Raw genomic sequence first — 55,956 nt, 5'->3', positions numbered from 1 at the left:
CGGCGTTGGTCGAGACCTTCGGTTACGGCTGGACCGATCTGGAACGCTTCACCATCAATGCGATGAAGTCGGCCTTCATCCCGTTCGACGAGCGCCTCGCATTGATCGACGACGTCATCAAGCCGGGTTACGCCGTGCTCATCGGCTAGATGACGCGCACCGACTACTCAGGTCGCAACCGGGCCTCGAACTCACGCTCGAGTTCACGCCAGGCCTCGGATTCCTTGGTGAACGGCGCACTCGGGGCCATCCGGGACGGATCGGGATTGAGAAGGTAGGAGACGTACCAACCCAGCTCGTTCGACGCGGAGAGAACTTCCTCGGTGGAGTCGTCGTCGGCGAAATCCGCTGCATCGGTGAACAATTCGACGGCAAGCTCCAATTGCTCGGCGTCGACCACGTCCGGGCCCTGCGCGAGGTCGTCGGCGATGCCGGGCAGAACGTAGACGTTCTCGTCCGTGACTTCGATTTCGAGTGAACCGTCGACGGCAGCATTCTGAATCTCGCCGTACGTGCTGACCTGCGAGAGATCGTGTTCGTGGTTGTCCGCGAGATAACGAGCGAGTGCGCGCTCGCTGCGGAAGACGGTGATCAGGCCGTCCTTGCCGAGGAAGATCGCCTGATCTCCCATGTAGCAGCGCAGAGTGTAGAAAGTCTCGGCCGAGGTGATGATGCGGATCGGATCGACGCCGACCTCGCCCCAGAAGGTCTCGACTTCGTCTTCGTCCTCGTCGAGGTCGTCCTCGTCGAATTCCTCGTCCTCGCCCTCCTCGGCGACATCGTCGGCGTCGACGGTGTTCTCGGCAGCAGCGAGCAGTTCAGCTTCCGCGACCGCGACGGCGGCAGCGTCGACCTTCGGGGAGGTGACCACCTTGTCGATGGCGTCGAGAACGGCGTCCCAGTCCTTGACGATTGCGGCACCGACCTGATCCCACAGCTCCAGTCCTTCGCGACCTTCGAAGGTGCCGGCGCCGGTGGCCAGCGCGCCGAGTACCGGATGTCCGCTGAAGAAGCGGATGACCGCGTCGAGTTCGCACACCTCACCGATGTTGCGAGCCATGTTCAGGGTGTCTTCGAGTTCCGAGACCACCAGTGCCTCAGGGTCACCTGCGGCCAGCTCGGGCACGCCGACGAAGTCGAAGGTGAAGTTCTCTTCCGGCTCGAGTTCGGCTGCCGACAGTCCGGAGACGACGGCCCACGCCGGATGCTCGACCAGGTCGTTGTCCGAGTCGGTGCGGATGAATGCCGCGAGTTCCGCGACGGAGGAGAACCCGTAGAGGTCTTCCTCATGGCCGAGAAACGCTTCCCACTCGTCGTCGCCCTCGCGCCAGCGGGGTGCCCACAAAGTGACGAGGTCTCCGTCGGTGAGTCCGATTTCGATAGGGACGATGTCTCCAGCCATGGGCGGAAGCCTATCCACCGCAGAGCGAAAGGCATAGCGGGGGTTGGTCACGTTTGTTTCAGCGACACGAGGAGCTCACCCACCAGCCGTTCTCGTTCATCATTGGACTGCTGAACTGCCTGGTGAATGGTTGCCACCGTCAGTGCGGCTACCGCGGGCGAATCCATGGCGGTGATCGCATCGGTGATCCGCAAGTCGACCAGAGCGCCCAGCCCGTCGACAGTCGCTGTGACTATCCCACCTTCACTCGCGACGACCGCCCGCAGAGCGTTGACCCCGTCGACGACGTCCTGCAACAGCCCGGTCCGGTGTTTCGCCAGCTCCATGATTCGATCCATCTCGTTCATATCGAACGCATCCAGCTCGACGCCAGGCTCTGGTCCTCTGTGGCGTCGACATCAGCCAGTTCGTCTCGCGTCGCGAGACCGAGTCGATCGAGGATCGCCGCCGGCACGCCGGTCTGCTCGAGCTCCACACGATGGCGGACACCGGCTTCGATTGCAGCCTTCGAGGACAGCGCGAGTATCTGTTGCGCCAACCGTGCGCCGCCGTACCGCAGTTCGCCCTGACTGATCCGCAGGTCCACGGGGACAGCATGCTCCGTGGCACGGACCGCGATGGTTCCGGCGCGGTTGACGGCAACGGCGGTGATGATCGGCGGTGATTCCCGCAGGTTCTCGGACATGTTTCCTGTCATTCTGTCGGACGGTAGAAGCCGTGAAAGCCCATGCCGCTGTTCGTGGTTCGGATGGAACTGACTTCGACAGGGTCACCGGCCTCCACCATCTGACCGTTGCCGATCACCATGGCGACGTGTCCGTCCCAGACTGCGAGGTCGCCCGGCATCAGATTGTTCTGATCGACCTGGTTCCCGATTCCTTGTTCCTGGGCCAACCTCGGAATATCGACTCCGGCTTGGCCGTACGCCCATTGCGTCAACCCGCTGCAGTCCAGTCCGACTCCGGGTGTCGTGCCTCCCCAGGCGTACGGGACACCCTGTTGAGTGAGCGCGTTGCGTACGGCGGCAGCGGCCTCGGCGTTCGGTGCGGTGGCGATCGAGCCGTCGGGGAGTTCAACCTCTACACCGCCTGCGGAACCGGAACCACCAGCGGAACCCGAACCACCTGCGGAACCGGAGGGGCCCGCCGAACCCGAGGCGCCTGGCGCGGGTTCCGGTATCGGGACGGGTGGGATCAGCGCGGACATCTTGTCGGTCGACCCGGCCAGTTCACCGCGTACCCGCTCGACTACCGAGACCGCCCGCCCGAGGTGCTCCAACGCGGCCGACAGCAACATCAATTGCCCCATCGGCGTCGCGAGCGTCGGCCCGGCCTTGACGGCGAGCGCCAGAAAGGACTGAAGTATCTCACCGAGTTCGGTCATGCCCGCGGACACGGACGTTGTGGCTTCGTCCACGACGCCGGCGATGTTGCTCCCGCGATCGGCGAGGTTTTGCGTCGACGTCTGCGTCTGCTCGGTTTTGGTCACCGCGGCGGTGAGGGCATTCGACGAACTCTGGGTGGACGCCAGTTCGCTCAGTGCGGCGCTTCCCAATTGGTACGCGATCTCGAGGGCGTCCGAAGCGATGCGGATTCCGACGTCGGGTCCGCCCGGGTCGGCGACACCGGTCCCCACGACGTCGACCAGATCGATGATCGGCCGAGCGAGAGCGTCGACGTCGATCATGAGCGTGCGGCTTCGACGAGAGCCGTTCGGACAGATTCCTCGGAGTCGAGATAGGCGGCGTGGGCGTCAAGCGTCGCGGACTGGACGCTGGAGACCACAGCGGACAGTCGATCGATGTCGTCGACATGCGCTTGTTGTGCTCGGCCCGCGACGCGAACGAAGTCTCCGCCGATCAGCCCCAGCACAGCGGACAGAGCGGTGTGATCGCCGCCGGACGCATCCTGTCGGGCTTGCGCGACGTTGTCGGCAACGGTGCTCAACCGCGCGGCGAACTCCGCGATGCTTTCGGTGTGTAGATCCAGATTTGTCAACTTGTCTTCCCCCCGTTGCGCTTACTCCTTCTTGGACGCCGCGCGGGGTGCTTCGGTTCCCGAGGAACTATTCTGATGGTCATGCAAACGCACGTAGTCGACCATCCGCTCGCGGCGGCCCTCTTGACGACAATGCGTGATGCACGCAGTGAGAACGCGACGTTTCGTTCCGCACTTCGCAGGCTCACGCACATGCTGGTCTACGAGGCCATGCGTGACGCGGAGGTAGAGGAGTTCCCGGTCGACACCCCGGTAGCAGCGACGACGGGCATCCGGCTCGCGAAGCCGCCTTTGCTGGTACCGGTGCTGCGCGCGGGTCTGGGCATGGTCGAACAAGCCAGTGCACTGATCCCGTCGGCCGGGGTTGGCTTTGTCGGAATGGCCCGTGACGAAGAGACACATCAGCCGGTTCCGTACCTCGAATCCCTGCCCGCGGATCTGTCCGGTATCCCGGTATTCGTGCTCGATCCGATGCTCGCGACCGGTGGTTCGATGGTGCACACCATCGACTTGCTGGTTGCGCGTGGCGCGACCGATGTCACGGCAGTGTGCGTCGTAGCTGCTCCGGCCGGCGTCGACGCGCTGGCAGCCTCCGGACACCCGGTACGTCTGGTCATCGCGAGCATCGACGACGGACTCGACGAGAACGCATTCATCGTCCCCGGACTCGGTGACGCCGGCGATCGGCAGTTCGGACCCCGCTAGAGCGAGAGGGCGAAGGTTCGGAGTTCGGCCAGCCGGGCCTTCGCCTGCTCGCGCGCGTTCGCGAGATCGCTGCGGTCGGCTACCGGGACCACGACTTCGAGATAGCACTTGACCTTGGGCTCGGTGCCGGACGGTCGCACAACCACGCGGATCGACCGTCCGTCGAATATCACTGCGTCGGTGCGCATACCGCCGCGAACCAGGGACAAGTCTTCGACGGTCACCGGCTCACCCGCGAGCTGGCCGGGCGGATCGGCGCGTAACCGATTCATCATTTCGGTGATGTCGCTCGAGTCCTCGACGCGGCGGGATACTTGGTCCCCGCAATGCAGTCCGAATTCGACGGCATAGTCGCCCAGAACATCCAAGAGGGTTCTGTTGCTGCCCGCGAGGGTGGCAGCCAGATCGGCCACCAGTACGGCAGCCGAGATTCCGTCCTTGTCGCGCACCACATCCGGATCGACGCAGTGCCCGATCGCTTCTTCGTAGGCGTAGACCAGTCCGTCGCCGGCACGCGTGAGCCACTTGAACCCGGTGAGTGTCTGCGCAAACCTGGCTCCGCGGGCTCTCGCCAACTTCGAGAGCAGGGTCGAGGAGACGATCGTCGTCGCCACCAACGAATCTTCGGGCGCCGTGCTCAGCACGTGGTCGGCCAGAAGCACCCCGGTTTCGTCGCCGCGCAGCATGCGCCACTGATCACCGTCGCGAACTCCGACGGCGCAGCGGTCGGCATCCGGGTCGAGTGCGATCGCCAGATCCGCGTCGACACGTCGGGCGAGTGCGAGAAGCCGGTCTGCGGCGCCGGGCTCTTCGGGATTGGGAAACTCGACGGTCGGAAACGTGGGGTCGGGATCGAACTGCTCCGCCACGACGTGCAGGTCCTCGAATCCCGCTGCTCGCAGAGCAGCGGTCGCAGTCTCGCCGCCGACGCCGTGCATTGCCGTGAGCGCAATCCGGATCGAGCGGGCGTCGCCGTGCGGGAGGGTCGCGATGCGCGCGATGTACTCCTCGACCAGGGAATCGTCGACGGGAAACACCGGCATTCGAGGGACGTCGGAGGCGCCACCGATGCGGGCGATCTCGCTCTCGATTTCACGATCGGCGGGGGAGACGAGTTGCGCCCCACCCGAGAGGTACACCTTGTAGCCGTTGTCGGCAGCAGGATTGTGGGAGGCGGTGATCTGGATACCCGCCGCTGCCCCGAGCCTGCGCACCGCAAACGCCACCAGCGGTGTCGGCAATGGACGGGGGAGCAGGGTCACCTCGAACCCGGCCGCCGCCATGACTTCAGCGGCGGCGAGAGCAAATTCCTCGGAACCGCGCCGAGCGTCGCGGCCGACGACAACGCGGGAGCCGCCCTGGCAGCGAGCTGTCAGCCAGGCCGCCAGACCGGCCGTGGTCCGGATGACGACCGCGAGGTTCATGCCGTTGGGGCCGCCACGCACCGGCCCGCGAAGCCCAGCGGTGCCGAACGCCAGTGGCGAGGAAAAACGTTCGGCCAGTTCATGTTCCGAAAGGGCTGTCAGTTCTGCGCGGGTGACTGGGTCCGGATCGGCGTCGATCCATTCGGTGACGTGGGTAGGTGTCACAGCTGCTCGACCAGTTGCCGCAACAGCACTCCCATCCGGGCCGCCGACGCTTTGCCTGCCGCCAGCACCTCCTGATGGTCGAGCGGGGCACCCGTGATTCCGGCGGCCAGGTTGGTGACCATCGAGATGCCGAGAACGCGGGCGCCGAGCGCGCGGGCCGCAATGGTCTCGTGCACCGTCGACATGCCGACCAGATCGGCGCCGAGTGTACGAAGCATTCGAATCTCGGCCGGAGTCTCGTAGTGCGGACCGGGAAGCCCGGCGTAAACACCCTCGGCAAGGTCCGGGTCGATCGAGCGAGCCAGCGCGCGCAGTTCCGGCGAGTAGGCGTCGACCAGGTCGACGAACTCCGCGCCGACGAGCGGGGACCGGGCCGTCAGGTTCAGATGGTCACTGATCAGCACCGGTTGGCCGACGGCGTAGTTTTCAGCAATACCGCCGGCCGCGTTGGTGAGGATGACGGTGTCGGCGCCGGCAGCGATGGCCGTCCGGACCGGGTGGACGACGGTGGCGAGATCGTGGCCCTCGTACGCATGCGCGCGCCCGAGCAGCAGCAGGACTTCGGTATTCCCGACGCGCACCGAACGAATGGTGCCCGCGTGCCCGAGCGCCGACGGTGGGGCGAAGCCAGGCAGATCGGCCATCGAGACTTCAGCCGTCACGTCCGCACCGGCGTCGCCGAACACGTCTGCGGCGTCGGTCCACCCCGACCCGAGCACGATGGCGACTGACGGTGACGAAGAACCAGTCATGGCGGACAGAGCAGCGGCGGCGGCCTCGGCGATCGTTCCCATGTGAGCAACCCTACTGAGGAGTCGGGTCGGTTCGCCGGGTGAGTTGGCGGGCGTTACTCTCCCATCCATGCCTTATCTCGAACGCGACGGCGACGTATTCATCCTGTACCTCGGCAACGAGGGCGAAACGGACAACGAGAACCGCTTCGGCCCCGAGTGGATCGACGCTGTTCACAGCAAGCTGGACGAAGTCGAAGCGCACGAGGGGCCGGCAGCCCTGGTGACCACGGCGACGGGCAAGTTCTACACGAACGGCCTGGACACGACGTGGATCTTCGGCAATCTCGACGGTCTTCCCGGCTACCTGGACAAGGTCCACACCATCTACAGCCGGCTGCTGACCTTCCCGATGGCCACGGTCGCGGCCGTGCAGGGGCACGCATTCGGCGCCGGCGCCATGCTCGCGTCCTCGCATGATTTCCAGATCATGCGCGCGGACCGCGGCTTCTACTGCCTTCCCGAGGTCGGACTGAACATGCCGTTCACAGTGGGGATGTCTGCATTGCTGAACAGTCGTCTGCCCAAGCAGACGGCGGTCGACGCGATGACGACGGGGCGTCGATTCGGCGGCGCCGACGCGCTTGCTGCCGGCATCGTGCAGGAAACGGTCGACGGCGACGGAGTACTCGCGGCAGCAGTGGCCAAGGCGTCGGCACTGACGTCGACTCACGGCAAGAACTTGGCGGGAATCAAGGCAGGCATCCACCGCGATGCACTTGCGGACCTCGCTCAGGTGACTGACAAGAGCAACTTCTCCTTCGGGTGAGACAATGATCGCGTGAATCAGAATGTCGACAGTGCAGTCAGGTCTGTAGAGGCCGATCTGATTGCGCTGTCGCATTCGATTCACAGCGACCCGGAACTCGCCTTCGAAGAGTTCCGCAGCGCTGCCAAAGTGTCGGACCTGCTGGCGCAGCACGGTTTCGCGGTCACTCGCGGGATCGTCGATCTGCCGACGGCTTTCGATGCCACCTACGGCAGCGGAGAGTTGGTCATCGCGATCTGCGCCGAGTACGACGCGCTGCCCGAGATCGGTCATGCCTGTGGGCACAACATCATTGCCGCAGCCGCGGTCGGAGCCGGCATCGCGTTGGCTACCGTGGCCGATGAACTGGGGATCACCGTCCGGGTGATCGGTACTCCGGCGGAGGAAACCGGTGGCGGCAAAGTTCTGATGCTCGAGCGTGGTGCATTCGACGGCGTCGGCGCGGCCATGATGGTTCACCCAGGACCGATCGACATCATCGGTGCCACCTCCCTGGCCCTGGCGGACATCGCGGTCAGCTATCACGGTCGCGAGGCGCATGCGTCTGCTGCGCCTGAATTCGGTCGTAATGCCGCCGACGCGGCGACGCTCGCTCAGGTGGCGGTCGGGCTGTTGCGTCAGCACCTGCAGCCAGGCCAGCAGATTCACGGAATCGTCAGTGACGGTGGCACGGCTCCCAACATCGTCCCGGCCCGGTCCGAACTGCTCTACTACCTGCGTGCCGAGACGGCCGCGTCGTTGGCCAATCTGTCCGAGCGTGCTGACGCCTGCTTCGCCTCGGGCGCACTCGGCACCGGATGCACCCACGAAATCCGCACGGTATCGCCCACTTACACCGAGTTGACCCCCGATCCGTGGCTGGCGGCGGCGTACCGTGAACAGATCGTCGATCTCGGGCGGGTGCCACTGGCGGTGGAATGGGAGCGCTCCCGTCCGCTGGGTAGTACGGATATGGGTAATGTGACCAATGTGATTCCGGGAATTCACCCGGTCATAGGCTTGGATTCATCGGGGGCAGTGACACATCAGCCGGAGTTCGCGGCGGCGTGTATCACCACCTCCGCAGATCGAGCGGTAGTCGACGGTGCAATTGCGTTGGCCCGCACTGCTGTCCGGGTAGCGTCCGATCCAGAACAACGCGCCCGTCTGCTGGAAGGGGTAGATCGCCGGTGAACGCGGCAATCGATACGTGGATTCACGCGCACACCGACGACCTCGTCGCGTGGCGCCGACACATCCATGCCAACCCGGAGTTGGCTCGCCGCGAATACGCGACCACCGAATTCGTCGCGACCCGCCTCACTGCCGCTGGGCTGTCGCCGAAGATCCTTCCCGGTGGTACCGGCCTCACGTGCGACATCGGACCGGAAGGTCCACGAATCGCACTCCGCGCCGACATGGACGCTTTGCCGATGCAGGAAGCGACAGGGGCGACGTATTCGTCCACGGTCCCCGGTGTGTCCCATGCGTGCGGTCACGACGCCCACACCACCATCCTGCTCGGCGCCGGACTGGCTCTGGCCACGCTGCCCGAACTTCCCGTCGGGGTTCGGCTGATCTTCCAGCCCGCCGAGGAAGTCATGCCAGGCGGAGCGCTCGACGTCATCGCGGCCGGTGCGCTCGACGGTGTGTCCAGAATCTTTGCTCTGCACTGCGATCCGCGACTCGAGGCAGGCCAGGTGGGCATGCGTCTGGGCGCGATTACCTCTGCTGCAGACACCATCGAGGTCGTCCTCGATTCTCCGGGTGGGCACACGTCGAGGCCGCACCTGACCACGGATCTGATCTACGCACTCGGCACAGTCGTGACCGGACTGCCTGGAATGCTCAGCCGTCGTATCGATCCGCGTACCGGCACCGTCATGGTGTGGGGCGCGGTCAGTGCAGGTCAGGCGCCCAACGCGATTCCGCAGACCGGCATGATGACGGGCACGGTACGTACCGGCGATCACGACACGTGGGAGTTGCTCGAACCGCTCGTGGAAGAAATCGTCCACGGACTGCTCGCACCCACCGGCGTCCGCTACCAACTCAACTATCGTCGCGGAGTGCCACCGGTCGTCAACGACGAGGTGTCCACCCGGATGTTCGAGGACGCCATCGCGACCGTCGGACAAGATGCTTTGGCGGACACCCCGCAATCCGGTGGTGGCGAAGACTTTTCGTGGTACCTCGAAACCGTGCCGGGTGCCATGGCGCGGCTCGGCGTGTGGTCGGGTGAAGGCGATCAGCTCGACATCCACCAACCCACTTTCGATCTCGACGAGCGTGCACTCGGCGTCGGTGTGAAGGTTCTCACGAGCCTGGTTCTGGGATAGTTCCGGTTCCCGTCGGGGGTACCGTTTTTCGTTCGTTCGAGTGAAGGTACGGGCATGTCCATAGGTGTGGGAGTGCGAATCGGCACATTGGTGTCGACGGCTGTCGTTGCGTCGAACGATCCGGGTTCGGCCGATCCAGTGGTGTTGGTTCGGGACACGATCCTCAATCAACGCAAGGACGGAACGACGGTGCTCGGTGGCACCGAGCAACTGGGTGCCGGTCGTGAGTTCGCCGAGAGCTGGTCGGGTTTTGTCGGTCGCGTCGGGGACCCGAGTGGCGTCGCAGGAACGGCCGATACTCGTTACCGCGCCGAGGATTTGGTGGCGACCTCGATTCGCTGTCTGTTGCAGGAATGTGAGCCGCTGCCTGATCGCGGTGGCCGGAGCGGGGGAGCCCCCGACATCGTCGCCACGTACCCGTCGCGCTGGGACTCGTCCACTGCCGCCCTCATGCAGGATTCTCTGGTCTACGCGGGCCTCGAACGAGTCACACTCGTCTCGGATGCCGAGGCGGTTTCGGCGTGGTTCGAGTCGGAAATCGCGGCACTCGCGGGCACGCTCATCGGCATCTATCATGTGGACGACACCGGAGCAGCGGTCACGCTGGTGCGTTCGGGTGTCGCCGCGGGCCGCGCATTCGGCTTTGCCGGCGACGGGAGTTCGCCGAGTTCACGCCTCGCGACGGCACTGGGTGCGTTCGGCTGGATGCCGGAGAACCTGGACGCCGTGGTCGTCACCGGTGACGGAGAACCGGCGACGGACAAAGCAGCAATGATGTCCATAGCTGCCGGGATTGCCGAAAAGCTCGGTGTCAGATGTGAACTCGGCCCCGGACCTGAGCAGTCGGCCGCGCTGGGAGCTGCGATCCTCGCTGCCGGATTCACCTCGACGTCGCACACGATCGTGCCGATCGGGTTGCCGCCTTCACACGACGTGACCGAGGTGTTCGACACTCTGGGACGCGAGAAGGTGGCGGCTGAAACTGCAGCCGGGGTGGCAACAGCCGAGCCGGAAACTGCAGTTGTCGCAGGCGAATCGGCGTCGCGCGGTTCGAAGCGCATTCTCGTCGGAGTCGCGATTGTGGTCGTGCTCGCGGCACTCGCAGTGCTCGCGTATTTCCTGCTGCTTTGAGCCGAGTATCCGGCTAGTCGGTAACTCCGTTACCCGGACCAACGTTGCGGCTGTTTCGCGTCCGCAACTCTCGTACATACTCGGCCGGCGCTCCGGCAATCTCGGCAGCGTCGGCCATCACGCCGATGTAGCGGGCGGACGGCAGTCCACCTTCGTACGCATCCATGACATAGAGCCACGCGAGGACTGCATCGCCGGCCGTGTCGACCCGCACTCGGATCTTGCGGTGCAGACCCAGTTCGGCGCCTTCCCAGCGGTCCAGGCTTACTTCGTCCTCTTCCGGGACGTCGTAGAGAACCACGAAAACACTGGAGTCAGGATCTTCGACGACGGTGGCGAGAGCGCCCTCCCAGCCGAGGTCCTCGCCGCTGAAGGTCAGGCGCCAGCCTCGCAGCCACCCTGTCCCGGACATGGGCGAGTGTGGGCAGCGCAACAACATCTGCTCGGGATGCATGTTGGAACCGTAAGCGGCATAAATCGACACGGGCGCAAGCCTAAACCGTGGTCCGAGGGTGTGGCGAAGCGGACCACCGGACGCAAGTAATCTGGTACAAGCACTGCGCGACACGTAGTGCTCGAATAGCGTGACACTGGTCGACGGGAGACCCCTGCCGGCCACGCGAGGACTTGGAGGACACATGACCCGGATCGTGATCATCGGTGGCGGACCCGCCGGCTACGAGGCGGCACTGGTAGCCGCGCAGCACGGGGCCACGGTCACCCTGGTCGATTCGGACGGCGTCGGCGGTGCGTGTGTGCTGTTCGACTGTGTTCCGTCGAAGACATTCATCGCGTCCACCGGAATCCGCACCGACATGCGTCGTGCATCCGATCTCGGCATCACCTTGGATCCGGAGCAGGCTTCGGTTTCACTGCCGAAGATCCACTCCCGAGTCAAGAGTCTCGCGTTGTCCCAGTCCTCGGACATTCGCGCACGGTTGCAGACGGTTGGTGTCGAGGTTCTCTCCGGTACCGCCGAACTCACCGATCCGCTCCTCGGAATGGCGGCGCACCAGGTTCGCGCGACGCTCGGAAGCGGCGAGCAGAAGACCATCGACGCAGACGTCGTGTTGATCGCCACCGGCGCCAGCCCCCGCATCATCCCGGGAGCCGAGCCCGACGGTGAGCGAATCATGACGTGGCGTCAGCTCTACGACTTGGACGAGCTGCCCGAGCACCTGGTCGTGGTCGGTTCCGGTGTCACCGGTGCCGAGTTCGTCTCCGCGTACACCGAGATGGGCGTCAAGGTCACTCTCGTGTCCAGTCGTGACCGTGTTCTGCCCGGCGAGGATGCCGATGCGGCACTCGTGCTCGAGGACGCCCTCGCCGAGCGCGGGGTCTCCCTCGTCAAGCACGCCCGCGCGGACGCCGTCGAGCGCACCGAGAAGGGCATCGTCGTCAAGCTCTCCGACGGCCGCACGGTCGAAGGAAGCCACGCTTTGATGACCGTCGGTTCCGTCCCCAACACCAACGGTCTCGGCCTGGAACGGGTCGGCATCGAGTTGGACAAGGGTGGATACCTGCGTGTCGACCGGGTTTCGCGCACCACGGTTTCCGGAATCTACGCAGCCGGTGACTGCACCGGGCTGCTTCCGCTCGCCTCGGTGGCTGCGATGCAGGGACGCATCGCGATGTACCACGCGCTCGGTGAAGGCGTCAGCCCGATCAAGCTGAAGACTGTCGCGTCGGCCGTCTTCACGCGCCCCGAAATTGCAACGGTGGGTGTTTCGCAGGCGGCGATCGACAACGGAGAGGTGCCTGCTCGCACCGTCATGTTGCCGCTCAACACCAACCCGCGTGCCAAGATGTCCGGTTTGCGTCGCGGTTTCGTGAAAATCTTCTGCCGCCCGGCTACCGGCGTGGTCATCGGCGGTGTTGTGGTCGCACCCACCGCTTCGGAACTGATCCTGCCGATAGCGATCGCGGTGCAGAACAACTTGACGGTCAACGACCTGGCTCAGACGTTCTCGGTGTACCCGTCGTTGACCGGGTCGATCACCGAAGCTGCTCGTCAGCTCATGCGTCACGACGACCTGGACTGATAACGGACCAGAATCTTCTTACAATGTGAGAACTCTGTTTCACATACTGAAGTATTGGTGAGATAGTCGAGATACCGACCGAATCAAGGGTCGGTATCTCGGCGCTCTCCCGCCCCGTTGACCCAGGACGGCTCAGGGTGTTTTTCCTCTGACCTTCATTCTGCGTGCCTGGGAGCTTCACATGACACACGCCGCGCTGTCCGCTCGTATGGACGGACTCCGTAGTTCTGCAATTCGCGATCTACTCACCCTGACTGCCCGACCCGACGTCATCAGTTTGGCCGGCGGGCTACCTGACCCCGATTTCATTCCGCGGGAACGAATCTCGAAGGCGGCGCACGACGCACTCGGTGACCCCTCGTCCCTCCAGTACGGCGAGACCTCCGGCCTGCGGCGCCTCCGTGAGGTGATCGCCGAGCGCGAATCCACGAAAATCGGGCGATCACTCGACGCGTCCGAAGTTGTGATCACCCACGGTTCTCAGCAAGGTTTGAGCTTGCTCGCGCAGGTGCTCCTCGATGTCGGTGACGTCGTTGTCGTGGAGGAACCGGCGTATACCGGTGCGCTGCAGGTCTTTCGGACGGCGCAGGCCCGTCTCGTTCCGGTCCGGCTGGACGAGGACGGGATGGACATTGCCGCGCTCGAGGCGAAACTCGACGCCGGTCTTCGGCCCAAAGTTGTTCACACCGTGAGCAATTTCCACAACCCGCGCGGCGCGGTGCTCTCCGCGCAGCGCCGAACGCACCTGGCCGCACTGGCCGACCGATACGGATTCTGGGTTCTCGAGGACGACCCGTACGGCGAGCTGTACTTCGGCGACCAACCGCCCGCGCCGCTGGCTGCACTGTCGGACAGGGTGATTCGGCTGTCCAGTGCCTCCAAGGTGTTGGCGCCGGCGCTGCGCGTCGGCTGGCTGCACGGCGATCGGCGAGTCTGTGAGGCCGTCGAACTGATCAAGCAAGGCGCTGATCTGTGCGGTTCTTCGCTCACCCAGCAGATCGCCGCTGACCTCTTCTCCGACCGCGAGTGGTTCGACGCGCATCTCGACAAGCTCCGGGCGGGGTACGGAGCCAGAGCGAAGGCAATGGTCACAGCCGCCGAGACGGAATTGGGTGGTCGTGCACGCTTTTCCGAGGTCCGCGGCGGCATGTTCTGCTGGATGGATTTTCTCGACGACGTCGATACCACCGAACTCCTGGGGGTCGCACTGAAATACGGAGTCGCTTTTGTCCCAGGTTCGGCGTTCGCAGTCGAAGCGGACCTCAGCCGAAGCGCTCGACTGTGTTTCGCGACGTATCCCGAAGCCGTGCTGGTCGATGCCGTCGGCAGGCTCCGGGACAGTGTCAGCGCAGGTACAGCCTGACCTTGTCGATCGTGTTGCGGAGCAGATCGATCTCCGCGCTCGACGGTGGAGTGGTGAGGGTGACATGGTCGGCGACGGCCAGGTCCCATCCCGTCGACTCCCGTACCTGATCGACAGAGATTCCCTCGTGGACGCTGGTCAATTCCAGTTCGCCGCCGGGGCCCTGGTGTGTCAGGACGCCGAGGTTGGTGAATACCTTGGTCACTCCTGCACCTGCCGGCATGATGCCCTTTCCGCTGGCGAGGGCGCGGGCGGGGCTTGGCGAGGTGCAGAAGTCGAGCTCGGCCGGAAAGGAACTGAGGTCGTGGCGACGCATCACGACGAAGATTTCGGCGGCGTTCGCGATGATCTCGACAGCCCCGCCCGCCCCGGGCAGTCTGACCGTCGGATTCTTCCAGTCACCGACGAAACTCGTGTTCAGACTGCCCGTTCGATCGATTTGAGCGGCCCCGAGAAATCCGACGTCGACGTTGCCACCTTGCAGGACATAGCCGAAGAGCGCGGCCATGCTCAGCACGGATTCGGCACCGGAGACAACCACGGAGTCGGCGATACCCTCGGCCATGGCTGACGGGTGCGCGCCGCACACCCCGGACTCGTAGATCAGCTCGACGTCCGGATTCGACGTGTGCCTCGCGAGATCGACTGCGAGCGTGGGTAGCCCAACTCCGGCAAAGACTCGGCGCTTACCGGCCAATTCGCGTGCCGCGACGGCGACGATGGTCTCGGTGGAGGTGGCAGCCCCGGTGTCGATCGTGGTGGTCATAGTCTGCTCCCGTAGTCGACAGGTGTGGAAAGTTTTGATCCGACTTCGAGATCGGTCCAGTAGTCTGCTCCGAGTTTGGTGAGATACTCGCTGTGACTGTCGAGTGCGTACACCCAATCGTCGAGCCAATCTCTCAGCCGTGAAGGATCTTTGGAGATTTCGGTCCAGCGTCGGTAGAAGCCGCAATCGCGGTCGTAGTATCCCTGTGCGTACGACGGGTGCGCGCCGCGCGGGCAGACGACAACCGCGTCGACCGCGTGCGAGGGAATCAGAGTTCGGCTGGGGTCGGACCTGATGACCTCGTCGTCGACCAGTTCTTCGACAACGACGATCGCCTTCTTCGCGGCGTACACGGCTTCTTGCTGCACACCGGCGATGCCCCAGATCTGTGCGTTCCCAGACGAATCCGCCCGCTGTGCACCGATGATCGTCACATCCGGATTCAGTGGCGGCACGACGTAGACGCTCCCGCCGCCGTACGGGTCGTCGACGAGTCTCAGTTGCGGGTTGAGCGCGGGCAGATCACTCCCGGCGTACGACCGTAGAGGGAAGAAAGGAAGCCTGGCGGCTCCAGCCTGATACCGGCAGACCATGCCGTAGTGGCTGTATTCCTCGACCTCGAGGGGGAGCGGGTCCTGGTTCTCGATGCGTCTGCGTAACTCGTACAGAGACCCCGCGGACCCGCTGGCGAAGAACGATGCAACCAGCTTTCGGACGCAGCCGGCGGCGACGAGCTGATCGGAAACGATGTCCGGCGTCATTCGGCACAGCGTGAGGTCCTTCCTGCCCTGCCGGATGATCTCGTGTGCCGCGGCAAAGGGGATGAGATGCGAAAATCCCTCCAGCGCAACAGTCATGCCGTCTCCGACGTATCGACCGATGGCCTCTTTCATCGAGAGGGTCTTGTCCACGTGTGTACCTCTTCTTGTTCTCTCGCGCACTCGGTCGGTTTCGGAAACTTGACAGGGTCGGCCGGCGTGGCGCAACAATGTCGGGTGGAAATTCATCAGATCAACGCATTTCTCGCGGTGGCTGAGGAGCTACATTTCGGCCGTGCGGCGCAGCGGCTTCGGATTGCGCAACCTCCACTGAGTCGAACGATCAGGCAATTCGAGAAACAGCTCGGTTCGCCGTTGTTCGATCGAAGTACTCGAACCGTGCGGTTGACTGCTGCCGGCGAAGCGCTGCTGCTTCCGGCGCGCGAGATACTGGACGCGTGCCGGATGGCCGAGATCGCGGTGTCCGCGGCAGGCAAGGGAACGACAGGTCGCGTTCGCCTGGGTTTTGCGGGTACCTCGTCGCATCTGCTCGTCGGGCGGTGGGCGAAATTGGTGAGAAAGACCAATCCCGGTATCGAATTCGTGCTCGACAGTTCCGCTTTCGCGAACGAGGCGTTGTTGATGCTGCTCGATCGACGACTCGACATCGGGATGGTGCGGTGGACCGTCCCACCGCTCGGGATCACGTCGAGGCTGATCGCTGAGGAGGACTTTTTGGTTGCCATGTCGAAAGACCACCCGTTGGCGTCGAGGGACTCGGTTCGGTTGATCGAATTGGAGTCCGAGAATTGGGTGACGCTTCCGGCGGAACCGGGGTCGATTCTGCGGGAATCTCTGCTCACCGCGTCGAAGAACGCAGGGTTCCTCGCCCGAATCGTGCAGACGGCACCGGATTCGATGTCGTTGATCGCGCTGGTGTCCGCGGAAATCGGATGCTCGTTGACCATTTCCTCGGTAGCCCAGAGCATCGTGAACCCGGATGTGGTCTTTGTTCCCGTCATGGATCCACCTCCTCCTCTTCAACTGCGTATCGCCTGGCGAGAGGGAGACGACAGACCTGCTCTTCTCGAAGTGTTGAAATTGTCCGAGCAGGCGCTGCCGTCCCTGGCTTAGACGGTTGCCCGACCTGAAGGAATTTCACCCGCTTCGGATTTCGACGAGTTCGCAGTTTCGGCAAGGGTGTTCTCGAGTTCGAGTTCGTCGTAATCCGCCTGCTCGGCCGTCGAGAGTTCGCTTGCGTTGTATCCGGTACGGCGGAGCAGGAGAAGGGTGCAGATCAGCGAGACAAGTGCGTACAGCCCGGACACGATCGCGACCCCGACGATGTTGCCGGAGGTGTTGAGCATCCACTGCGCCAGTACCGGAGTTCCGCCGCCGACGATGAGGGAACACAGTTGGTACGCCGTCGACAGGCCGGTGTAACGGATGTTGGCGGGGAAGGCCCGAGCGAGAACGCCGGCGATCGCGCCGTAGAACATCGAGTGCGGGATCGTGGCCAGACACATCGCGACGACTGCAATGGTGAAGTTCCCGGTTCTGATGGCGAAGAACATCGCGGGCATGAGAACGAACTCCGGTATCACCATCAGACACATGGCTTTTCGCATGTCGATCTTGGAGACCAGGACGGCGCCGAACGGTTGGACGATGAACTGCACGACAAGCGCGATCGCGATGGCGGCGAGGAAGGTTCCTCGGTCGTATCCGAGTTCTTTCGTAGCCCAGGACAATGCGAAGGTGTTCTTGAAGTAGGTGACCTGTGCGAGGGGGAGTGCGCCGGCGCCGAGGAGAACCAGTACCCAATGCTTGCGCAACACTTCGGCGAGCGGAAGTTTGACGACCTTCTTGCGGGCGAGAACGGCTTTCATCTCGTCGGACTCTTCGAGTTTGAGGCGAATGATCATCCCGAGAATGACCAGGCCTGCCGAAACGAGAAATGGGATTCGCCAGCCGTAGAGGAGGAATGACGGCGTCGGCATCGAAGACAGCAGGAAGAATGCGATGGTGGCCAACAGATTTCCCGCGGGGGAGCCCTGTTGAGCGAACGCGGAGTAGAGGATGCTCTTGCCCTTCGGCGCGTTCTCGCTGGCGATGAGTACCGCGCCACCCCACTCACCACCGACCGCGACTCCCTGGATGACGCGAAGGGTGACCAGGCCGATCGGCGCCCAGATCCCTACCTGTGCGTAGGTGGGGAGGAGTCCAATGCCGACGGTGGCGACGCCCATCATCATCAAGGTGATGACCAGAGTGTTCTTGCGCCCGATCCGGTCGCCGAGGTGACCGAAGATGATCCCGCCGATCGGCCGGGCGAGGAAGCCCGCCCACAGAGTGATGAAGGCGAGGAGCGTTCCGACTCCGCTCGGAAGAGTGTCGGAGAAGAAGATGTCGCCGAATACCAAGGCAGCCGCAGTGCCGTAGATGTAGAAGTCGTACCACTCGATAGTGGTTCCGATGAACGAAGCGATACCGGCTCTTCGTGCCTTGGCGTTGATCTCCTCGGAACTGCGAGTGGGTGAACTCATGCGTGGCGACCTTTCTCTGCATCATTCGCGGCGCCGAAACGTGGCGCGCCTGAATGAGATTCGCAGAGTGGTGTAGGTCACGTCCAATACCAAGTTGGTCGCCTATTGATACCTCTGGAGTATCAATAGGCGACCAGGATCAGCTCTTCCGGTATTGAAGACGCCTGACGGGTAAGCCGGTGTCAGCCCGAGAGATCGGAGTGATTACTCGGACCAGTTGTACGTCCTCTCGACGGCCTTGTTCCACTCCGCGTACAGCCGTGCCCGTTCGGACTCGTTCATCGCCGGTTCCCACGTCTGGCCGACGGCCCAGTTGTTGCGGATGTCTTCGGTGTCCGCCCAATAGCCGATGGCAAGGCCCGCTGCGTATGCAGCACCGAGTGCTGTTGTTTCGTTGACCACCGGGCGGATGACGGGAACTCCGAGGATGTCCGACTGGAACTGCATCAGGGTTTCGTTGACCACCATGCCGCCGTCGACCTTCAGGGCGGACAGTTCGACGCCTGAATCCGCACGCATGGCGTCGATGACCTCGCGGGTTTGGTATGCCGTCGCCTCGAGTGCCGCGCGGGCAAGGTGTCCCTTGTTGACGAAGCGCGTCAGGCCGACGATGACGCCGCGTGCGTCCGGTCGCCACCGAGGTGCGAACAGTCCCGAGAACGCGGGCACGAAGTAGGCGCCGCCGTTGTCGTCGACACTTGCGGCGAGCGGCTCGATGTCCTTGGCGTTCTGAATGATTCCGAGATTGTCCCGAAGCCACTGGACCAAGGATCCCGTCACCGCGACGGAACCTTCGAGTGCATAGACGGCGGGGGCTTCGCCGAGTTTGTAGCAGACGGTGGTCAGCAGTCCGTGCTTGCTGTGAACCGGCTTCGTTCCCGTATTGAGGAGCATGAAATTGCCGGTGCCGTAGGTGTTCTTGGCTTCACCCTCGGAGAGGCAGGCCTGACCGAAGGTCGCTGCCTGTTGGTCACCGAGAATTCCGGCGACCGGTACGCCTGCGAGATTGCCGCGAGGGCGGCCGGTGCCGTACACCTCGGAAGAACTACGGATTTCCGGGAGCATCGACATCGGGATTCCGAAGTCCGCACAGATCGATTCGTCCCACTGGAGGGTCTCGAGATCCATGAGCATCGTGCGTGACGCATTGGTGACATCTGTCACGTGAACACCCTCGGTCAAGTTCCACACGATCCACGTGTCGACAGTGCCGAAGCACAGCTCCCCGGCCTCCGCTTTGTCTCTCGCTCCGTCGACGTTGTCGAGAATCCAGCGGATTTTCGGCCCGGCGAAGTAGGTCGAGAGCGGTAGTCCGGTCTTGTCTCGGTACTTGTCCGGCCCCTCGTCTCCGCCCAGTTCGACGCACAGTTGATCGGTGCGCGTGTCCTGCCACACGATCGCGTTGTAGACCGGCTTGCCCGTCGAACGCTCCCAAACGACGGTCGTCTCACGCTGATTCGTGATTCCGACGGCAGCGATGTCCGCGCGCGTGAGATCGACCTTCGCGAGCGCTCCGGCGACCACCTCCCGGGTGTTGATCCACAGCGCCACCGGGTCGTGCTCGACCCAACCGGCGCGCGGGAAAATCTGTTCGTGTTCTTTCTGCGCAACGCTCACCACGGCGCCGTCGTGATCGAAGATCATGCAGCGGCTCGACGTCGTGCCTTGGTCGATGGCGGCGATGTATTGATTCACTGTGCTCCTAGGTTCGGGCGCGTTCGCGGTAATCCGTGCGCTGTCGCAGTATGTGGATCAAGCTACTAGCCTGTAAACGGATTCGTCGTCGACTTACAGGAGACCGGGTTGAGTAAGCAGCAAGGTGCGCAGTTTCTCGGCCCGCAGCAGCGTGAAGCTGCTTGGGAACAACTTCAGACCGAGCAATTCGACGTCGTCGTGGTCGGTGGCGGTGTGGTCGGTGTCGGAGCTGCCCTCGATGCGGCAACCCGCGGACTCAAGGTTGCGTTGGTCGAGGCTCGTGACTACGCATCCGGCACGTCCAGTCGCTCGTCGAAGATGTTCCACGGCGGTCTCCGCTATCTCGAGCAACTCGAATTCGGTCTCGTTCGTGAGGCGTTGCGTGAGCGCGAACTCTCGCTGACCACGCTGGCGCCGCACCTGGTCAAGCCCCTGAAGTTCCTCTTCCCCTTGGCTCACCGCGTGTGGGAACGCCCGTACATGGCCGCGGGAATCTTCCTCTACGACCGGATGGGTGGCGCAAAGTCGGTCCCCTCCCAGAAACACCTCACCCGGGCGGGCGCGCTGCGCATGTCGCCGAGTCTCAAGCGCAGTTCGCTGACCGGTGGCATCCAGTACTACGACACGGTCGTCGACGATGCTCGGCACACCATGACCGTCGCACGCACCGCTGCACATTACGGCGCAGTCGTGCGAACGTCGACGCAGGTCGTGGGCTTTCTGCGTGAGGCGGACCGGGTCTCGGGAGTTCGTGTTCGCGACTGCGAAGACGGACGTACCGCCGAGGTCAAGGGTCACGTCGTCATCAACGCGACCGGTGTCTGGACGGACGAGATCCAAGCGCTCTCACGTCAGCGCGGACGGTTCCGGGTGCGAGCGTCGAAGGGCGTACACATCGTCGTCCCACGCGATCGCATCGTCAGTGAAGCCGCCATCATCCTGCGTACCGAGAAGTCGGTGCTGTTCGTCATTCCCTGGGGCAGTCACTGGATCATCGGAACCACCGACACCGACTGGAACTTGGATCTCGCCCACCCCGCGGCAACGAAGGCAGATATCGACTACATCCTCGGCCATGTGAACTCCGTCCTGGTCACGCCGTTGACGCACGCCGACATCGACGGTGTGTACGCAGGCCTGCGTCCGCTGCTTGCCGGTGAGAGCGACGAGACGTCGAAGCTGTCGCGCGAGCACGCCGTTGCCCGTGTGGCTCCCGGCCTGGTCGCCATCGCCGGTGGAAAGTACACGACGTATCGGGTCATGGCGGAAGACGCCGTCGACGTCGCAGCAGAAGACATTCCGGCGCGAGTGGCGTCGTCGATCACGGAGAAGGTACCGCTCGTCGGCGCCGACGGATACTTCGCACTGGTCAACCAGACGATGCAACTGGGTGAGCAGTACGGATTGCATCCGTATCGCGTCAAGCACCTGCTCGATCGGTACGGTTCGCTCATCACCGAGGTCCTCGAACTCGGCCGGCAGACGCCGGAGTTGTTGCAGCCCATCACGGATGCGCCCGACTACCTTCAGGTCGAAGCTGTGTACGCGGCTGCGGCCGAGGGGGCACTGCACCTCGACGACATCCTTGCCCGCCGCATGCGCATCGCCATCGAATATCCGCATCGCGGTGTCAACTGCGCGCAGCAGGTCGCCGGCTTGGTGGCCCCGATTCTCGGTTGGGATGCCGCCACCGTCGAACGCGAGGTCGAGACGTATCGAGCGCGCGTCGAAGCGGAAATCGAGTCTCAGACCCAACCGGACGACGAGTCGGCAGACGCCTTGCGCGCCGCGGCGCCGGAGTCGAGGGCCGAGATCCTCGAGCCCGTCGTCGTGGTGCCGGATCGGGTTTGATTCGCCTGTCGTTTGTTCTCGGTCCGCCGTGGGTAGACGGGTGTCGAATCACCACCCGTGTCAGCACAGACCGGTCGAGCGTCGCCCAGGAGGATCCCAATGTTCGGTAATCGGTCGCGATCTGCTGAGGAACACATAGCTACCGGCTATCTGGTCACTCATCTGTGCGGGGCGATGGTGGGGTTGCAGCTCTCGCGGTCGCTCTCGGACTCGTACGGCGCCTGGGCTGACGGTGAGCTGGATTCATTGCCGGGCGAGCTCGAGTACGAGATCGAACAGCTGCTCCAACTGATCGAGGACACGCAGGGCATATCGCTGCCGCGGTACTCGAAGATCGACGCGACGGTCAATCGGATCAGACGTCTCGTCCACGTCGACGCCATCTGGCGCAACCGCCTCGTGAAGCTGGCGACACTCGAGATCATGCGGACGGCTCTGTGTGGCAAGAGTGCGATGTGGGAGGTCTTGCGAGACATTCCGGCCGGCGAGACGGAGGAGCAGTACCGCGAGCTCAACGACCTGGTATCCAAGCAGATCACCACCGTGACGGCTCTGCATCACCGCGCAGCCACGGAAGCTTTTCAGGGGACGGACGGCCGGGAATCGGCCAGCGGCGGCGACCCTATCCGGTCGAGTAAGTAAGGTTTGTACCGTTCGATGAAGAATTCGATGAACGGTAGACCCCGAGGTGTATGGAGATGGCTGAGCGCGACCAAGCACTGACAGATCCCAAGGCAGTGTTCGCGGCGTTGGCGGAGATCCTCTACTCCGCAGCAGACAGCGCCGAGGTGTACTCCGCGATCTGTTCGGCGGCTGTCGAGTTGATTCCCGGTTGCGATCACGCAAGCCTGATGCTGCGACGGGGGAACACCAACGTCACGGTAGCGGCAAGCGACGAGATTGCCGAACACGCAGACGATCTCGAGCGGGCCACGGGGGAGGGGCCGTGCATCGACGCCCTCGACACGGAGGCGCCGCAACTCGAGTCGGACCTTCGCACACCGAGTCAGTGGCCTGAATTCGCTCGGAAAGTAGTGGCGGAGACACCCATTCGCGGATCGATGGGGTTCCGACTGATGGTCGATCGTCAGAAGTTCGGTGCCCTCAACCTCTTCTCGGATACTCCGGGGGCTTTCACGGAATCCGCTGCCGACCACGCGATCATGTTGGCGTCGTTTGCGTCCGTGGCAGTCACTGCGCTCACGCGAGGCGAGGATGCCGATTCGCTGCGGCGCGGTCTGGCCAGCAGCCGAGAAATCGGTCAGGCAGTTGGTCTGTTGATGGGACTACATCGCGTGTCCGACGACGAGGCCTTCGACATCCTGGTGCGAACCTCACAGAACATGAACGTCAAGATCGCCGAGTTGGCACGTAAGGTCATCGTTCAGCATCGTTCGACTCTCGACTGAGCGCTTCGTTCGCCGGGGGCGAGCCGAGTAGTTGAGATCGCTTGCGATCCACAGTCTCTCGGAGAGTCGTGACCACAGCCGCCACTTCCGGGCGTCGCAGAGATTCCGAACGGGCCACCAACCAGTAGGAAAGTTTGACCTCGATGTGAGCCGGTAGCACGCGAACCAAATCGTCGTGCTGCTCGGCCATGAAGCAGGGGAGCAGGCCGATGCCCGCGCCGGCCCGCGTTGCCTCGATGTGCACGAACACGTTGGTGGACGTGACGGCCTCCCTCATGGAGACCGTGAGCTTGCGAGCCAGATCGAGTTCGTCGACCTGCAGCATCGAGTCGATGAAGTACACGAGCGAGTGATCGGCCAGATCTGCGGCACTTTCGGGAACAGCATTCTGACGTAGATAGTCTCGGGATGCGTACAAGCCCAGCGCATAGTCGGCCAGATGGACTGCCTCGGCGCGGTGAACTTGAGGCTTGCCGACCACAACCTCGATGTCGAGCCCCGAGCGTATCTGCGACGCCTTTCTGGTTGCGACAACTATCTCCACGCTGACGCGGGGATGGCGTCTGCGAACCGCGGCGCCGGCGGGGGCCGCGATGTAGGCGCTGAAGCCGTCGGTGGCCGAGACCCGCACGACGCCGTCGAGTTGCTGCTGACCGGTGGAGTCGAGTGCCAGTTCGTTCACTGCGGCCTCGATGCGCTCGGCTGCGCTGAGGGCCTGTCTGCCCAGGTCGGTCAACTCCCATCCACCGGACGAGCGAACCAGGACACGGCCGCCGAGGCTCTTCTCGAGCGAGCTGATGCGGCGCGAGATAGTGGTGTGATTGAGGCCCAGGTCGTCGGCGGCGGTGTTGAAGCGACCGGTGCGACCGACCGCGAGTAGCACCAGCAGGTCATCCGGGCTCAGTCCGAGATTCATATCTGCATTTTTGCACCTATATGGTGCGAGATTTGTCATTGTCGTGCCAAGAATCTGCACTGATACTCATCGAGTCACAAAAAATGTGCGAGCGGTCACATTCCTGATCGTGAAGAGCAGGCGAATCGCGAACTGAAGACGAGGGAGTCCACGATGAGCGTCGACAACATGCCGAAGCCCGAGAGCCAAGCCCCACCATCGGGGCTGAAGAAGGTGGTCGGCGCCTCGATGGCGGGCACCGTGGTCGAGTGGTACGAGTTCTTTCTGTACGGCACGGCGGCCACGCTGGTCTTCAGCAAGGTCTTCTTTCCCGGCGGCGGCAATGAGCTGGATGCGATCATCGCTGCTTTCATCACCTACGCCGTCGGATTCGCCGCCCGACCACTCGGCGGGATCGTCTTCGGATACTTCGGAGACAAGTTCGGTCGGAAGCAGTTGCTGCAGTTCAGTTTGCTGCTTGTCGGTGCCGCGACATTCCTGATGGGCTGTCTGCCGACCTACGGTCAGATCGGCTACTGGGCACCGGCACTGCTGGTCACGCTGCGCTTCATTCAAGGATTTGCAGTGGGCGGTGAATGGGGTGGGGCGGTACTCCTTGTCGCCGAGCACAGCCCGAATCGATCTCGCGGGTTCTGGTCGTCCTGGCCTCAGGCCGGCGTGCCGATGGGCAATCTGGTCGCGACGGTTGTGCTGTTGATCCTGACGTCGACGCTCTCGGACGAATCGTTCATGAGTTGGGGTTGGCGCCTGGCCTTCTGGCTCTCCGCGGTCATCGTTCTGGTCGGGTACTACGTTCGGACCAAGGTCACCGACGCTCCCATTTTCATTGCGGCACAGAAGGAAGCAGAGCTGGTCAAGGCAACCTCGTACAGTGTTTTCGAGGTGGTCAAGCGCTACCCGCGTGGAGTGCTGACCGCGATGGGCCTGCGTTTCGCCGAGAACGTCATGTACTACCTCGTGGTGACCTTCTCGATCACCTATCTCAAGGTCGTCGTCCATGCGGACACGGCGCACATTCTCTGGTGGATGCTGATGGCACACGCCGTACACTTCGCGGTGATCCCGTTGGTAGGCAAGCTGTCCGACACGATCGGTCGACGCCCGGTGTACATGATCGGCGCCGTCACAGCCGGAACGTGGGGATTCTTCGCCTTCCCGATGATGAACAGCGGACACAACGCCGTCATCCTGTCGGCAATCATCATCGGACTTGTCTTCCACGCCTTCATGTACGCCGGACAACCCGCGATCATGGCCGAGATGTTCCCGACCCGGATGCGCTATTCCGGTGTCTCCCTGGGGTATCAGGTGACTTCGATCGTCGCCGGCTCGTTGGCTCCGATCATCGCGACAGCACTTCTGAGCAAGTTCGACTCCTCGGTCCCCATCGCGGTCTATCTGCTGCTGGCCTCCCTGGTCACCATCGTCGCAGTCATTTTCGCGCGTGAGACCAAAGGAATCTCGCTCGAGTCCGTCGACGCCGCTGACGCCCGTGTTCTCGCCAACGAGCGGGCCGGTGTTCCCGCGTGACGCTCTCTGGCAAATCGGCTCTGGTCACCGGTGGTGCGAGCGGGATCGGCGAGGCTTGTGTACGGATGCTCGCTGCCCGCGGCGCCCACGTCACCGTCGCTGATCTCGACGACGTCGCAGCGAAGGCGCTGGCCGAGGAGATCGACGGCACTGCGTGGGCGGTGGATCTCCTCGACACCGACCAACTCGTAGATCTGGCACTCGAGACGGACATCCTTGTCAACAATGCAGGTATTCAACGGGTCAGTCCCATCGAGGATTTCGACGTCGAGGACTTCCGGAAGATTCAGCGCCTCATGGTCGAAGCACCATTCCTCCTCGCTCGGGCCGCCCTGCCGTACATGTACCGCAACGGTTTCGGCCGCATCGTGAACATTTCCTCGGTCCACGGGCTCCGTGCTTCGGCATTCAAGAGTGCGTACGTCACGGCCAAGCACGGACTCGAAGGGTTGTCGAAAGTTGTTGCACTCGAGGGCGCCTCGCACGGCGTCACCAGCAACTGCGTCAATCCTGGCTACGTCCTGACACCCCTCGTGCAATCCCAGATTGCCGACCAGGCAAAGGTTCACGGCATCAGCGAATCCGAGGTTGTCGAGAAGGTGATGCTCACCGAGAGCGCGATCAAACGGATGGTCGAACCTGCGGAGGTGGCATCCCTGGTGGGATGGCTGACGTCGACCGAGGCGTCGATGGTGACGGGGGCGTCGTACACCATCGACGGTGGCTGGAGCGCCAGCTGAACCACTCAGGCTGCTGAGTTGTTCAGGCTGCCGGGTTCAGGCTTCGGGGATCTCGATTCCGAACTTCTCGCGGGTGATGACCTCGGGCTCGGGACCGCCGCGCACTCCGGTGTCGAGTGCGTCGATTGCGGAGAGTTCTTCGGCGGTGAGTTCGAAGTCGAACACGTCGAAGTTCTCCGCGATGCGCGAGGGAGTCACCGACTTGGGGATCACCTGTCGGCCTTGCTGAAGGTGCCAGCGCAGCATCACCTGCGCGGGAGACTTTCCGTGAGCGGCCGCGATCGCTGCGATGGTGGCGTCTTCGAGAGTCGAACCGTGGGACCCGTCGCGGTAGAACGTGATTCCGCCGATCGGTGACCATGCCTGCGACAGAATGCCGTGATCGGCGTCGGCCTCGAGCAAGGCCGACTGCCTGAAGTACGGATGGACCTCGATCTGGTTGACCGCCGGCACCACGGACGTTGCGCCCAGGAGCCGGGTGAGGTGGTCCGGCATGAAGTTACTGACTCCGATGGCACGGACCTTGCCGTCTGCCAGCAGCGTTTCCAGTGCCTTGTACGCGTCGATGGTGCGTTCGAACTCGCTCGGCAAGGCTTGGTGGAGGATGAGGAGGTCAAGGTGTTCGACACCGAGCTTGCCTGCGCTCTTGTCGAAGGCGTGCAGAGTCTCGTCGTATCCGTAGTCGGTGATCCAGACTTTCGTTTCCACGAAGATCTCGTCGCGATCGAGGCCGGATCGCCGGATCGCCTCACCGACGCCCTTCTCGTTGCCGTAGGCCGCAGCAGTGTCGATATGGCGATAACCCGTCGACAGCGCGGACTCGACGGCGGCGACTGTTTCGTCCGGCGGTGTCTGGTAGACGCCGAAGCCCAACGCCGGAATGTCGAGACCGTTGTTCAGTTTCAGACTCGGAATGCTCATGTCGTCCACGGTAGCGACGGACCGGGTTCCGCGGGAGTGACTGCTCAGCCGGGTAACGGCAGTACCCCTTCAGGCCAGGGAATTCGCGATCGGGAGACTCGTCAATGAGTGAGCACTATCTTCAATCCGACGATCAGAGTTGCGACGGCGGCCAGGGCAAAGGCCGCGAGGTGTGTGTTGGTACCGACTTTCTCACCGTGAAGTCGGCTGATCACGTAACTGGTGGACCCGATGCGCAGGATCAAGACGATTTCCGCGATCAACTGCGCCGTCCGCGGTTCCAGGATGTTGAACCACGCCGTCGCGAGAATGACGACAGGAACGACCGCGGAGGTGAGGATCGGGACGGAATCGCGAAGCGAGTCGATTCTTTCCGCGGTGGTGAGGCGGCGGTCGTTGCGAATGCTTTCGCCGACGCTCTCGGCGAATGTGTGGGCGATATACGTCGACAATGCCGTGCCAACCACGATCGCGGCGCCCAGCGATTCCTGAGATTTCGTCACCGGTATGAGTGCGGCGAGGACAAGAATGTTGCCGTAGATGTACGCAGTGGTTCTCGCCGCCACACGTTCTTGTCCCAGCGGCGAACCGTGAGAGGTGATCGGCCGGTTCAGCAGGGTTCGCAGGTCCCACTCCATGCTCCGAGCATGGCAGATCAGACCCTCGGGCTGTAGTGCATCGGATTATCTCGCTGCTCGAGCGGGGGTAGATTGCGCGCCGGCGTGTGGACCAGTGGTGCGTCGGCGGGGATTCGGCCGCTCGCTCGATCCCATCCTGCGCGAGCGCGTGGCTGATACCGGTAACGCCACGGCACCAGACGGAAGACGGCGTTGACGGTGCGGCCGACAGCGTTGTGAATTTTCTGATCTCGGCTACCCCACGAGTAACCGAGAAGGTCGCGAACAGGTTGGTCGTACATACCCACCGTCAGCCACACGAATCCGCGTGCGAGGGGGATCCGCGCGAGTCGCCACAACGGATCGGGAAGCCAGGTCATGTACGGGGGCTTTCCGAGGCCGGACAGGTCGAGGACGTCGCGGGTTGCCTTGTTGTCTTCGAGTACGTTGCGGCACATGTGGTCCCAGTACTCCTGAAATGCTTCCCAGGTCTCGGGAACCGGGCGCATGCTCATCCCGTACAGGCGATACCACTGAATGTGTTCGGTGAAGAGCTGTCGTTTCTGGGCCTCGGTCAAGCCACCGGAGAAGTTGTCGGCCGTGACGATGGTGCCCATGAAGAACGTTGCGTGCGCCCAGTAGAAGGTGTCGGGATCGAGGGCGTGGTATCGGCGCCCCAACTTGTCGACGCCCTTGATTCGCGTGTGATATCCGCGGACTTCTTCGGCTGTCTGCTGCGCGCGATCGCCGTCGAACACCACGCCCGCAATGGGATACAGCGAGCGGTACAGCCGTTCCCAGCGCTCGTCGAAGAACTGCGAGTGCTCCTCGACGCCGGCGCCGAGCCCTGGATGCATGTTTTGCATCGAACCGGCCCAGACGCCTTGGAGCATCCCGCGCCAGTCGCCGAAATACTTCCAGGTCAGGGAATCCGGACCGAGAGGAACCGGGGTACTGCTGTCGTCAAGTTGACTACGCATGTTGTCAGATTAGGATCGACAACAGCGGTAGTCAAGGATCGAATACCGGTTGAAATCGAATTCCGGTTGCATCGAAGAACAAGTGTCGGCGAAGTGGGGAAGTTGTGAGCATCGAAGAACGCAGGGCCACTCGAAAGGCGACGTTGTTCGACGTCGGAGTGACACTGCTCGGTGCGGTCGACGGTCCGGCCGTCAACGTGCGTGCGGTCTGCAAGGCCGCCGGTCTGACCGAGCGGTATTTCTACGAAAGCTTCACCGATCGTGATCAGTACGTCGTCGCGGTCCACACATTCGTTGCCGAGCGCGCGCAGTCGGCGCTTGCCGCGGCAGTGGAGTCGGAGACGACATCCGAGGCCGTCGCCATGGCTGCGGTCGACGCTTTCGTCAAGCTCATGGTCGACGATCCGGCGATGGGGAGAGTGCTTTTGATCGCTCCGCTCTCCGAACCTGTCTTGAGTGGACGCGGTATCGAATCGATGCCGGCGTTCGTGGATCTGGTGTACGACCAGTTGTCCGAGATAGCTGATCCCGTGGACAAGCAACTGGTGGCCGTCGGACTGGTCGGGGCGTTGTTCACGCTGTTCATCGGTTACCTGGACGGCACGATCGTGGTAGACCGCGAACGATTTGTCCGCCACTGCGTCAGGCTGCTGATCAACGCTAACCGGGCGTGAAGGGCTGGCAGGCCGGGCAGAAGAAGATATTTCGCTCGGTGAGCTGATCCGGTCCGAGGGTATCTTCTCTGATGCGGGTTCCGCATCGGCGGCACGGTTTTCCGCGCCTGCCGTACACCCATGTCTGCCTACCTGGACGGGTGTCGCCGGTCGTGACCCGGATGCGACGCGCCTTGTTGACGTTGATGGTGCGGAACGACAAGTCCACTATCGCGTCGAGATTTCCGGCGAGGCGCGTCGGTGTTTTCGGATGAATGCCTCGTAGGAAGCAGATCTCGTTGCGGTACACGTTGCCCAGTCCGGCCATCACCCGCTGATCCAGGAGCGCGATTCCGATCGGTTCGGAGTCGGCAGCCCGAAGATTTCGGGCGGCCACGGAACTGTCCCAGTCGGTCCCGAGCAGATCCGGTCCGAGATGCCCGACGGCCTCCTGTTCCTGCCCGAGTTCGAGGATCTCGGTGATTCCCAGTGAAAAACCCACTGCTACAGAGTCTTCGGTGGCCAAGATGATGCGCGCTTGGTGGGCTGGTCTGCGCCAGCGCTCGCCGGGGCGATAAATCTGCCACTGACCTTCCATCTTCAGATGCGTGTGAATGGACGCCTCGCCCACTCTGATCAGGAGATGCTTTCCGCGGCTGGCGACGGAATCCACGCGATGGCCCGACAGATCAACGGTGGCATAACGAGGAACGCGGACGTCGCAGGTGGTGAGTACCTTCTCGGCCAGGGCCGCTCGCAGTTCGTTGGCGGCCCGCCACACGGTATCGCCCTCAGGCATGGTCGCCGCTCCCACACTTCAGGATCTCAACTGCCACGATCTCAATCATCATGACCCCAATCCTCATGACCGCAACCGGAATCCGCGAGGGGTGGCCGCAAAGCCGGCTTCGACCAGGACCGGAGCGAAGTCGTTGCCGTGGATGGTCTCTCCGTCGACCTTCTCCACTACCAACTTGTCGATAGCGCGAGAAGTCACCTTCTGAGCAAGTGACAGTGCTGCCATGCGCAACGTTCCGCCGTCGTCGGTGAGTGTCAGGATCGTGCGACCGCCGCGCTCGACGAACAGAACCAACTCACCCTCCACCAGAACTACCAATGCGCCGGCTTTTCGTCCGGGCCGGTGCCCAGGGGATTCCTCGCCCCCCGACGCCGGCCACGGCAGCGCCGCGCCGTACGGGTTTGCCGGATCGCACGCCGCGAGAGTGACTGCAGCCGAAGAGGTGTGGCGTCCCTCGATGGAATCACCGAACGTGCGCAAGCGGTCCACCACGGGAGGCGTGGAGAACTGGGCGCCGCCCAAGGTGTCCACGAAGTATCCGCGTCGAGCGCGGCCGTTGTCCTCGAACGTGCTCAGTACCTTGTAGATCAACGCGAAGCCGCCCGGCACGTTCTCACTCATCACCGAACCGCGGGTGACCACGCCGTACCGTTCGAGCAACAGATCGGCCGTGGCGTGCGCCCGGATGGTCGGATCCGGTTCGACGGCTGGCAGTTGGAACCACCGACCGGAGGCAGTTGCCGGTCCGGTGCGAGCGGGCGTGGAAGCGCGGGCCATTCCGCGGTACGGACGGGCCCGCGGAACACGGCGAGGTGATCGGTGACTGGTTGTTGTTCTAGTGGTGTCGGAGAGAAGTGCGCGAAGCGGTGCGACGGTGTCGTTTCCGATGTGTCCGAGCCACACCAACTCCCACAGTGCCGTCGTCACCGCGCTGTCGACCGTGTCCGCAGCCGACTCCGTAGTTCGCAACGCGTCGACCAACTGTCGGAAGAAGTAGGCACCGCCGCCGGACAACAGGTCGAGGATGCGCTTCTGCAACTCCGAGACGTCGGTGTCGGCGGGCGAATTGAGCGTGATCGGTGCCAGGTCGGCGGGGTGCAGCACTACCCACCCGTCCTTGCCGGAGATTGCTCCGGATCCGGACCACAGGACTTCACCGGTCGACGTGAGTTCGTCCAACATCGCGGGAGAGTAGTCGGCGACACGACTCGGCAGGATCAACGATTCGAGAGCCGACGCCGGAATCGGAACTCCGGCGAGTTGATCGACCACCGTTGCAACACCGTCGATTCCGCGAAGCGTGCCGCCCACGTGCTGCCAGCTGGGAAGGAATCGTCCGAGCGTTGCGGTACTGACCGGCTCGACCTCTTGGCGTGCAGCGGCGAGCGAGCGGCGGCGTAGGCGGCGCAGGACCTCGGCGTCGCACCATTCGCTTCCGGTTGACGCCGGACGGAATTCGCCTTCGAGGACACGCTTTTCGAGTGCGAGTCGACCGAGAACGTCACGTGCGACGGAAACACCGATACCGAACCGTGCGGCAGCGTCGGCGAGGGTGAAGGGGCCGTGGGTGCGGGCATAACGGCTCAAGAGATCGTCGAGAGGTTGATCGACCGGCTCGATGAACGCGGCGGGAACGCCGATCGGTAGGGGAACGCCGAGTCCGTCGCGAAGGCGCGCGGCGTCTTCGACGACGGTCCACCAGCTCTCGCCCGCATACGAGACGTGGAGGGCACGTTTGTCCGTAACCAACTTCTCGAGCCACGAGAGCGGGTCCTCGAGACAACGATCGGTGACTTCTTCGGTGGTCAGCGGGCCGAGCATGCGCAGGAGGTCGGCAACACCCTCGAGATCCTTGGCCTTGCGGTCAGGGACGAGCCGTTGCAGCTCACTTTCGGCCTGCTCGATCACTCCGGCGTCGAGTAGCTCGCGCAGTTCGACGCGCCCCAGCAGTTCGGCCAACAGCGTGGAGTCCAGCGACAGTGCGGCAGCGCGTCGCTCGGCGAGGGGACTGTCGCCCTCGTACATGAATGCGCCCACATAGTTGAACAGGAGCGCACTCGCGAACGGAGACGGCGAGGCCGTCTCCACCTCGACGATTCGGATCTGCCGTTTCTCGATCTTGCCGAACAGTTCCTTCAGCGCAGGCAGGTCGTAGACGTCCTGCAAACACTCCCGCACCGTCTCGAGCAGGATCGGGAATGTCGGGAACTTTCGGGCGACGTCAAGCAGTTGTGCTGACCGCTGACGCTGCTGCCACAGCGGTGCACGTTTTCCGGGATTACGGCGCGGGAGAAGTAGTGCGCGGGCGGCACATTCGCGGAATCGGGAAGCGAACAGCGCGGAGCCGCCCACCTCCTGGGTGACCAGATCTTCGATGTCTTCGACGTCGAAGGTGAACAGTTCGGCGCCGGGAGGTTCGTTCTCGGTGTCCGGGAGCCGGATGATGATGCCGTCGTCGGAGGCTGTCGGGCTGGAATCGACCCCGTATCGTTCCTGGAGGCGTGCGCCGATCGCGAGCGCCCACGGCGCGTGAACCCGTTGGCCGTACGGGGAATGCAGCACCAGACGCCAGTCACCGAGTTCGTCGCGGAAACGCTCGACCACCAGCGTGCGATCCGACGGCACCTGACCGGTGGCATTCTTCTGCTCGCCGACGAGTTGAATCAGATTGTTGGTGGCATTGTGATCGAGCCCGCCGACTCGGCAACGCTCGACGACGTCGGCCTCGTTACCGAGGGCCGTCTCGCGGACGAACTGTCCCAACGCCTGCCCGAGTTCGGCAGGGCGGCCGAGTCCGTCGCCGTGCCAGAAGGGCAAACGACCCGGCATGCCGTAGGCGGGGCTGACCAGAACCCGATCGAAGGTGATCTCCTCGATCCGCCAACTGGTAGCGCCGAGCGCGAAGACGTCGCCGACCCGGGACTCGTAGACCATTTCCTCGTCGAGTTCGCCGACGCGTGACGCTTTCTCGCCCACCATGTAGACGGTGAAGAGGCCGCGGTCGGGGATGGCGCCGCCGGAAGTGACGGCCAAACGCTGCGAACCCGGGCGCCCCGTCAGAGTATTGGACTCACGATCCCACACCAGGCGCGGACGTAATTCGGCGAACTCGTCCGAGGGGTACCGCCCGGCGAGCAGATCCAGAGTCGACTCGTACGCCGAACGGGGAAGCGTTGCAAAGGAACCGCTTCGGCGCACGGTCTCGAACCAGTCGTCGACGTCGATCGGTTCGAGTGCGGTGGCCGCAACAGTTTGCTGGGCGAGGATGTCGAGGGGATTGGCCGGAACGGCCATCGCTTCGATCTTGCCTTCGACCATGCGCTCGACCGTCACCGCGCAATGAATCAGGTCGGTGCGATGCTTGGGGAAGACAACGCCTCGCGATATCTCACCGACCTGGTGGCCGGCGCGACCGACACGTTGCAGCCCGCTGGCAACCGAAGGCGGTGCCTCGACCTGAATGACCAAGTCGACGGCGCCCATGTCGATTCCGAGTTCGAGACTGCTGGTGGCGACGACGCATCGCAATCGACCCGATTTGAGGTCGTCTTCGATGAGGGCGCGCTGGTCCTTGCTGACCGATCCGTGGTGGGCGCGAGCAAGGAGAGGTTCCGCGCCGTAGTTGACCTCGGTGGGAGCCCCGATCTGCGCGGGTGGTCGTGGCAACTTGTCGACGACGAGGCCGGCGCGCTCGGCATGAATTTCGTTGAGTCTGGCCGTCAATCGTTCGGCGAGGCGGCGAGAGTTGGCGAACACGATGGATGATCGGTGATCGAGAACGAGGTCGACGATCTGTTCCTCGACGTGGGGCCAGATCGAACCGGCTTGCGGGGTGGGGGATTCGGAACCCTCGGCCGGCGTCGCAATACCCAATTCCGTCATGTCCTCGACGGGAACACGGACGGTGAGGTCGAAGGTCTTGGCGGCAGGCGGTGCCACGATCCGGATGGGTGCCGAACCGGCGAGGAACCGCCCGATCTCCTCGTGCGGACGGACAGTGGCCGACAATCCGATGCGTTGCGCCGGACGCTCGAGCAAGCCGTCCAGGCGTTCCAGTGAGAGCGCGAGGTGAGAGCCGCGCTTGGTGCCCGCCACCGCGTGAACCTCGTCGACGATCACGGTGTCGACACCGACCAGTGTTTCCCGGGCAGCGGAGGTGAGCATCAGGAACAACGACTCAGGCGTGGTGATCAGGATGTCCGGAGGCCGCTTGATCAACGAGCGCCGATCGGCCTGGGAAGTGTCACCGGAACGGACACCGACGGTGATCTCGGGCGGAGTGAGGCCCAGACGCTTCGCAGTCTGTGTGATGCCGACCAGCGGTGCGCGAAGGTTTCGTTCGACGTCCACACCCAGCGCTTTGAGCGGCGAAATGTAGAGGACTTTGGTGGTGCGTTCGCCCTCGTCCTTGGCTGCGAGCTGATCGAGTGCCCAGAGAAAAGCGGACAATGTCTTGCCGGAGCCGGTGGGTGCGACGACAAGTGTGTGAGAGCCGCTCGCGATGGATTCCCAGGCACCGAGCTGCGCAGCGGTGGGAGCGCTGAAGGCACCGCCGAACCACTCGCGTGTTGCGGGCGAGAATCTGTCGAGGACGTTGGTCACGACCACCATATTGCCCCTTCCCACCGACAGCGTGTTCGTGCCCGCGGCCGAAGTGCAGAGCATACTATTTGCCCTGTTATAGCGATTCTCTTGTTATCGAGAAGGCGAGTGCCTGATGGAAGCAGTCAAGATTGTCCTCGAGCTGGCGGTAGTGCTCGGGGCGATTGTCATGGGTACCAGATCGAGCGGTGTCGCTCTCGGTCTGTGGGGCGGCGCGGGTGTTGCCGTCCTCGTGTTCGTCTTCGGAGAGGACGTCGGCAGTCCGCCGGTCGACGCTCTACTCATCGTCCTGTCCGTCGTTCTCGCGTCGTCGATGATGCAAGCGGCCGGTGGTATCGACTGGATGGTCACCATCGCAGCCAAACTGATCGAATCCCGACCGAAACAGATCACGCTGATCGCGCCGTTGGTGTCGTTCCTGTTCTCGGTCGGTGCCGGTACGTCCAACATCCTCTACCCGCTGCTTCCCGTCATCTACGACGTCTCGTACAAGAACGGTGTGCGGCCGTCACGGCCGCTGTCGCTGTCAGTCGTCTCCACCGGCGTGGCGTTGGCGTGTAGCCCGGTGTCAGCGGCGATGGCGGCCATGGTCACGCTCACCGATGTCGCGCCCTACGATTTCGAACTCATCGACATCATCAAGATCACCTTCCCGGCGGCCGTGGTCGGCATCGTCCTCTCGTCCATCGCGGTCAACCGCCTGGGCAAGGACCTCGACGACGACCCGGAGATACAGGCGAAGTTGAAGTCGGGCGAGTTGGCGGGACCGGGTGCAGCGTCCAAGACCGAACTCGTCTCGACGAAGACCGGACGAAACGCGGCACTGATCTTCCTGGCCGGCGTTCTGGCCATCGTGATCTTCGGTCTGTTCAAGGGAATTCGCCCCGAGGCCGCCGACGGCACTCCGATGGGGATGACACCGATCATCGAGATGCTGATGTTCGTCGTGGGTACGTTGATCCTGTTGGTGTGCCGCCCGAATGTCGCCGACGTGCCGTCCTCGACAGTGTTCCGTGCCGGTATGGTCTCGGCCATCGCGTTGTTCGGTCTGGCATGGCTGACGGACACGTTCATCAGCGCCCATTCCGAGCTGATCACGAGCACTGTCGGCGACTGGGTCAACGCCGCGCCGTGGATCTTCGCGCTCGGTGTTTTCCTGGTCTGTGTACTGACGACCAGTCAGTCGACAGCGACCAGGACCATTGTGCCGATCGGTCTCGCAGCCGGGATCGCACCCGGCCTCGTGAGCGGCATGTGGGCCGGAGCGTTTGCCGGCGTCTATCTGTTGCCGACTAACGGTTCTCAGATCGCGGCTGCGAACTTCGACCTCTCCGGCAGCACGAAGCTCGGTTCCAAGCTTGTCGACCACTCGTTCTTCCTGCCGACCATCATCTTGGCCGTCACAACGATTGCGGCCGGCGCGTTGTTCGGAGTGGTGCTCGGCTGAGTATTGCGGTTGAGTCAGTCTCAGCTGTTGCGGTAGTGGTCCCAGCTCGCCTTGCACGCATGGGCGAGTTGGTCCACCCGCTCGGCATCGGGTGTCGGCCAGTCGACGCCGGGTTCCATGATGTAGGCAGCCAGTTCGTCTCCCAGCAGGAATTCTCGTTTGAATTCGGCCTGTACCGCACTCAACGTGATTCCCGCCTCGGCTGCGCGTGTATTCAATTCGGCGAATCTGGCTCCGGCAGCGATGATTTCGAAACTGCCGAGGTATGGCTGATTGAGCGCCACCGCGTCCGGATCGTCGACCTGAAATCCCTTGCGATGTGAGACTGCGAGTGTGCGAATGAGCTCCGGATCCATCGTCACGGGATTGTCTGCGCGTCGATTACCGTCGTGATCGCCACGATTGGAGAGTGCGACGACGTCGGGGAGTCGATCTGCTTCCGGCCGTTCGACATTGACGGCGCCGTCGCGGCGAGTGGTGTGGTTCATCGTGTCGTGGAACGACAACGTCGTGAACGAACGGCCGAGTTCGAAGCTCTTCTCCACCATGGTTTCGATCAGTGCGTCGCGAGTTCTCTCGTAGACGCCCAAACCGTGTTCGGCTGTCTCGGTGAAGGTCTCGGCGAGGTCCTTCCAACCCGCGTCGTCGGTCGGCTCGAGCAGCAGGGGGTAGAACGAGAAGGTGACAGGGCGAACTGCGTCGACACCGGAGAGGTCCGCCTTGTTTCCCGCTCCGGCCTTGTGCACGCGCGCGAAGGCTTCGCGTAGTGACGCCTCCAGGTTTTCGGGCTTTGCACGGTTGGGATCACGAATCATGCGGGGGTGCGGGTTCTCCACGTACACGATGCGCGAATCGATTTCGGCCCAGCGGCGCACGATGGGACTGGTGGACATGTCGGTGAAGTCGAACTGCAGTCGCTGGGTGAACTCGGGTGCGAGAAAGCGTGAGAGTTCTGCCGGAATCGCGGAACCCGAGTGTGGGCAACTGACAAGAAGGTCGGCTTCGGCGATGGCGTCGTCGAGACTGCGGGAGTCGCGATCGGCATAGAACGTCAGGTCCTCCGGCGTGAACACGGTTCCGGCCGGGATGAGTACTGGTTCTCCACTGGTCATGATCCCCAGCGTAATCGAGCACGACCGTGCATACTCAGTATCCGCTGAGTCGTTCCACGAGAGCAGTTTTGATCTCCGGTCGACCAGCCGCGACCAGAGTGAAGGTGGCTTCGCGCATGAGCCGCTCGGGGGTGTTGCTGCCGACCAGGGCGCGGCTTCCGGTCGCAGTCACGAGTGCGGCCGACGCTCGTATCGCAAGTTCCGACGCTCGGGCGCGGGCGGCTGACATGTCGCCTCGATCGCGCAAAGCGGAATCAAGTTCTGTGCGAGCCCTGGCGGCTTGTTCTTCGAAAGCGCCGGCGTCGACGCCGAGATCCGCAAGTTCGGTAACAGCGCGGCGAGTGATGCCCATGGCCATCGCGCCGTTGAGCCATAGGCCGGGTAGCTGGGTGCTCTGGAATTGTTCGTCGCTGACGACGGAACAGACGTCGGTATCGGGGATTTCGAAAGCGTCGAACACGATTCGGACGGTGTTGCTCCCGCGCGCCGCGATCAGGGGAAGCTCCTCGATCGTCAGCCCCGGCGCTTCGCCAACCGGTACAACGGAATGAACGATGGAATTGTCGAACTCGTCCCGCGCCGACACCAAGAGAACATCGACGATGCCCCAACCGGTGACGAAGGGTGCGATTCCGTCGAGGACGTAGCCGTCGTTCACCCGCTTTGCCCACAGGAGCGGCGGGCGGGGGATGGCGCCGGCATACGCAACTCCGCCGCGAATCGTTCCGGAAACGAGGCCATCCCAGTATTGTTCGCGCAGAGACATATTGGGACTGGCTGCGAGGGCTCCGACGACGCCGTGATGCTGCATCCAGGTGAACGTCGTCGCGAGGCAACCGCCGCACAAGGTTTCGAGGACGTCGACCAGTTCTTCGCTGCTGGGGCCACCGTCACCGAGGGCAGCGATGCCGTAGAAGCCGTCGGCGGCGAGCGCGTCGAAATGGCTGCTGGGGATTTCTCCGTCGGCGTCGACGCTGTCGGCGACGGGAAACAGAACGGTGTCGGCGATTTCGCGCGCAAGTTCCGGCCACATGGTCACGCTGTCAGGGTAAGCCGTGAGCGTGGGTTGTGGTGTGGAACTACAGCCGCGCATCTAGAACGAGGGAGGTGAGCTCACGATGAGGAATCTCGCGACCGCATCGGTGCGATTGAACCACCGGTGAGGGATGGTCGAGGTGTAGAGGAGGGTGTCGCCGACGTGAAGAACATGATGTTCGTCCAGTCCCACCTCGACCTCGACAGATCCTTCGAGAACGTGAATGAACTCTTCGCCGGCGTGCTCGGTGTGCTCACCTGCCTCGGAATGAGGTGCTGCCGTGATCTCGTTGGGTTCCATGGTCCGTGAGCCGGTGGAGCAGAATCGAATCACCGAATCGTGTGCCAGTTCGAAGGTTCGCCCCTCGCCGGCGCGGACGAGGCTGGACGGAGTTCGCTCACCCTGTGCCAAGAGTGCGTGCGCCGTGGTGCCGAGCGATTGCGCGAGGCGATGAAGGTTCATGACACTGGGTACTGCGTGGCCGTTTTCGGTCTGGCTCAGGAAGGGCTGCGACAAGCCCGACTTCACGGCAACCTCGCGCAACGTCAGTCCGGCTTCTTTTCGCGCCGTCCGCACGGCAGCCCCGATTGCGGTCGCTATCGCTCTCTGGTCGTCGTCCATGTGCCGAAGATAGCAGTGCTCTGGTGAAAGTTTTGATTACACAGACGAAACAAATTCGACCACGGTAAGAAATTATCGACGTGCTGAATAGTCCCGTACACGAAACACTTCCAGCTTCGGACGGAGATCGGCGCATGGCCATCCATCCTGTCGACCAGCGGCTCCCCATTGCCCGCCAGTCTGCTTTTGCTCTTCAGCACGTCCTCATCATGTACACCGGCTGCATCACGGTTCCGCTGGTTTTCGGTGCCGCCGTAGGGCTGGACCGCAGCACAGTCGCGATGCTGATCAGCGCGGACTTACTCGTTGCAGGCATCATCACGATCATTCAGAGCCTGGGCGTCGGGAAGGTCGCCGGTGTCCGGCTGCCGATCGTCTGCGGGGCGACGTTTGCCGGGCTGACGCCGATGATTCTGATCGCCAAGGAGTACGGCCTGCAGGCCGTGTACGGGTCCATGCTGGTCGGTGGTGTTGTCGGCATAGCTTTGGCCGTACCGTTCGCCAAGATCGTCCGATACTTCCCGCCCCTGGTCACCGGCGTGGTCCTCACAGTAATCGGCATCTCGTTGATCGGTGTCGCAGGAGGCTTGATCGTCGGTAACGACCCCACCTCCCCGTCGTTCGCCGACCCGAAGAACCTGGCGCTGGCTGCCGCAGTCGTCGTAGTCGCGGTGGCGTTCATCTGCCTCGGTCGCGGGATGTGGACGCAACTCGGTGTACTGATGGCACTGGTGATCGGTACCGTGATCGCCATCCCGATGGGTCTGATCGATCTGAGTGGCGTCGGCGGCTCGGCCTGGGTGGGCTTCCCGATGCCGTTCCACTTCGGCGCTCCGGAGTTTCCCGTCACCGCCGTGGTGGCGATGAGTATCGTCATGGCAGTCGTCTTCGCCGAATCGACGGCCAGCATGCTCGCCGTCAGCGAGATCACCGGAAAGCCTTTGAAGAAAGCAGATCTCGCACGAGGGCTGGTGGCCGACGGTATGTCGGGAGTTCTGGGCGGGATCTTCAACGCGTTTGTCGACACCGTCTTCTCGCAGAATGTCGGCGCCGTTGCCACTACCCGGGTGTACAGCCGGTACGTGACCGCTACCAGCGGCGCCATTTTGATCGTCCTCGGTCTGATCCCGCGAATGGGTGAAGTGGTTGCCGCCCTTCCTGATCCGGTGGTCGGCGGCGTGGGAATCATCTTGTTCTCGACGGTCGCGGTCGTCGGAATCAATACACTGCGCAAGGTCGACCTCAGCGACCCGATCAACACCACGATCGCCGCCGTATCCGTGGGGATCGGTATCTTGCCGGAATTTGCGGAGGGCATGTTCGAGCGCTTCCCGTCCTCGGCCCAGATCCTCCTCGGTAGCGGCATCACCTTGGCTGCGGCCTCGGCTTTTTCGCTCAATCTACTGTTCAACCACACCAGGCTTGGTGAACTCGCCAGGCGATCACGCGAGAGCCTCCACTCCACTGCACATACTGAACCCGCTACCAGCTCTGCAGGAGACGCCAGTGCCATCGTCACAGTCTGAAATTTTCGAAGTTCCCGTCGTCGACATCTCGCCTTACGTGCTCGGAGGCGCCGACGAGGACAGGGCGCGAGTGGCTGCCGAAGTCGACCATGCCTGTCGGACTGTAGGTTTCATGCAGATTCGGGGCCACGGTGTTCCGGCCGCTGTTTCTTCCGGCCTCGCCGAAGCGATGGACGACTTCTTCCGGTTGCCGATGGAGACGAAGTCGGGCTACCGAATCGAGGGCGCGAATCGTGGGTACAGCCCGCCCAAGAGCGAGTCGCTGAGCCTGAGTCTCGGCGTCGAATCCGCGACTCGGATGAACGACTTCTTCGAGGCGTTCAACGTAGGAACCGAAGCTCGATTGTTTACCGAACTCGAACTCTCGGAGGAGGATTACGGAATCAACCTGTGGCCCGCTGTTCGCGGATTCAGGGAGCGCGTAGAGGACTACTACGCCCACGGCGTGCGGGTGGCACACACACTGACCACAATATTCGAAGATGCGCTGGGTCTGGCCCCAGGATTCTTCGAGTCGATCACCGACCATTCCATCGACGTACTGCGGATGAACAACTACGCATTGCCGCAGGGGACGGTGACATTGGACGGCGAGTTGAAGGGAATGGGGGAACACACCGATTTCGGGCTGGTCACCGTGTTGTGGGCGGATCAGGTCGAGGGTTTGCAAGTGCTCGGGAGCGACCGACGCTGGCACGACGTCTGGCCGGAAGACGATGCGCTGTTGGTCAACCTCGGGGATCTCACCGCCCGACTGACCAACGATCGGTGGATGTCCACTCTGCACCGGGTCGCGCCGCCGGTGGTGAACGGCACCATCAAGCGTCGGCGATCCGCGGCCTTCTTTCACGACGGAAACGTCGACGCGGTCATTGCGACTCTGCCGAGTTTTCAGGACGACTCGGGCTTGGAATACGAACCCATCACCGTTCGCGATCACATCAAGGCCAAACTGGCCGGGTCGAGGCAGGGAAGGTCCAATACCGCCGCAGTTCGTGAGGCGGCTCGGGTGCTTGCGGCGGCAGAGTTCGAGGTCAAGCAGTGAGCGCTCGGAACATCGTCTTGATACACGGCGCCTGGGCAGGTGGTTGGGTCTGGGATCGTGTGTGTGGCCCTTTGAAGACCGCCGGTTTCGATCCTGTCGTGGTGGAGCTTCCCGGCACGGGGAGTTGGAACCCCGACGACGTAATCGATCTTGCCGCTGTTACCGAACATGTTGTGGCAGTGGTCGAGTCACTGGACGGTCCGGCAGTCCTGGTCGGCCACTCGGGCGGCGGCATCGTGGCCTCACAGGTGGCCGAGCGGATACCTTCGCAAGTAACGGGTCTCGTGTACGTCGCAGGGATCATGCTGCCGTCGCAGATGGATTTCGGAATGCTCTGTGCAGAAGTCGGTTTGGCAAGTCCGGTCGGAATCTCGCGTTGGCTGGTCCCCGTCGGCGACGGCGACGGAACGGCAGTTCCGCCGGAAGCCGGTGTCGCCGTGTTCTTCCACGAAGCGCCGGTCGCCGATGCGATCGGTGCAGCGCGCATGCTGGTCCCACAATTGGAGTCCGCCCGCCTGATGGCCCCGGTCTGGACCGAAGAGCGGTTCGGAACCGTGCCGAGGCGCTATGTCGAGTGCACCCTGGATCGAACCGTGCCGATCGAGGCTCAACGTGCCATGCAGAGACTTGTCCCCGGCGCCCAGGTGGTCAGCCTGGACACCGATCACGCACCGCAGTTGTCGGCGCTCCCGGAGCTGATCGACGCGATCACCGATTTCGCCCAGCAGGCGTTCAGCCGAACTCGACGCCTTGAGCCAGCGGCAGTTGGTCCGAGTAGTTGACGGTATTGGTGGCTCGGCGCATGTAGGCCTTCCACGAATCCGAACCCGACTCGCGACCGCCACCGGTCTCCTTCTCCCCGCCGAAAGCGCCGCCGATCTCCGCACCCGACGTTCCGATGTTCACGTTCGCGATACCGCAATCGGAGCCGTCGGCGGCGAGAAAACGCTCGGCTTCACGCTGATCGAGTGTGAAGATCGAGGAGGAAAGTCCCTGAGGTACACCGTTGTGCAGCGTGATGGCGTCGTCGAAATCGGTGTATGTCAAGACGTAGAGAATGGGTGCAAACGTCTCCGCCCGCACCACCTCGGTCTGTGCGGGCATACGAACGAGAGCGGGCGTCACGTAGAACCCGGAATCGCCGACGCGGTCGCCGCCGCACACCACGGTGCCGCCGTCGGCGCGCGCGGCCGAGAGGGACTTCTGCATCGCTTCGAACGCAGCCTCGTTGATCAGCGGCCCGACCAGAACAACGGAATCGAAGGGACTTCCGACCTCGAGCTGTGCGTACGCGGCCGCAACGCGCTCGACGATATGATCGGCGATCGACTCGTGCACGATGAGCCGGCGAAGTGAGGTGCACCGCTGCCCCGCAGTTCCGGCGGCGGAGAACACGATTCCGCGTACGGCAAGCTCGAGATCTGCCGACGGTGTGACGATTGCGGCGTTGTTGCCACCCAACTCGAGGAGGCTCCGCCCGAAGCGTTCGGCGACCCGCGGAGCCACGGCGCGGCCCATTCGCACGGAACCGGTGGCGCTGACCAAGGCCACCAGTGGGTTGTCGACCAAGGCCTCACCGACATCGCGTCCGCCGATGATCAACTGGTGTACGTCGATCGGTGCATCACAGTCGGCGAGTGCGCGTCGGAGGAGGGCGTCACATGCCAGTGCAGTCAGCGGCGTGGTCTCCGAAGGCTTCCAGACGACGGCATCACCGCACACGAGAGCGATGGCGGTATTCCACGACCACACCGCGACGGGAAAGTTGAACGCGGAGATGACCCCGACAACGCCGAGAGGGTGCCACGTTTCCGTCAACCGGTGTCCGGGACGCTCGGACGGCATGGTGCGTCCGTAGAGCTGCCGGGAGAGACCGACGGCGAACTCGCAGATGTCGATCATCTCCTGTACCTCGCCGAGAGCCTCCGAGGCGACTTTGCCTGCTTCGAGGGTCACGATCTCCGCGAGGTCCTCCTTGCGGTCGGTCAGTAGGCTGCCCAGCCGGCGCACGACTGCGCCGCGCGCCGGAGCGGGGACGGTGCGCCAGGTGAGGAACGCGCGATGCGCCGCGTCGACGGCGTCGTCGACTTCTCTGGCGGAGTGCTGCCGAACGGTACGCAGTTGCGTACCGGTGATCGGGGTATGTGCGCTCAGGTCGCCGGTGGGCCACTCGACACCGCACGCCGCAAGGGCGCTTTCGGCGCGATCGGCGAGGCTCGAAGAATCAGGCAGGTTCACTGGGGAGTCCTCTGTGGTTGTAGGCGGCAGTGGTTGTGGGCGGGAGTGGTTGTAGGCGGGAGTGGTTGTAGGCGGGAGAAAGCGCGGCACGTGACGCCTCTTGTTGTGCGTGGTACAGCTCGAACGGATCTTCGATGGTGTGGTCGATGGCGCCCTCCAATCGATCCTGCCCGTATTCGGCGCCGGGCGCATCGGAAACGAATCCGGTCACCGAATCGAGATTGGATGCGAAGATGCCGGCCGCGGAGGCCGGTAGGAAGTCCTCGTAGACGATGGGATCGCGGACGAGCGTCGACCCTTCGTTTCTGTACGTGAAGTAGGCCAACCCCGCCGCATCGAGTCCGTCCTCGGAGTGCGGAAATTCGCTGTCCCAGTGTGCATCCTCCGGCCTGGCGATCAGTCGGTCGTAGATCTCTCGACCGCTGCGGGTCAACGCGATTCCGCGGGCTTCCACCTCACCGAATCTGACGCGGACCGGTTCTGTGGTGATCGATCCGTCCGGCCGGCGGAAGCGCCTGTCTTCGGCCAATGCGCGAAACGACGTCTGCCGCAGAAGCAGTGGCGGTCCACTCCATCTCGGCGGGCCTTGGATGCGGTCGATCATGGTGATGCCGCGCTCGGTCATGCGGCGGTACAACTCGTCGATGTCGAGTACCCGCGGGGTGAGGTGATTGACATGTGTCGAGCCCTGCCCCGCAATGTCTGCAGCGACCGGTGAGATCGCGGCGAGTTCGCGGTACCAGGCCGCGTCGATGGGATCGGTGCCGAGCCGAAACGCGGAGGTTGCCGCGTCGACGAAGTGTGTCGCCTCGGGCTCTGGCAGGCCACCCTCGCGGCTCGATTGCCGTGCCCATTGAAGAAGTTCGGGAGAGAACAGGGTGCGGCGACGCAGAAACGCAGTGATCCGACGCTCGAGGTCGGTGTCGAAGAACCTGGAATCGGAGATGGTCAGTACCGAGGTGAAAACGCGAAACGGGTTCCGGGCGAGTTCGGCGGGATCGGTCGGGCGAAATGCCGTCGAGACAACAGGAATAGGGGAGTCCGTAAGCCGAAGGTCGTAGTAGCCGACCGGAAACATACCGAATCCGCCGAAGACGATGGCCACGTCACGCAGTTCGTCGAGGGTGCCCAGTCTGATGGCCCCGTGACGCTCGGCGCTGACCCGCGCGAGAGTGCCCAGACGCTCCGCAGAATCCGGATGTGCCGCGGCAAAATTACGGTTCACCTGCAGCGTTACGTCTACCAGCGTGTTGTAAGCGGGGACCTCCTCGCCGTACATCCGTGCAAGCGTCGCAGCGAACCGTGCACGTAGCTCCCAGGTTTCAACCATACGAATGTCCGATTGCGTTAGCCTGCGCAGGTGCGAGAAACAGAAACCAGTGACGTTGCCGGTGTGCCGGTCGACGAAACCGATCGACTCTTGATGCGTGAATTGGTCTTGGACGGGCGTGCCACTCTCGCGAGTCTTGCTGAGAAGGCTGGACTCTCGATCTCCGCAGTCCAGTCGAGAGTGCGTCGTTTGGAATCTCGCAAGGTGATTCGTGGGTACTCGGCGAAGATCGATCCGGAGGCACTCGGTCACAATCTGTCCGCATTTGTCGCCATCACTCCTCTCGATCCTTCGCAGCCCGACGATGCGCCTGCTCGCTTGCGTCATCTGCCGGCGGTCGTCTCGTGTCACTCGGTAGCCGGGAGTGAAAGCTACGTCCTCCTGGTCCGGGTGGCGTCACCTCGGGCGTTGGAGCGATTGCTGCAGGAGATCCGTACGGCAGCCAACGTCAACACACGAAGCACCATCATCCTACAAACTTTTTACGACGAATGACGGGCGTTCAGTAACTTTTACGGTGTTCTATCGACACTTTCGTAAAATTGACATAATCTTCGCGTATGAGTACTGCGATGCGAGACTTCGGTGACAGTGCGCTCTTTCCGGTCTACGAGGTGTTGAAGGCCAGCATCCTCGTCGACGGATTCGATCTGATTCTCGACGTCGAAGGGTCGAGGGGTTCCTATCTCCGCGACCTGCGGGACGGAACCGAGTATCTGGACATGTTCGGTTTCTTCGGCTCTTCCGCTCTGGGGATGAATCACCCGGCGATCACAGGCGACGAGGAGTTCCAGCAGGAGTTGGCTGTCGTGGCCTCCAACAAGCCGAGTAATTCCGACATCTACACCGAACCCATGGCGCGTTTCGTTGCGGCTTTCGCTCGAGTCCTGGGGGATTCGACACTTCCACACTTGTTCTTCGTCGACGGCGGCGCCCTTGCGGTGGAAAATGCGCTCAAGGTTGCCTTCGACTGGAAGAGTCGGTCGAACGAAAGTCGTGGATTGTCAAAAGATCTGGGGACGAAGGTCCTGCATCTGAGCGAGGCTTTTCACGGCCGCAGTGGCTACACGATGTCGCTCACCAACACCGAACCGGGCAAGGTCGCGAGATTCCCCAAGTTCGACTGGCCACGAATCGGTTCACCGTATCTCGCCGACGGCCGCGATGTCGAAGCGGCGGAGAGGCAAGCTCTGGGGCAAGCGCGCCAAGCGTTTGCCGACAACCCCGGCGACATCGCCTGTTTCATCGCAGAACCGATCCAGGGTGAGGGAGGCGACCATCACCTCAGGCCGGAATTTCTGCAGGCGATGCAGGAGTTGTGCCACGAAAATGACGCCCTCTTCATTCTCGACGAGGTGCAAACCGGGTGCGGAATCACCGGAACTGCCTGGGCTTACCAACAATTGGGTCTGCATCCGGATGTGGTGGCTTTCGGCAAGAAAACGCAGGTGTGCGGCATCATGGCTGGTGGTCGCGTGGATGAGGTGCGCGACAACGTGTTTCACGTCAGTTCCCGGATCAATTCGACGTGGGGTGGCAACCTCACTGACATGGTTCGTGCCCGGCGAATACTCGAAGTCATCGAGCAGGACCGACTGATCGACCGGGCGCGATTCACGGGCGCGCATCTCCTTGCCCGCTTGACCGAAGTCTGCGAACAGTACGTGGCGGCGACCGAGCCGCGAGGTCGTGGGCTGATGTGCGCGATCACGTTGGCAGACAGCAACCTTCGCGATCGCGTCGTGCAGCGACTACGAGAAGACGAGCACGTGATGATTCTGCCCACCGGGAAGAGGGGAATCCGATTCCGGCCCGCGCTGACCGTGACGACCGGAGAGCTGGACGACGCAGTCGATGCAGTCGAGCGCGTACTTGCTCGCGAGACTTAGGGTCTCTGCAGCTCGCCCCACACCCGGTCCGGTGTCATCGGAGTGGAGTACATCCGAACTCCACATGCATTCGCGATTGCGTTTGCCAACGCCGGTGCCACCGGATTGAAGGGTGCTTCACTCATCGATTTTGCACCGAAAGGCCCCAGCTTGTCGTACGTGTCGGCAAACAGTACTTCGGTGATCGGCAGATCCCCGATCTGTGGAACGTGATAATTGCGCAGCTGCGCATTGATCACCCGGCCTTCCTCGATGACGATTTCCTCCGACAGTGCAGCGCCCAGGGCTTGTCCCACACCGCCTTCCACCTGCCCTCGGAGTTGGGCCGGGTTCATGACGGTTCCGGCGTCGGCGGCCTGAACGGACTGTAGAATTTTCACCCGGCCGGTGTACGTGTCGACGGCGACGCGAAAACCGTGGACGTTGAAGGAGACCGAGCGGGGTGTTCCGTCGTGACGGCCGTCCGCGGTGAGCCGGCCGCCTTCGAGCAGTGTCGGGAAATCGATGCAACCGAGCGAGGATTCGACCCCGTTCGGCGAAAGATCGCGGACCTGCGCTCCGTGCCCGCTCACTCGTACAGCGCGGGTCAGTATCCGCTCACGGAGGCGTTCGCAGGCGATCAGGAGAGCCTTTCCGGCAACTACCGTTCCCGTCGACCCGAACGCTCCGGTGTCGTATCCACCGGTGTCGGTGTCGGATTGAACAATCCTGATGCGATCCACTGTCGTCCGCAATTCCGTGGCAGCGATCTGTTGATGAACCGTGGTGGTTCCGTTGCCGAACTCGGCGGTCCCGATGTTCACGACGTACCGACCGTCGACCTCGAGTGTGACGGAGGTGTCGGAGAAGTGACCGCGCGGCGGAATCGTCGCAATCATCGCAATCGCCATGCCCTGGCCGGTCTTCCAACGGGACCCGGTCGGTGCCTGTTCTCCGCGTCCGCTCGAGAGCGCACCGTCGACGAGGTCGATGCACTGGTCCAGCCCGTAGCTGCCGAACTCGAGATCGCCGTCTTCGATGTGCCAGTCGACGAAGTCGTCTCCAGGCAGGACGACGTTGCGCCGCCGAAAATCGAAGGGGTCCATGCCGAGACGCTCCGCGAGCTGATCCATGGCCGACTCGACGGCGAAGATGATCTGACCGAGTCCATAACCACGGAAGGCCCCGGACGGAACATTGTTCGTGTAAACCGCCTCGGCGTCGACGCGTTTTGTCGCAGCGCGATAGACCGCCATGGATTCGGCGCAGCCGTGGAACATGACTCCGATCGAATGGTTCCCGTACGCCCCGGCGTCGGAAAGGACGTCGATGGCGAGCGCGGTGAGAGTTCCGTCGGCGTCGGCGCCGGCACGTACCGAGACCCGCATCGGGTGCCGCGACGGTGCGATGGTGAACTGATCGCTTCGACTGAACTCGTACGTCACGGGTCTGCCGGTTCGCAGGACGGCCAGTGCGACCAGATCTTCGGTGAGTAGTTCCTGCTTCCCGCCGAAACCTCCGCCCACCCGCTTGGCGAACACGCGGATGCGGCTGCGGTCGAGGTCGAAGATGTGGGCCAACTCGTCGCGAACCAGAAACGGCACCTGCGTGCTACTTCTGATGACGAGGCGGTCATCCTCGTCGACCCATCCCACTGCGCCGTGGGTTTCCAATGCCACGTGCTGGACCCTTGCGGTTTGCCAGGTGCCCTCGACGACGGCAGCCGCATCCTGCAGCGCGCGATCCAGGTCACCGACACCATCGTGAAGTGCTGCAACCACATTGCGGGAGGCCGCGGCGATCCGGGAACTCTCGTCCTTGTCACCGTGCAGGAGCGGAGCGCCGGGGGAGCGCGCACGGTCGGGTTCGAAAACCGCGTCGACGACCTCGTAATCCACCTCGATCAGGGCGAGGGCACGCCAAGCCTGCTCAGGGGTTTCGGCGATGACCGCGGCGACGCGTTGGCCGCGGAAACGGAGAGTGCGATCGAACACCCGTGTGTCGTCGGGATCGTCGTTGCGGTCCTCGTGCCGAGCAGTCGAGAACAACACGTCCGGACTGTCACGGAAGGTGAGTACCGTCACGACGCCTGGCGCCGCTTCGGCTGCCAGCGTGTCGATCCCGGTGATGTGCGCGTGTGCGTGCGGACTCCCGAGCACCGCGGTGTGAAGCAAGCCGTTCGGCATCTCGCCCGGGGCGAAGTCCATCGTGAACTGCTCGGTACCCGTGACGATTCGAGTGGAAGCCGGCGCGGCGATCGAACGGCCTTGGGCCGAGCCCAACGCGGCCGTCTCCGTGTTCGCAGTACCCGCCAGGGCGTCACGAATCGATCTGTACCCAGTGCAGCGGCACAGGTTACCCTTCATCGAGCAGGCGAGATCGGTCTTCTGCTCCGGAGACAGTGCCGATGCCGTGACCACCATTCCTGCTGTGCAGAAACCGCATTGGAAGCCGCCCGCATCCACGAAGGCCTGTTGAGTGGGATGCAGACTCTCCGGTGTACCGAGACCGGCGGCGGTGACGATCTCGCGGCCGTCGACGCGATGGGCTGGAAAGATGCACGAGTGGGTCGGGTGCCCGTCCACGAGCACCGAGCACGCCCCACAGTCCCCGGCGTCGCACCCCTTCTTGACGGAGTTCGTTCCATGCTCGCGGAGGAGGGTTCTCAGGCACTGCCCAGGGCGGGGTTGGTCGTCGCGGGGAACTCCGTCCACCGAGTACTTCATTCCAGTTCACCTCGGATTTCTTCGGCGAGGAGCGCAGCCATCGCCTGCCGCCATGGCGCAGTTCCATGAACATCGGTGAAGTAGGCGTCTTCCGGAATCCTGTTGCGCAACGCATTCGCGAGTGTAGCGGTGTCGGGGAGCTTGTCGAATTTCAGAGCGTACGGACGTCGGGTGGCAGCGGTGACCGCCAGGGTGAAACCGTCGACGCCGCACCGGCCGGCCACGGCGACGGCCGAGCGCCCGAGCGACGTCTGCGCCAGTTTCCGCATCGCGGTGCGTGCGGTCAGTGCATGTGCGGGAATCCGGATACTGCGGATGATCTCGCCGGGGCCGAGGACGTTGCGAGAATCGTCGATGACGAATTCGACTACGGGTAACGAGTATTCGGTTCCGTCCGGGCGCCAGATCGTCAGATCGGCATCGAGGGCAGTGCACAGCGTCGTCATGGCGCCGGCCGGGAAGGACAGTGCGATGTTGCCGCCGACTGTCGCGTATCGCAGCACTTTCCACGATGCGAGCAATGCATCGGCGCACTGGCGGAAGAGCGGAACGGCGGTCCACGACGCGGGTAGTTCGGCGCGGCAGAGTTCCTCGATCGTGCAGGTGGCCGCGATCTCGATACCGTAGTCGCTGACCTCGACGGCTTCCCAATCGAGGCCCGACAGGTCGACGAGCGTGGTCAGGTGTGGCTGCGGTTCCGAGTAGAGCCAGGTGCCACCGCCGATGAACCCGATTCCGGGTGATGCGCAGGGGATCTCGGCTCGGCTTCGCGGAACCAGTACTTCGTCGACACTGTGCAGATCCATCGCGCCGTCACGCCTTTCCGAGGAGGTCGCGGTGTGCTCGTGCGACATCCGAGGCCACGACGTCCTCGTCGACGGTGGTGACTCGGCCGTCGGCAATGACGATTCGACCGTTCACGAGCAGTAACTTCAACGGGGGAGTCGAGCCGAGTACGAGCGCCGCCACCGGATCGGTGATGCCGGCATGGGCGACGGTGTCGAGCTTCCACACTGCCAGGTCGGCAAGCTTCCCCACCTCGATCGATCCGATCTCGGTGTCGCGGCCCAGAACTCGTGCGCCGCCGACAGTGCCAAGTTCCAATGCTTTTCGCACGGTCATCGCCTGCGGGCCGCCCTTGGCACGAGCCAACAGAAGTGCGTGACGCGACTCCTCGATCAGGCTGCACGCTTCGTTGCTCGCCGCACCGTCCACGCCGAGGCCCACGGTGACCCCGCCGTTCACCAGATCCACGGCACGGGCAATACCGGCTCCCAGTCGCGCATTGGAGGTCGGGCAGTGCGCCGCCGCAGTTCCGGTTCGCGCCATCGTCTCGATACCGGCGTCGTCGAGATGGACTGCGTGGGCGTACCAGACGTCCGGGCCCACCCAGCCGACGCGTTCCATGTATTCGACAGGTGTGCAACCGAAAAGCTCTTTGCAGAAGCTTTCCTCGTCCAAAGTCTCGGCCAGATGCGTGTGCATCCTGACACCGGCTTCACGCGCCAGCGTCGCGGACTCGCGGAGTAACGACTCCGTCACCGAGAAGGGTGAGCAGGGTGCAACCGCGATCTGCAGCATCGATCCGGGACTCGGGTCGTGCCAGCGATCGACGACGGCCTGCGTTCCGGACAGGATGTCATCGAGGTTCTCCACGACGTGATCCGGTGGTAGGCCGCCGGAACTCTGGCCGAGATCCATCGACCCACGGCACAGATGGAATCGGAGACCGACCTGTGCGGCAGCATTGATCTCGGCCTCGAAAACGTCCCCGGCATCGCGGGGAACGACGTAGTGGTGGTCGGTGGTGGTCGTGCACCCGGTCTTTGCCAACCAGGTGAGCCCGCCGGTGGCTGCCACGTGCACGGCGTCGGCGTCGATACCCGCCCAGACGGGGTACAGGGTGGTCAGCCACTCGAAAAGCGTCGAGTCCGCGGCCAGGCCTCGGGTGATCCATTGGTAGAGATGATGATGTGTGTTGACCAGACCCGGCGTGATCAGGCAACCACTCCCGTCGACCACCTGCGCACCCGGGTATTCGGGTGGCTTTCCGGCGTCGACGTCGATGATCTTGTTGCCCGAGATCACCACATAGCCGTCGGAGTACTCGGAGCGGTCACCGTCCATCGTGACCACATGGGCGCCTGCGACGACGAGTGTTGCCCCTGGGGCTGATTCGGTCACGACAACCAACCGGCATAGGTGGTCCAGGACGGTCCCGCGTCCGGCGCGTCGGATCGGCTGACCGCAGCTTGGATCAGCCCGTAGGGACGATCCGCAGCGTGGAACACCTCGTTGTCGTTCTCCACACCGAAGCGGCCGAGTGCATATTCGAAATGATGCTTGTTGGGTGCCGAGAGTCGAACCTCCGCAATGATCGGGAATTCCTCGAGAATTGCCTTACCGATGTGGAAGAGCGTCTGCTGCAGGGCAAGTGAATGTACCTGTGCGAACTGTTTGACGATCTGTGCCTTGATGCCCACGTAGACCGATTCCCAATCGACGTCGGTGGTGACGAAGCGCCACTGGGCGACCAACGTCGTTGCCATGACCCGGTCGTCGGTCGGCTCGAGAACCGTGTACGGATCTTCGAGAAAACCCGAGAACTCACTACCGGTCGATTTGAGGATCACCAGGTCCTTCAAGCCGCCGATCACCCATGTCCCGGTATCGGAGATGGTGATCGACGCCGTTCGAACTTCCTGACCCTTCCGGATCCAGGTGTAGTCGTGCTCGCTCCCGTCGACAACCGCACGCTCCCAGGCATATTCCTCGATCTCGATCCGTGCGCCACTGACTGGTTCGATGTCGTCGACGAAATGACGGGCGAGTTCGAGTCCGTACGTCTCGATCGAGATCAGACCCTTTTCCTTGGCATAGGAATAGGCCGTTTGCTTCTGCGTGTCGGTCGGCAGAACTTTCGACTGATCGCCGGTGAGGTACGCGTCGGCGAAATCTCCACGCAGGCAGGTGGAGACGTTGATGTCGTGGATCTCGTGACGAGGAGTGTCGCGATAGATTCGGACTACCCGATTTTCCGCTTTGCCGTACTGGTGGCCCGAGAGTTCGATGGATCCGCTCAACCGGTCGGTGTTCGTACTGCCAGTCGTCATGTTGCCGGTTGTGATGTTTTCGGTAGTCACGTGTTCAGCTCCCGCGATAGGTGGAATAAGCAAAGGGCGACAGCAACAATGGGACGTGATAGCCCCGTGCGGTGTCGTCCACCCGGAAGGTCACTGTCACTTCCGGGTAGAAGTTCTCTTGTCCGTTGGTCTCGAAATACGTTCCGGTGTCGAAAGTCAGGGTGTAGTGACCGGCGGTCAGGCCACCCGGAGCAAGTTCGGGGATGCGGCCGTCGGAATCGGTCTCGGCAGTGGTGATCGTGGTGCCGCCTCGATCACGAAGTTCGACGCGAATCCCCGCCGCGGGATTGCCCGTCGTCGCGTCGAGAACGTGCGTGCTCAGGGACTTGCTCATGCTGCGCCTCCGGCGAGTGAATCGATCAGACGGGCAAGTCTGATCCGATTGATGGCGGCCAATTCGGTTCGAAGCACGGAACGCTCGGTCGCCGGGTCGTTTCGGAGACGACCTCGAAGGATGTCGAGGAGCTCCGTTCCAGATTTCCCCGACGCGCAGACCAGGTAAACATGGCCGAATTTGTCCTCGTACTCGGCGTTCTTCTGCCGAAGTTCCGCGAGTACGTCTTCTGTCGCGGACGAAACGCCTGACTGTTCCCGGGTCGATGACGCGCTCTCGGTTCGCTCGCCGATTCGTGGGTGGCCGGACAGAGCGTCGTCGATCTCGGATTCGGGAAGCTCGGCCAGCACCGCATCTGCTTTGTCGAACAGAGCTTCCAGATCGGTGAACGGGCGAGACGAGGCGATTTCCTGTGCCCATACGGCGGAATGGCAACACTCGAGCAGCGCCGCGACTGCCTGGTGGTCACCGAGCGCATCGAAGGCTCCGAGACCACTGGAATTCGTTGTAGGCATGTCCACAGGATTACTTGAGCATGTTACGGATCTGTAGCGCAGCAATTACGGGAGATGATGTGTCTCGATCTTGTTTCTCCGGCCGCCCTTTTCCGAATCACGCTATCTGGCGACCGATACATTCATAGGTATGACCGATACTCCGAACTTGTCTTCCGTCGTACCGTCACTGGCGAACCTCCGAGACATCGGTGGCCCCGAATCGAGCTTCGGTGGCACCGTGCGCACCGGGAGCGTGTTTCGTTCCACGGACCTGGCGTCGCTCAGTGCGGAGGGCGCACAGACCCTCGCCGATCTGGGAATCGTCACGATCTACGATCTGCGCACCGAATCCGAACGTGAGACGGCGCCGGACCTGACACCGGACGGTATCCGGGAACTCGGCCTGGACGTGTTGGCGGACAAGCAGTATCGCGCCATTCCAGCTCAGATGCAGCAGATGATCGCCGACCCGGCATTCGCTGCCGAAGCGTTGGGGAGCGGCCAGGCACTCGAATACTTCCAGGGAAGTTACCGCGATTTCGTGACCTTGCCGAGTGCGGTCGCGTCGTACCGGCAACTGTTCGTCGACTTGGCGCAGCCGTCCAGTTCGCCGGCACTCGTTCACTGCACCACGGGCAAGGATCGCACGGGTTGGGCAGCGGCCGCGCTACTGCTGTTCCTGGGTGCCTCCGAGGACGCGGTCTTCGCGGACTACCTCGAAACCAACAAGATTCTGTTGCCGATGTTCGCGCCACTCCTCGAACGATTCGAGGCGAAGGGTATCGACCCCACCCTGCTCGAAGGTGTCCTCGGTGTCAGGCGCGAGTACCTGGAGGCGTCGATGGCAGAGCTTGCGCAGGTCCACGGATCGATCGAGGCCTACTTCACCGACGGCTTGAAGATCGACGCGTCGACCCAGGAACAATTGCGGAGCAACCTGCTCAGCTGATCAGGACCTGCTCGGCTCGTCGTCGCGGGCGCTTCGACGCCGCATCACGAGGCTGACGATACCGATTCCGATGGCAATGCCGAGCAGGTCGGCGGTGCCGTCCCAGATCGAACCCGAACGCGAAATGGGCAGCGCTGCTTGAAGAACCTCCGATGTCGCGGCAAAGATCACCAACCACACCGCCGTGAGCCACGCCGGGATCCGGGCGTGCAGCGAGGTGATCGCCAACACCGCGAACATCAACGTGTGGGTGATCTTGTCGGTGTTCTCCGGGCTCGACGGCACGGTGGAGCCCGGAGAGAACAGCATGATCAGAGCAATGACCACGGCTATCGCCAGCGGCCAGTATCGGCTGTTCTTCAATTCGTCTGTCCCTCGACGACAACGAGTCCGAGTGCACCTTCGGCGAACCTCGTGACGGCCTCGGCAGCTGTCGCGAGTGCCTCGGTGTGCCCGTCGCGGGCCCAGCCGGTGAGAAGGGCAGTGGAGTCGAGAGGCGTCAGAACGACCTCGGCGAGGAGCTCACCGGTGTTGGGTTGGCAGACGGCCCAGGAGTAGACGCTGTTTTCGTGCCACTGAGCGCTCCGCTGACTCACGTACTCGGGGTTGGTGATACCGCCGTCGGCAAGCGCTGGGCGGTCGTCCACACGCTCGTCTGCGCGCAACGCCCGCAGATACCAGCCACCTGCGTTGATCTCGATCGGCTCCATCAGTCGGAGCCCCGCTCGCGGCGGCGCTTGGCTTTGCGTTCCCTGTCGGTGCCGAACAGCAGCGCACCGGCAAGGGGAATGGCGAGGAACCACAACCAGGTACCGGTGACGAAGAACAGGATCACCGCGAGAATCGGGATGACGGCCATGATCCGTCCGGACCAGTCGGGGTTGAACCCTCGCTCCGCCGGTGCGTCGGGAGGCGTCACCATCGACAGGGGAGCGGTGCCGGGGGCTTGATAGTTGCCCGGTAGATCGGCGAACACCGGCACGAGTTCACTGCGAGTTGTTGCGGCACTGACGATTCCGCTTCTCTCGTCGAATTCCGTGACGGTGAGGCGCCCTGCAGCGAAGTGCTCGCTCAGGAGATCGAGTGCCTGCTCGCGTTCTGCAGTGCCGATGCGAATGTCGGGGACGTCAGCCATCGTTACAGCCTACTCAAACGACTGTGCGCCTTTCCGGTAGTGGGGACTACCGGAAAGGC

General features: G+C 63.1%; 54 protein-coding genes (1 of these 54 only partly in view). 22 read left to right on the top strand and 32 right to left on the bottom strand.

What is annotated here, in order from left to right; all coding sequences use genetic code 11:
• A protein-coding gene (locus ACFQ6H_RS22285; RefSeq protein WP_378447694.1) for an adenosine deaminase crosses the window boundary here: on the top strand, window positions 1-149 show its 3' end. The gene continues 937 nt to the left of window position 1, outside the view; 149 of the gene's 1,086 nt are visible here — the last part of the coding sequence; its start codon lies off the left edge, out of view; its stop codon occupies window positions 147-149.
• Between the two features lie 14 nt (window positions 150-163).
• Here ACFQ6H_RS22285 and ACFQ6H_RS22280 read toward each other — a convergent pair whose 3' ends face one another.
• From ACFQ6H_RS22280 to ACFQ6H_RS22260, 5 genes are read right to left on the bottom strand one after another with little or no spacing between them, the layout of a single operon-like run.
• Window positions 164-1,402, bottom strand: coding sequence for a primosomal protein (locus tag ACFQ6H_RS22280; RefSeq protein ID WP_378447693.1), 1,239 nt, complete (start codon window positions 1,400-1,402; stop codon window positions 164-166).
• Between the two features lie 47 nt (window positions 1,403-1,449).
• Window positions 1,450-1,728 (bottom strand): YbaB/EbfC family nucleoid-associated protein, encoded by a 279-nt coding sequence (locus ACFQ6H_RS22275; RefSeq protein ID WP_378648669.1) that lies wholly within the window; start codon window positions 1,726-1,728, stop codon window positions 1,450-1,452.
• A gap of 17 nt (window positions 1,729-1,745) precedes the next feature.
• On the bottom strand, window positions 1,746-2,099 hold the full coding sequence (locus ACFQ6H_RS22270; RefSeq protein ID WP_378648667.1) for a hypothetical protein: 354 nt from the start codon (window positions 2,097-2,099) through the stop codon (window positions 1,746-1,748).
• On the bottom strand, window positions 2,096-3,088 hold the full coding sequence (locus ACFQ6H_RS22265; RefSeq protein ID WP_378648665.1) for a C40 family peptidase: 993 nt from the start codon (window positions 3,086-3,088) through the stop codon (window positions 2,096-2,098). The genes ACFQ6H_RS22270 and ACFQ6H_RS22265 overlap by 4 nt, the downstream gene beginning before the upstream one ends.
• Window positions 3,085-3,399 carry a type VII secretion target gene (locus ACFQ6H_RS22260; protein ID WP_378648663.1) on the bottom strand — a complete coding sequence of 105 codons (315 nt, stop codon included), beginning with the start codon at window positions 3,397-3,399 and terminating at the stop codon, window positions 3,085-3,087. The genes ACFQ6H_RS22265 and ACFQ6H_RS22260 overlap by 4 nt, the downstream gene beginning before the upstream one ends.
• Before the next feature lie 81 nt (window positions 3,400-3,480).
• Between ACFQ6H_RS22260 and upp the strand changes: the two genes are divergently transcribed.
• Window positions 3,481-4,104 (top strand): uracil phosphoribosyltransferase, encoded by a 624-nt coding sequence (upp, locus tag ACFQ6H_RS22255; RefSeq protein WP_007727319.1) that lies wholly within the window; start codon window positions 3,481-3,483, stop codon window positions 4,102-4,104.
• On the opposite strand, the gene ACFQ6H_RS22250 is transcribed toward upp, so the two are convergent.
• Window positions 4,101-5,693 carry a phospho-sugar mutase gene (locus tag ACFQ6H_RS22250; RefSeq protein WP_378648661.1) on the bottom strand — a complete coding sequence of 531 codons (1,593 nt, stop codon included), beginning with the start codon at window positions 5,691-5,693 and terminating at the stop codon, window positions 4,101-4,103. The two genes, upp and ACFQ6H_RS22250, sit on opposite strands and share 4 nt — an antisense overlap.
• Window positions 5,690-6,487, bottom strand: a complete 798-nt coding sequence (locus ACFQ6H_RS22245; protein WP_378447687.1) for a purine-nucleoside phosphorylase — start codon at window positions 6,485-6,487, stop codon at window positions 5,690-5,692. Before ACFQ6H_RS22245 ends, ACFQ6H_RS22250 begins: the two co-directional genes overlap by 4 nt.
• 67 nt (window positions 6,488-6,554) lie before the next feature.
• Between ACFQ6H_RS22245 and ACFQ6H_RS22240 the strand changes: the two genes are divergently transcribed.
• From ACFQ6H_RS22240 to ACFQ6H_RS22225, 4 genes are read left to right on the top strand one after another with little or no spacing between them, the layout of a single operon-like run.
• Entirely contained in the window at window positions 6,555-7,253 is a 699-nt protein-coding gene (locus ACFQ6H_RS22240) for an enoyl-CoA hydratase-related protein (protein WP_003940710.1), read from the top strand.
• A 12-nt stretch (window positions 7,254-7,265) separates the two neighbouring features.
• Complete coding sequence (locus ACFQ6H_RS22235; RefSeq protein ID WP_378636278.1) at window positions 7,266-8,426, top strand: M20 family metallopeptidase; 1,161 nt, start codon at window positions 7,266-7,268, stop codon at window positions 8,424-8,426.
• Window positions 8,423-9,571: a M20 family metallopeptidase gene (locus ACFQ6H_RS22230; RefSeq protein WP_003940741.1), complete on the top strand. Its 1,149-nt coding sequence runs from the start codon at window positions 8,423-8,425 to the stop codon at window positions 9,569-9,571. Before ACFQ6H_RS22235 ends, ACFQ6H_RS22230 begins: the two co-directional genes overlap by 4 nt.
• Before the next feature lie 54 nt (window positions 9,572-9,625).
• Window positions 9,626-10,702: a hypothetical protein gene (locus ACFQ6H_RS22225; protein WP_378447684.1), complete on the top strand. Its 1,077-nt coding sequence runs from the start codon at window positions 9,626-9,628 to the stop codon at window positions 10,700-10,702.
• A gap of 13 nt (window positions 10,703-10,715) precedes the next feature.
• On the opposite strand, the gene ACFQ6H_RS22220 is transcribed toward ACFQ6H_RS22225, so the two are convergent.
• Window positions 10,716-11,186, bottom strand: a complete 471-nt coding sequence (locus tag ACFQ6H_RS22220) for a gamma-glutamylcyclotransferase (protein ID WP_003940753.1) — start codon at window positions 11,184-11,186, stop codon at window positions 10,716-10,718.
• Between the two features lie 154 nt (window positions 11,187-11,340).
• Here ACFQ6H_RS22220 and ACFQ6H_RS22215 point away from each other — a divergent pair, with 154 nt between their 5' ends.
• Window positions 11,341-12,744 (top strand): NAD(P)H-quinone dehydrogenase, encoded by a 1,404-nt coding sequence (locus ACFQ6H_RS22215; RefSeq protein WP_230812434.1) that lies wholly within the window; start codon window positions 11,341-11,343, stop codon window positions 12,742-12,744.
• A 181-nt stretch (window positions 12,745-12,925) separates the two neighbouring features.
• Entirely contained in the window at window positions 12,926-14,107 is a 1,182-nt protein-coding gene (locus ACFQ6H_RS22210) for a PLP-dependent aminotransferase family protein (RefSeq protein WP_378648644.1), read from the top strand.
• Here ACFQ6H_RS22210 and ACFQ6H_RS22205 read toward each other — a convergent pair.
• Window positions 14,088-14,873 carry a CoA-transferase subunit beta gene (locus ACFQ6H_RS22205; protein ID WP_378648642.1) on the bottom strand — a complete coding sequence of 262 codons (786 nt, stop codon included), beginning with the start codon at window positions 14,871-14,873 and terminating at the stop codon, window positions 14,088-14,090. The two genes, ACFQ6H_RS22210 and ACFQ6H_RS22205, sit on opposite strands and share 20 nt — an antisense overlap.
• Window positions 14,870-15,784 (bottom strand): CoA transferase subunit A, encoded by a 915-nt coding sequence (locus ACFQ6H_RS22200; protein ID WP_378534174.1) that lies wholly within the window; start codon window positions 15,782-15,784, stop codon window positions 14,870-14,872. The genes ACFQ6H_RS22205 and ACFQ6H_RS22200 overlap by 4 nt, the downstream gene beginning before the upstream one ends.
• Window positions 15,785-15,868: 84 nt before the next feature.
• Between ACFQ6H_RS22200 and ACFQ6H_RS22195 the strand changes: the two genes are divergently transcribed.
• Window positions 15,869-16,765, top strand: a complete 897-nt coding sequence (locus ACFQ6H_RS22195) for a LysR substrate-binding domain-containing protein (protein ID WP_230812442.1) — start codon at window positions 15,869-15,871, stop codon at window positions 16,763-16,765.
• On the opposite strand, the gene ACFQ6H_RS22190 is transcribed toward ACFQ6H_RS22195, so the two are convergent.
• Window positions 16,762-18,177: an MFS transporter gene (locus tag ACFQ6H_RS22190; RefSeq protein WP_378648640.1), complete on the bottom strand. Its 1,416-nt coding sequence runs from the start codon at window positions 18,175-18,177 to the stop codon at window positions 16,762-16,764. The two genes, ACFQ6H_RS22195 and ACFQ6H_RS22190, sit on opposite strands and share 4 nt — an antisense overlap.
• A gap of 204 nt (window positions 18,178-18,381) precedes the next feature.
• A complete protein-coding gene (glpK, locus tag ACFQ6H_RS22185) occupies window positions 18,382-19,872 on the bottom strand; it encodes a glycerol kinase GlpK (protein WP_378648638.1) in 1,491 nt (496 codons plus the stop codon).
• Window positions 19,873-19,980: 108 nt separating this feature from the next.
• Here glpK and ACFQ6H_RS22180 point away from each other — a divergent pair, with 108 nt between their 5' ends.
• From ACFQ6H_RS22180 to ACFQ6H_RS22170, 3 genes are all read left to right on the top strand, one after another.
• Entirely contained in the window at window positions 19,981-21,723 is a 1,743-nt protein-coding gene (locus ACFQ6H_RS22180; RefSeq protein WP_378648636.1) for a glycerol-3-phosphate dehydrogenase/oxidase, read from the top strand.
• Between the two features lie 99 nt (window positions 21,724-21,822).
• On the top strand, window positions 21,823-22,365 hold the full coding sequence (locus tag ACFQ6H_RS22175; RefSeq protein WP_041814839.1) for a hypothetical protein: 543 nt from the start codon (window positions 21,823-21,825) through the stop codon (window positions 22,363-22,365).
• Window positions 22,366-22,415: 50 nt separating this feature from the next.
• On the top strand, window positions 22,416-23,132 hold the full coding sequence (locus tag ACFQ6H_RS22170; RefSeq protein WP_378545027.1) for a GAF and ANTAR domain-containing protein: 717 nt from the start codon (window positions 22,416-22,418) through the stop codon (window positions 23,130-23,132).
• Here ACFQ6H_RS22170 and ACFQ6H_RS22165 read toward each other — a convergent pair.
• Entirely contained in the window at window positions 23,101-24,048 is a 948-nt protein-coding gene (locus ACFQ6H_RS22165; protein WP_378648634.1) for a LysR family transcriptional regulator, read from the bottom strand. The two genes, ACFQ6H_RS22170 and ACFQ6H_RS22165, sit on opposite strands and share 32 nt — an antisense overlap.
• Window positions 24,049-24,201: 153 nt before the next feature.
• On the opposite strand from ACFQ6H_RS22165, the gene ACFQ6H_RS22160 reads away from it, so the two are divergent.
• Window positions 24,202-25,578 carry an MFS transporter gene (locus ACFQ6H_RS22160; protein WP_378648632.1) on the top strand — a complete coding sequence of 459 codons (1,377 nt, stop codon included), beginning with the start codon at window positions 24,202-24,204 and terminating at the stop codon, window positions 25,576-25,578.
• A complete protein-coding gene (locus tag ACFQ6H_RS22155) occupies window positions 25,575-26,318 on the top strand; it encodes a 3-hydroxybutyrate dehydrogenase (protein ID WP_378648629.1) in 744 nt (247 codons plus the stop codon). The genes ACFQ6H_RS22160 and ACFQ6H_RS22155 overlap by 4 nt, the downstream gene beginning before the upstream one ends.
• A 36-nt stretch (window positions 26,319-26,354) precedes the next feature.
• Here ACFQ6H_RS22155 and ACFQ6H_RS22150 read toward each other — a convergent pair whose 3' ends face one another.
• From ACFQ6H_RS22150 to ACFQ6H_RS22140, 3 genes are all read right to left on the bottom strand, one after another.
• Window positions 26,355-27,239: an aldo/keto reductase gene (locus ACFQ6H_RS22150; protein WP_378545018.1), complete on the bottom strand. Its 885-nt coding sequence runs from the start codon at window positions 27,237-27,239 to the stop codon at window positions 26,355-26,357.
• Between the two features lie 101 nt (window positions 27,240-27,340).
• Window positions 27,341-27,877 (bottom strand): hypothetical protein, encoded by a 537-nt coding sequence (locus ACFQ6H_RS22145; protein WP_378545015.1) that lies wholly within the window; start codon window positions 27,875-27,877, stop codon window positions 27,341-27,343.
• Between the two features lie 17 nt (window positions 27,878-27,894).
• Window positions 27,895-28,836 (bottom strand): oxygenase MpaB family protein, encoded by a 942-nt coding sequence (locus ACFQ6H_RS22140; RefSeq protein ID WP_378648627.1) that lies wholly within the window; start codon window positions 28,834-28,836, stop codon window positions 27,895-27,897.
• Between the two features lie 104 nt (window positions 28,837-28,940).
• On the opposite strand from ACFQ6H_RS22140, the gene ACFQ6H_RS22135 reads away from it, so the two are divergent.
• Window positions 28,941-29,510: a TetR/AcrR family transcriptional regulator gene (locus tag ACFQ6H_RS22135; RefSeq protein ID WP_378648625.1), complete on the top strand. Its 570-nt coding sequence runs from the start codon at window positions 28,941-28,943 to the stop codon at window positions 29,508-29,510.
• Here ACFQ6H_RS22135 and ACFQ6H_RS22130 read toward each other — a convergent pair.
• Together ACFQ6H_RS22130 and ACFQ6H_RS22125 are read right to left on the bottom strand one after the other, a co-directional pair.
• Window positions 29,497-30,288 (bottom strand): DNA-formamidopyrimidine glycosylase family protein, encoded by a 792-nt coding sequence (locus ACFQ6H_RS22130; protein WP_378648623.1) that lies wholly within the window; start codon window positions 30,286-30,288, stop codon window positions 29,497-29,499. The two genes, ACFQ6H_RS22135 and ACFQ6H_RS22130, sit on opposite strands and share 14 nt — an antisense overlap.
• A gap of 63 nt (window positions 30,289-30,351) precedes the next feature.
• A complete protein-coding gene (locus ACFQ6H_RS22125; protein ID WP_378648621.1) occupies window positions 30,352-34,899 on the bottom strand; it encodes an ATP-dependent helicase in 4,548 nt (1,515 codons plus the stop codon).
• Between the two features lie 106 nt (window positions 34,900-35,005).
• Between ACFQ6H_RS22125 and ACFQ6H_RS22120 the strand changes: the two genes are divergently transcribed.
• A complete protein-coding gene (locus ACFQ6H_RS22120) occupies window positions 35,006-36,337 on the top strand; it encodes an anaerobic C4-dicarboxylate transporter family protein (RefSeq protein ID WP_378534150.1) in 1,332 nt (443 codons plus the stop codon).
• A gap of 20 nt (window positions 36,338-36,357) precedes the next feature.
• Here the strand turns inward: ACFQ6H_RS22120 and ACFQ6H_RS22115 are convergent, their stop codons facing one another.
• The 3 genes from ACFQ6H_RS22115 to ACFQ6H_RS22105 are packed head-to-tail and all read right to left on the bottom strand — an operon-like array spanning window position 36,358 to window position 39,106.
• Window positions 36,358-37,449, bottom strand: coding sequence for an N-formylglutamate amidohydrolase (locus ACFQ6H_RS22115; protein WP_378648619.1), 1,092 nt, complete (start codon window positions 37,447-37,449; stop codon window positions 36,358-36,360).
• 34 nt (window positions 37,450-37,483) lie between these two features.
• Window positions 37,484-38,482: an acyl-CoA dehydrogenase family protein gene (locus ACFQ6H_RS22110; RefSeq protein ID WP_378447833.1), complete on the bottom strand. Its 999-nt coding sequence runs from the start codon at window positions 38,480-38,482 to the stop codon at window positions 37,484-37,486.
• Window positions 38,483-38,542: 60 nt separating this feature from the next.
• Window positions 38,543-39,106 (bottom strand): helix-turn-helix domain-containing protein, encoded by a 564-nt coding sequence (locus ACFQ6H_RS22105; RefSeq protein WP_230812473.1) that lies wholly within the window; start codon window positions 39,104-39,106, stop codon window positions 38,543-38,545.
• A gap of 134 nt (window positions 39,107-39,240) precedes the next feature.
• On the opposite strand from ACFQ6H_RS22105, the gene ACFQ6H_RS22100 reads away from it, so the two are divergent.
• From ACFQ6H_RS22100 to ACFQ6H_RS22090, 3 genes are read left to right on the top strand one after another with little or no spacing between them, the layout of a single operon-like run.
• Complete coding sequence (locus tag ACFQ6H_RS22100; protein WP_378544996.1) at window positions 39,241-40,632, top strand: uracil-xanthine permease family protein; 1,392 nt, start codon at window positions 39,241-39,243, stop codon at window positions 40,630-40,632.
• Entirely contained in the window at window positions 40,613-41,677 is a 1,065-nt protein-coding gene (locus ACFQ6H_RS22095; protein ID WP_378648611.1) for an isopenicillin N synthase family dioxygenase, read from the top strand. Before ACFQ6H_RS22100 ends, ACFQ6H_RS22095 begins: the two co-directional genes overlap by 20 nt.
• Window positions 41,674-42,459: an alpha/beta fold hydrolase gene (locus ACFQ6H_RS22090; RefSeq protein WP_378648609.1), complete on the top strand. Its 786-nt coding sequence runs from the start codon at window positions 41,674-41,676 to the stop codon at window positions 42,457-42,459. The genes ACFQ6H_RS22095 and ACFQ6H_RS22090 overlap by 4 nt, the downstream gene beginning before the upstream one ends.
• Here the strand turns inward: ACFQ6H_RS22090 and ACFQ6H_RS22085 are convergent.
• Together ACFQ6H_RS22085 and ACFQ6H_RS22080 are read right to left on the bottom strand one after the other, a co-directional pair.
• Complete coding sequence (locus ACFQ6H_RS22085; RefSeq protein ID WP_378648607.1) at window positions 42,410-43,915, bottom strand: aldehyde dehydrogenase family protein; 1,506 nt, start codon at window positions 43,913-43,915, stop codon at window positions 42,410-42,412. The genes ACFQ6H_RS22090 and ACFQ6H_RS22085 overlap by 50 nt on opposite strands.
• The gene (locus tag ACFQ6H_RS22080) at window positions 43,902-45,245 is read right to left on the bottom strand and encodes a 2-oxoadipate dioxygenase/decarboxylase family protein (protein WP_378648605.1); all 1,344 of its coding nucleotides are present in this window, start codon (window positions 45,243-45,245) and stop codon (window positions 43,902-43,904) included. The genes ACFQ6H_RS22085 and ACFQ6H_RS22080 overlap by 14 nt, the downstream gene beginning before the upstream one ends.
• 30 nt (window positions 45,246-45,275) lie before the next feature.
• Between ACFQ6H_RS22080 and ACFQ6H_RS22075 the strand changes: the two genes are divergently transcribed.
• Window positions 45,276-45,740 carry an Lrp/AsnC family transcriptional regulator gene (locus ACFQ6H_RS22075; protein WP_003940830.1) on the top strand — a complete coding sequence of 155 codons (465 nt, stop codon included), beginning with the start codon at window positions 45,276-45,278 and terminating at the stop codon, window positions 45,738-45,740.
• A 65-nt stretch (window positions 45,741-45,805) separates the two neighbouring features.
• Window positions 45,806-47,134 carry an L-lysine 6-transaminase gene (gene lat / locus ACFQ6H_RS22070; RefSeq protein ID WP_378648603.1) on the top strand — a complete coding sequence of 443 codons (1,329 nt, stop codon included), beginning with the start codon at window positions 45,806-45,808 and terminating at the stop codon, window positions 47,132-47,134.
• Here lat and ACFQ6H_RS22065 read toward each other — a convergent pair.
• Genes ACFQ6H_RS22065 through uraD form a run of 6 tightly spaced genes read right to left on the bottom strand, consistent with a single transcriptional unit; the run spans window position 47,131 to window position 53,831 of the window.
• A complete protein-coding gene (locus tag ACFQ6H_RS22065; RefSeq protein ID WP_378648601.1) occupies window positions 47,131-49,839 on the bottom strand; it encodes a molybdopterin-dependent oxidoreductase in 2,709 nt (902 codons plus the stop codon). The two genes, lat and ACFQ6H_RS22065, sit on opposite strands and share 4 nt — an antisense overlap.
• Entirely contained in the window at window positions 49,836-50,645 is an 810-nt protein-coding gene (locus ACFQ6H_RS22060) for an FAD binding domain-containing protein (RefSeq protein WP_378648599.1), read from the bottom strand. Before ACFQ6H_RS22060 ends, ACFQ6H_RS22065 begins: the two co-directional genes overlap by 4 nt.
• Before the next feature lie 7 nt (window positions 50,646-50,652).
• Window positions 50,653-51,966 (bottom strand): 8-oxoguanine deaminase, encoded by a 1,314-nt coding sequence (locus ACFQ6H_RS22055; protein WP_378648673.1) that lies wholly within the window; start codon window positions 51,964-51,966, stop codon window positions 50,653-50,655.
• A gap of 53 nt (window positions 51,967-52,019) precedes the next feature.
• A complete protein-coding gene (gene pucL, locus ACFQ6H_RS22050) occupies window positions 52,020-52,952 on the bottom strand; it encodes a factor-independent urate hydroxylase (protein ID WP_378534573.1) in 933 nt (310 codons plus the stop codon).
• Window positions 52,953-52,986: 34 nt separating this feature from the next.
• Window positions 52,987-53,316 carry a hydroxyisourate hydrolase gene (gene uraH / locus ACFQ6H_RS22045; RefSeq protein ID WP_378544972.1) on the bottom strand — a complete coding sequence of 110 codons (330 nt, stop codon included), beginning with the start codon at window positions 53,314-53,316 and terminating at the stop codon, window positions 52,987-52,989.
• Window positions 53,313-53,831, bottom strand: coding sequence for a 2-oxo-4-hydroxy-4-carboxy-5-ureidoimidazoline decarboxylase (gene uraD / locus ACFQ6H_RS22040; protein WP_378648597.1), 519 nt, complete (start codon window positions 53,829-53,831; stop codon window positions 53,313-53,315). The genes uraH and uraD overlap by 4 nt, the downstream gene beginning before the upstream one ends.
• Window positions 53,832-53,961: 130 nt before the next feature.
• On the opposite strand from uraD, the gene ACFQ6H_RS22035 reads away from it, so the two are divergent.
• Window positions 53,962-54,762, top strand: coding sequence for a tyrosine-protein phosphatase (locus tag ACFQ6H_RS22035; protein ID WP_378544966.1), 801 nt, complete (start codon window positions 53,962-53,964; stop codon window positions 54,760-54,762).
• Here the strand turns inward: ACFQ6H_RS22035 and ACFQ6H_RS22030 are convergent, their stop codons facing one another.
• From ACFQ6H_RS22030 to ACFQ6H_RS22020, 3 genes are read right to left on the bottom strand one after another with little or no spacing between them, the layout of a single operon-like run.
• Window positions 54,763-55,125: a VanZ family protein gene (locus tag ACFQ6H_RS22030; RefSeq protein WP_378534119.1), complete on the bottom strand. Its 363-nt coding sequence runs from the start codon at window positions 55,123-55,125 to the stop codon at window positions 54,763-54,765.
• Window positions 55,122-55,472: a hypothetical protein gene (locus tag ACFQ6H_RS22025; RefSeq protein WP_378534117.1), complete on the bottom strand. Its 351-nt coding sequence runs from the start codon at window positions 55,470-55,472 to the stop codon at window positions 55,122-55,124. The genes ACFQ6H_RS22030 and ACFQ6H_RS22025 overlap by 4 nt, the downstream gene beginning before the upstream one ends.
• Window positions 55,472-55,897 (bottom strand): DUF1707 domain-containing protein, encoded by a 426-nt coding sequence (locus ACFQ6H_RS22020; RefSeq protein ID WP_378447649.1) that lies wholly within the window; start codon window positions 55,895-55,897, stop codon window positions 55,472-55,474. Before ACFQ6H_RS22020 ends, ACFQ6H_RS22025 begins: the two co-directional genes overlap by 1 nt.
• Window positions 55,898-55,956 lie beyond the last annotated feature (59 nt).

Origin of the sequence: Rhodococcus sp. NPDC056506 (assembly GCF_042794945.1) — a bacterium.
In the GTDB taxonomy this organism is placed as follows: domain Bacteria; phylum Actinomycetota; class Actinomycetes; order Mycobacteriales; family Mycobacteriaceae; genus Rhodococcus_F.
The sequence above is the reverse complement of the archived record's forward strand: the minus strand, read 5'-3'. Positions and strand labels throughout refer to the sequence as shown.

Bases quoted from the DNA above. Each gene is read 5' to 3' on its own strand.
- pucL (WP_378534573.1), bottom strand. From the start codon at position 52,952: ATGACGACTGGCAGTACGAACACCGACCGGTTGAGCGGATCCATCGAA.
- ACFQ6H_RS22265 (WP_378648665.1), bottom strand. From the start codon at position 3,088: ATGATCGACGTCGACGCTCTCGCTCGGCCGATCATCGATCTGGTCGAC.
- ACFQ6H_RS22215 (WP_230812434.1), top strand. From the start codon at position 11,341: ATGACCCGGATCGTGATCATCGGTGGCGGACCCGCCGGCTACGAGGCG.
- upp (WP_007727319.1), top strand. From the start codon at position 3,481: ATGCAAACGCACGTAGTCGACCATCCGCTCGCGGCGGCCCTCTTGACG.
- ACFQ6H_RS22060 (WP_378648599.1), bottom strand. From the start codon at position 50,645: ATGGATCTGCACAGTGTCGACGAAGTACTGGTTCCGCGAAGCCGAGCC.
- ACFQ6H_RS22020 (WP_378447649.1), bottom strand. From the start codon at position 55,897: ATGGCTGACGTCCCCGACATTCGCATCGGCACTGCAGAACGCGAGCAG.
- ACFQ6H_RS22025 (WP_378534117.1), bottom strand. From the start codon at position 55,472: ATGGAGCCGATCGAGATCAACGCAGGTGGCTGGTATCTGCGGGCGTTG.
- ACFQ6H_RS22120 (WP_378534150.1), top strand. From the start codon at position 35,006: ATGGAAGCAGTCAAGATTGTCCTCGAGCTGGCGGTAGTGCTCGGGGCG.
- ACFQ6H_RS22225 (WP_378447684.1), top strand. From the start codon at position 9,626: ATGTCCATAGGTGTGGGAGTGCGAATCGGCACATTGGTGTCGACGGCT.
- ACFQ6H_RS22035 (WP_378544966.1), top strand. From the start codon at position 53,962: ATGACCGATACTCCGAACTTGTCTTCCGTCGTACCGTCACTGGCGAAC.
- ACFQ6H_RS22190 (WP_378648640.1), bottom strand. From the start codon at position 18,177: ATGAGTTCACCCACTCGCAGTTCCGAGGAGATCAACGCCAAGGCACGA.
- ACFQ6H_RS22175 (WP_041814839.1), top strand. From the start codon at position 21,823: ATGTTCGGTAATCGGTCGCGATCTGCTGAGGAACACATAGCTACCGGC.
- ACFQ6H_RS22165 (WP_378648634.1), bottom strand. From the start codon at position 24,048: ATGAATCTCGGACTGAGCCCGGATGACCTGCTGGTGCTACTCGCGGTC.
- ACFQ6H_RS22145 (WP_378545015.1), bottom strand. From the start codon at position 27,877: ATGGAGTGGGACCTGCGAACCCTGCTGAACCGGCCGATCACCTCTCAC.
- ACFQ6H_RS22080 (WP_378648605.1), bottom strand. From the start codon at position 45,245: ATGGTTGAAACCTGGGAGCTACGTGCACGGTTCGCTGCGACGCTTGCA.
- ACFQ6H_RS22105 (WP_230812473.1), bottom strand. From the start codon at position 39,106: ATGGACGACGACCAGAGAGCGATAGCGACCGCAATCGGGGCTGCCGTG.
- ACFQ6H_RS22125 (WP_378648621.1), bottom strand. From the start codon at position 34,899: ATGGTGGTCGTGACCAACGTCCTCGACAGATTCTCGCCCGCAACACGC.
- uraD (WP_378648597.1), bottom strand. From the start codon at position 53,831: ATGCCTACAACGAATTCCAGTGGTCTCGGAGCCTTCGATGCGCTCGGT.
- ACFQ6H_RS22245 (WP_378447687.1), bottom strand. From the start codon at position 6,487: ATGGGAACGATCGCCGAGGCCGCCGCCGCTGCTCTGTCCGCCATGACT.
- ACFQ6H_RS22205 (WP_378648642.1), bottom strand. From the start codon at position 14,873: ATGACCACCACGATCGACACCGGGGCTGCCACCTCCACCGAGACCATC.
- ACFQ6H_RS22270 (WP_378648667.1), bottom strand. From the start codon at position 2,099: ATGACAGGAAACATGTCCGAGAACCTGCGGGAATCACCGCCGATCATC.
- ACFQ6H_RS22275 (WP_378648669.1), bottom strand. From the start codon at position 1,728: ATGGAGCTGGCGAAACACCGGACCGGGCTGTTGCAGGACGTCGTCGAC.
- ACFQ6H_RS22280 (WP_378447693.1), bottom strand. From the start codon at position 1,402: ATGGCTGGAGACATCGTCCCTATCGAAATCGGACTCACCGACGGAGAC.
- ACFQ6H_RS22150 (WP_378545018.1), bottom strand. From the start codon at position 27,239: ATGAGCATTCCGAGTCTGAAACTGAACAACGGTCTCGACATTCCGGCG.
- ACFQ6H_RS22115 (WP_378648619.1), bottom strand. From the start codon at position 37,449: ATGACCAGTGGAGAACCAGTACTCATCCCGGCCGGAACCGTGTTCACG.
- ACFQ6H_RS22100 (WP_378544996.1), top strand. From the start codon at position 39,241: ATGGCCATCCATCCTGTCGACCAGCGGCTCCCCATTGCCCGCCAGTCT.
- ACFQ6H_RS22210 (WP_378648644.1), top strand. From the start codon at position 12,926: ATGACACACGCCGCGCTGTCCGCTCGTATGGACGGACTCCGTAGTTCT.
- ACFQ6H_RS22240 (WP_003940710.1), top strand. From the start codon at position 6,555: ATGCCTTATCTCGAACGCGACGGCGACGTATTCATCCTGTACCTCGGC.
- uraH (WP_378544972.1), bottom strand. From the start codon at position 53,316: ATGAGCAAGTCCCTGAGCACGCACGTTCTCGACGCGACGACGGGCAAT.
- ACFQ6H_RS22110 (WP_378447833.1), bottom strand. From the start codon at position 38,482: ATGTGGCCGGAACTTGCGCGCGAAATCGCCGACACCGTTCTGTTTCCC.
- ACFQ6H_RS22170 (WP_378545027.1), top strand. From the start codon at position 22,416: ATGGAGATGGCTGAGCGCGACCAAGCACTGACAGATCCCAAGGCAGTG.
- ACFQ6H_RS22065 (WP_378648601.1), bottom strand. From the start codon at position 49,839: ATGAAGTACTCGGTGGACGGAGTTCCCCGCGACGACCAACCCCGCCCT.
- ACFQ6H_RS22140 (WP_378648627.1), bottom strand. From the start codon at position 28,836: ATGCGTAGTCAACTTGACGACAGCAGTACCCCGGTTCCTCTCGGTCCG.
- ACFQ6H_RS22160 (WP_378648632.1), top strand. From the start codon at position 24,202: ATGAGCGTCGACAACATGCCGAAGCCCGAGAGCCAAGCCCCACCATCG.
- ACFQ6H_RS22130 (WP_378648623.1), bottom strand. From the start codon at position 30,288: ATGCCTGAGGGCGATACCGTGTGGCGGGCCGCCAACGAACTGCGAGCG.
- lat (WP_378648603.1), top strand. From the start codon at position 45,806: ATGAGTACTGCGATGCGAGACTTCGGTGACAGTGCGCTCTTTCCGGTC.
- ACFQ6H_RS22055 (WP_378648673.1), bottom strand. From the start codon at position 51,966: ATGGACGGTGACCGCTCCGAGTACTCCGACGGCTATGTGGTGATCTCG.